General features: G+C 69.2%; 51 protein-coding genes (1 of these 51 only partly in view). 30 read left to right on the plus strand and 21 right to left on the minus strand.

What is annotated here, in order from left to right; translation table 11 throughout:
• Nucleotides 1-100 precede the first annotated feature (100 nt).
• From EPO52_RS00910 to ribH, 5 genes are all read left to right on the plus strand, one after another.
• Complete coding sequence (locus EPO52_RS00910; RefSeq protein WP_290800673.1) at nt 101-862, plus strand: polyprenol monophosphomannose synthase; 762 nt, start codon at nt 101-103, stop codon at nt 860-862.
• 322 nt (nt 863-1,184) lie between these two features.
• Entirely contained in the window at nt 1,185-2,252 is a 1,068-nt protein-coding gene (ribD, locus tag EPO52_RS00915; RefSeq protein WP_290800675.1) for a bifunctional diaminohydroxyphosphoribosylaminopyrimidine deaminase/5-amino-6-(5-phosphoribosylamino)uracil reductase RibD, read from the plus strand.
• A gap of 3 nt (nt 2,253-2,255) precedes the next feature.
• Nucleotides 2,256-2,960 (plus strand): riboflavin synthase, encoded by a 705-nt coding sequence (locus EPO52_RS00920; protein ID WP_290800677.1) that lies wholly within the window; start codon nt 2,256-2,258, stop codon nt 2,958-2,960.
• Nucleotides 2,957-4,273 carry a GTP cyclohydrolase II gene (gene ribA / locus EPO52_RS00925; protein ID WP_290800679.1) on the plus strand — a complete coding sequence of 439 codons (1,317 nt, stop codon included), beginning with the start codon at nt 2,957-2,959 and terminating at the stop codon, nt 4,271-4,273. The genes EPO52_RS00920 and ribA overlap by 4 nt, the downstream gene beginning before the upstream one ends.
• A gap of 27 nt (nt 4,274-4,300) precedes the next feature.
• A complete protein-coding gene (ribH, locus tag EPO52_RS00930) occupies nt 4,301-4,783 on the plus strand; it encodes a 6,7-dimethyl-8-ribityllumazine synthase (RefSeq protein ID WP_290800681.1) in 483 nt (160 codons plus the stop codon).
• Nucleotides 4,784-5,018: 235 nt separating this feature from the next.
• Here the strand turns inward: ribH and EPO52_RS00935 are convergent, their stop codons facing one another.
• Complete coding sequence (locus EPO52_RS00935) at nt 5,019-5,831, minus strand: PfkB family carbohydrate kinase (RefSeq protein WP_290800683.1); 813 nt, start codon at nt 5,829-5,831, stop codon at nt 5,019-5,021.
• A gap of 158 nt (nt 5,832-5,989) precedes the next feature.
• On the opposite strand from EPO52_RS00935, the gene EPO52_RS00940 reads away from it, so the two are divergent.
• The 7 genes from EPO52_RS00940 to EPO52_RS00970 all read left to right on the plus strand — a co-directional run bounded on the left by EPO52_RS00940 (nt 5,990) and on the right by EPO52_RS00970 (nt 15,316).
• Nucleotides 5,990-7,351: an MFS transporter gene (locus EPO52_RS00940; RefSeq protein ID WP_290800685.1), complete on the plus strand. Its 1,362-nt coding sequence runs from the start codon at nt 5,990-5,992 to the stop codon at nt 7,349-7,351.
• Nucleotides 7,352-7,380: 29 nt separating this feature from the next.
• Entirely contained in the window at nt 7,381-9,237 is a 1,857-nt protein-coding gene (locus tag EPO52_RS00945) for an ABC transporter ATP-binding protein (protein WP_290800687.1), read from the plus strand.
• A gap of 146 nt (nt 9,238-9,383) precedes the next feature.
• Complete coding sequence (locus tag EPO52_RS00950; protein WP_290800689.1) at nt 9,384-10,727, plus strand: amidohydrolase family protein; 1,344 nt, start codon at nt 9,384-9,386, stop codon at nt 10,725-10,727.
• Nucleotides 10,720-12,102, plus strand: a complete 1,383-nt coding sequence (locus tag EPO52_RS00955; RefSeq protein ID WP_290800691.1) for an NtaA/DmoA family FMN-dependent monooxygenase — start codon at nt 10,720-10,722, stop codon at nt 12,100-12,102. Before EPO52_RS00950 ends, EPO52_RS00955 begins: the two co-directional genes overlap by 8 nt.
• Nucleotides 12,103-12,243: 141 nt before the next feature.
• A complete protein-coding gene (locus EPO52_RS00960; RefSeq protein WP_290800693.1) occupies nt 12,244-13,497 on the plus strand; it encodes an extracellular solute-binding protein in 1,254 nt (417 codons plus the stop codon).
• Nucleotides 13,494-14,444: a sugar ABC transporter permease gene (locus EPO52_RS00965; protein WP_290800695.1), complete on the plus strand. Its 951-nt coding sequence runs from the start codon at nt 13,494-13,496 to the stop codon at nt 14,442-14,444. The genes EPO52_RS00960 and EPO52_RS00965 overlap by 4 nt, the downstream gene beginning before the upstream one ends.
• The gene (locus EPO52_RS00970) at nt 14,441-15,316 is read left to right on the plus strand and encodes a carbohydrate ABC transporter permease (RefSeq protein WP_290800697.1); all 876 of its coding nucleotides are present in this window, start codon (nt 14,441-14,443) and stop codon (nt 15,314-15,316) included. The genes EPO52_RS00965 and EPO52_RS00970 overlap by 4 nt, the downstream gene beginning before the upstream one ends.
• Nucleotides 15,317-15,359: 43 nt before the next feature.
• Here EPO52_RS00970 and EPO52_RS00975 read toward each other — a convergent pair whose 3' ends face one another.
• Nucleotides 15,360-16,505 (minus strand): LLM class flavin-dependent oxidoreductase, encoded by a 1,146-nt coding sequence (locus tag EPO52_RS00975; protein ID WP_290800699.1) that lies wholly within the window; start codon nt 16,503-16,505, stop codon nt 15,360-15,362.
• Nucleotides 16,506-16,622: 117 nt separating this feature from the next.
• Here EPO52_RS00975 and EPO52_RS00980 point away from each other — a divergent pair, with 117 nt between their 5' ends.
• From EPO52_RS00980 to EPO52_RS00990, 3 genes are read left to right on the plus strand one after another with little or no spacing between them, the layout of a single operon-like run.
• Nucleotides 16,623-17,897 (plus strand): LLM class flavin-dependent oxidoreductase, encoded by a 1,275-nt coding sequence (locus EPO52_RS00980; RefSeq protein ID WP_290800701.1) that lies wholly within the window; start codon nt 16,623-16,625, stop codon nt 17,895-17,897.
• Entirely contained in the window at nt 17,890-18,894 is a 1,005-nt protein-coding gene (gene add, locus EPO52_RS00985; protein WP_290800703.1) for an adenosine deaminase, read from the plus strand. The genes EPO52_RS00980 and add overlap by 8 nt, the downstream gene beginning before the upstream one ends.
• A complete protein-coding gene (locus EPO52_RS00990; protein ID WP_290800705.1) occupies nt 18,891-19,808 on the plus strand; it encodes an LLM class flavin-dependent oxidoreductase in 918 nt (305 codons plus the stop codon). The genes add and EPO52_RS00990 overlap by 4 nt, the downstream gene beginning before the upstream one ends.
• Nucleotides 19,809-19,835: 27 nt before the next feature.
• Here the strand turns inward: EPO52_RS00990 and EPO52_RS00995 are convergent, their stop codons facing one another.
• Nucleotides 19,836-20,633, minus strand: a complete 798-nt coding sequence (locus EPO52_RS00995; RefSeq protein ID WP_290800707.1) for a nucleotidyltransferase domain-containing protein — start codon at nt 20,631-20,633, stop codon at nt 19,836-19,838.
• Between the two features lie 156 nt (nt 20,634-20,789).
• Here EPO52_RS00995 and EPO52_RS01000 point away from each other — a divergent pair, with 156 nt between their 5' ends.
• Complete coding sequence (locus EPO52_RS01000; RefSeq protein ID WP_290800709.1) at nt 20,790-21,764, plus strand: nucleoside hydrolase; 975 nt, start codon at nt 20,790-20,792, stop codon at nt 21,762-21,764.
• An 85-nt stretch (nt 21,765-21,849) separates the two neighbouring features.
• Nucleotides 21,850-22,911: a GNAT family N-acetyltransferase gene (locus EPO52_RS01005; RefSeq protein ID WP_290800711.1), complete on the plus strand. Its 1,062-nt coding sequence runs from the start codon at nt 21,850-21,852 to the stop codon at nt 22,909-22,911.
• Between the two features lie 24 nt (nt 22,912-22,935).
• Here EPO52_RS01005 and EPO52_RS01010 read toward each other — a convergent pair whose 3' ends face one another.
• From EPO52_RS01010 to EPO52_RS01030, 5 genes are read right to left on the minus strand one after another with little or no spacing between them, the layout of a single operon-like run.
• Nucleotides 22,936-23,697, minus strand: coding sequence for an ABC transporter ATP-binding protein (locus EPO52_RS01010; protein WP_290800712.1), 762 nt, complete (start codon nt 23,695-23,697; stop codon nt 22,936-22,938).
• On the minus strand, nt 23,694-24,536 hold the full coding sequence (locus tag EPO52_RS01015; protein ID WP_290800713.1) for an ABC transporter permease: 843 nt from the start codon (nt 24,534-24,536) through the stop codon (nt 23,694-23,696). The genes EPO52_RS01010 and EPO52_RS01015 overlap by 4 nt, the downstream gene beginning before the upstream one ends.
• 2 nt (nt 24,537-24,538) lie before the next feature.
• Nucleotides 24,539-25,615: an ABC transporter substrate-binding protein gene (locus EPO52_RS01020; protein WP_290800714.1), complete on the minus strand. Its 1,077-nt coding sequence runs from the start codon at nt 25,613-25,615 to the stop codon at nt 24,539-24,541.
• A gap of 42 nt (nt 25,616-25,657) precedes the next feature.
• Nucleotides 25,658-26,527 (minus strand): alpha/beta hydrolase, encoded by an 870-nt coding sequence (locus EPO52_RS01025; protein WP_290800715.1) that lies wholly within the window; start codon nt 26,525-26,527, stop codon nt 25,658-25,660.
• Between the two features lie 2 nt (nt 26,528-26,529).
• Nucleotides 26,530-27,855 (minus strand): NtaA/DmoA family FMN-dependent monooxygenase, encoded by a 1,326-nt coding sequence (locus EPO52_RS01030; RefSeq protein WP_290800717.1) that lies wholly within the window; start codon nt 27,853-27,855, stop codon nt 26,530-26,532.
• A gap of 206 nt (nt 27,856-28,061) precedes the next feature.
• On the opposite strand from EPO52_RS01030, the gene EPO52_RS01035 reads away from it, so the two are divergent.
• Nucleotides 28,062-29,078 carry an LLM class flavin-dependent oxidoreductase gene (locus tag EPO52_RS01035; RefSeq protein WP_290800719.1) on the plus strand — a complete coding sequence of 339 codons (1,017 nt, stop codon included), beginning with the start codon at nt 28,062-28,064 and terminating at the stop codon, nt 29,076-29,078.
• Between the two features lie 19 nt (nt 29,079-29,097).
• On the opposite strand, the gene EPO52_RS01040 is transcribed toward EPO52_RS01035, so the two are convergent.
• The 3 genes from EPO52_RS01040 to EPO52_RS01050 are packed head-to-tail and all read right to left on the minus strand — an operon-like array spanning nt 29,098 to nt 31,742.
• Complete coding sequence (locus EPO52_RS01040; protein WP_290800721.1) at nt 29,098-30,261, minus strand: aminotransferase class I/II-fold pyridoxal phosphate-dependent enzyme; 1,164 nt, start codon at nt 30,259-30,261, stop codon at nt 29,098-29,100.
• A gap of 43 nt (nt 30,262-30,304) precedes the next feature.
• Nucleotides 30,305-31,225 carry a PhzF family phenazine biosynthesis protein gene (locus EPO52_RS01045; protein WP_290800723.1) on the minus strand — a complete coding sequence of 307 codons (921 nt, stop codon included), beginning with the start codon at nt 31,223-31,225 and terminating at the stop codon, nt 30,305-30,307.
• 4 nt (nt 31,226-31,229) lie between these two features.
• Nucleotides 31,230-31,742 (minus strand): flavin reductase family protein, encoded by a 513-nt coding sequence (locus EPO52_RS01050; RefSeq protein WP_290800725.1) that lies wholly within the window; start codon nt 31,740-31,742, stop codon nt 31,230-31,232.
• Between the two features lie 169 nt (nt 31,743-31,911).
• On the opposite strand from EPO52_RS01050, the gene EPO52_RS01055 reads away from it, so the two are divergent.
• Genes EPO52_RS01055 through EPO52_RS01065 form a run of 3 tightly spaced genes read left to right on the plus strand, consistent with a single transcriptional unit; the run spans nt 31,912 to nt 34,536 of the window.
• Entirely contained in the window at nt 31,912-32,820 is a 909-nt protein-coding gene (locus EPO52_RS01055) for a MetQ/NlpA family ABC transporter substrate-binding protein (protein WP_290800727.1), read from the plus strand.
• 1 nt (nt 32,821) lies between these two features.
• A complete protein-coding gene (locus EPO52_RS01060; RefSeq protein ID WP_290800728.1) occupies nt 32,822-33,874 on the plus strand; it encodes a methionine ABC transporter ATP-binding protein in 1,053 nt (350 codons plus the stop codon).
• 2 nt (nt 33,875-33,876) lie between these two features.
• Complete coding sequence (locus tag EPO52_RS01065) at nt 33,877-34,536, plus strand: methionine ABC transporter permease (RefSeq protein ID WP_290800730.1); 660 nt, start codon at nt 33,877-33,879, stop codon at nt 34,534-34,536.
• A 45-nt stretch (nt 34,537-34,581) separates the two neighbouring features.
• Here the strand turns inward: EPO52_RS01065 and EPO52_RS01070 are convergent, their stop codons facing one another.
• Nucleotides 34,582-35,754, minus strand: coding sequence for an FAD-dependent oxidoreductase (locus EPO52_RS01070; protein ID WP_290800732.1), 1,173 nt, complete (start codon nt 35,752-35,754; stop codon nt 34,582-34,584).
• Entirely contained in the window at nt 35,751-37,997 is a 2,247-nt protein-coding gene (locus tag EPO52_RS01075; protein ID WP_290800734.1) for an FAD/NAD(P)-binding protein, read from the minus strand. Before EPO52_RS01075 ends, EPO52_RS01070 begins: the two co-directional genes overlap by 4 nt.
• 197 nt (nt 37,998-38,194) lie before the next feature.
• Here EPO52_RS01075 and EPO52_RS01080 point away from each other — a divergent pair, with 197 nt between their 5' ends.
• From EPO52_RS01080 to EPO52_RS01100, 5 genes are read left to right on the plus strand one after another with little or no spacing between them, the layout of a single operon-like run.
• Nucleotides 38,195-39,340, plus strand: a complete 1,146-nt coding sequence (locus tag EPO52_RS01080; protein WP_290800736.1) for an LLM class flavin-dependent oxidoreductase — start codon at nt 38,195-38,197, stop codon at nt 39,338-39,340.
• On the plus strand, nt 39,327-39,983 hold the full coding sequence (locus EPO52_RS01085) for a GNAT family N-acetyltransferase (RefSeq protein WP_290800737.1): 657 nt from the start codon (nt 39,327-39,329) through the stop codon (nt 39,981-39,983). Before EPO52_RS01080 ends, EPO52_RS01085 begins: the two co-directional genes overlap by 14 nt.
• Nucleotides 39,980-40,987 (plus strand): amino acid ABC transporter permease, encoded by a 1,008-nt coding sequence (locus EPO52_RS01090; RefSeq protein ID WP_290800738.1) that lies wholly within the window; start codon nt 39,980-39,982, stop codon nt 40,985-40,987. The genes EPO52_RS01085 and EPO52_RS01090 overlap by 4 nt, the downstream gene beginning before the upstream one ends.
• Nucleotides 40,984-41,775, plus strand: a complete 792-nt coding sequence (locus tag EPO52_RS01095; RefSeq protein WP_290800740.1) for an amino acid ABC transporter ATP-binding protein — start codon at nt 40,984-40,986, stop codon at nt 41,773-41,775. The genes EPO52_RS01090 and EPO52_RS01095 overlap by 4 nt, the downstream gene beginning before the upstream one ends.
• A gap of 56 nt (nt 41,776-41,831) precedes the next feature.
• Entirely contained in the window at nt 41,832-42,845 is a 1,014-nt protein-coding gene (locus tag EPO52_RS01100) for a transporter substrate-binding domain-containing protein (protein WP_290800742.1), read from the plus strand.
• An 8-nt stretch (nt 42,846-42,853) separates the two neighbouring features.
• Here the strand turns inward: EPO52_RS01100 and EPO52_RS01105 are convergent, their stop codons facing one another.
• Nucleotides 42,854-44,368, minus strand: a complete 1,515-nt coding sequence (locus EPO52_RS01105; protein WP_290800743.1) for an NtaA/DmoA family FMN-dependent monooxygenase — start codon at nt 44,366-44,368, stop codon at nt 42,854-42,856.
• Nucleotides 44,369-44,487: 119 nt separating this feature from the next.
• Between EPO52_RS01105 and EPO52_RS01110 the strand changes: the two genes are divergently transcribed.
• From EPO52_RS01110 to EPO52_RS01125, 4 genes are read left to right on the plus strand one after another with little or no spacing between them, the layout of a single operon-like run.
• Nucleotides 44,488-45,750 (plus strand): LLM class flavin-dependent oxidoreductase, encoded by a 1,263-nt coding sequence (locus tag EPO52_RS01110; protein WP_290800745.1) that lies wholly within the window; start codon nt 44,488-44,490, stop codon nt 45,748-45,750.
• The gene (locus EPO52_RS01115) at nt 45,747-47,093 is read left to right on the plus strand and encodes an NtaA/DmoA family FMN-dependent monooxygenase (protein ID WP_290800747.1); all 1,347 of its coding nucleotides are present in this window, start codon (nt 45,747-45,749) and stop codon (nt 47,091-47,093) included. Before EPO52_RS01110 ends, EPO52_RS01115 begins: the two co-directional genes overlap by 4 nt.
• Nucleotides 47,090-47,932, plus strand: coding sequence for a DUF1684 domain-containing protein (locus tag EPO52_RS01120; RefSeq protein WP_290800749.1), 843 nt, complete (start codon nt 47,090-47,092; stop codon nt 47,930-47,932). Before EPO52_RS01115 ends, EPO52_RS01120 begins: the two co-directional genes overlap by 4 nt.
• A gap of 37 nt (nt 47,933-47,969) precedes the next feature.
• The gene (locus tag EPO52_RS01125) at nt 47,970-48,287 is read left to right on the plus strand and encodes a pyrophosphatase (protein ID WP_290800750.1); all 318 of its coding nucleotides are present in this window, start codon (nt 47,970-47,972) and stop codon (nt 48,285-48,287) included.
• 18 nt (nt 48,288-48,305) lie between these two features.
• On the opposite strand, the gene EPO52_RS01130 is transcribed toward EPO52_RS01125, so the two are convergent.
• The 7 genes from EPO52_RS01130 to EPO52_RS01160 form a co-directional block, all read right to left on the minus strand.
• Nucleotides 48,306-48,647, minus strand: a complete 342-nt coding sequence (locus EPO52_RS01130) for a carboxymuconolactone decarboxylase family protein (protein ID WP_290800751.1) — start codon at nt 48,645-48,647, stop codon at nt 48,306-48,308.
• Between the two features lie 11 nt (nt 48,648-48,658).
• Nucleotides 48,659-49,846, minus strand: coding sequence for an aminotransferase class I/II-fold pyridoxal phosphate-dependent enzyme (locus EPO52_RS01135; protein WP_290800753.1), 1,188 nt, complete (start codon nt 49,844-49,846; stop codon nt 48,659-48,661).
• A gap of 67 nt (nt 49,847-49,913) precedes the next feature.
• Nucleotides 49,914-51,950, minus strand: a complete 2,037-nt coding sequence (locus EPO52_RS01140; protein ID WP_290800756.1) for a glycosyltransferase family 39 protein — start codon at nt 51,948-51,950, stop codon at nt 49,914-49,916.
• A gap of 154 nt (nt 51,951-52,104) precedes the next feature.
• Nucleotides 52,105-53,571 carry an NAD-dependent succinate-semialdehyde dehydrogenase gene (locus tag EPO52_RS01145; protein WP_290800759.1) on the minus strand — a complete coding sequence of 489 codons (1,467 nt, stop codon included), beginning with the start codon at nt 53,569-53,571 and terminating at the stop codon, nt 52,105-52,107.
• Between the two features lie 157 nt (nt 53,572-53,728).
• Nucleotides 53,729-54,322 carry an isochorismatase family protein gene (locus EPO52_RS01150; RefSeq protein ID WP_290800762.1) on the minus strand — a complete coding sequence of 198 codons (594 nt, stop codon included), beginning with the start codon at nt 54,320-54,322 and terminating at the stop codon, nt 53,729-53,731.
• Nucleotides 54,323-54,373: 51 nt separating this feature from the next.
• The gene (gene dacB, locus EPO52_RS01155; RefSeq protein WP_290800765.1) at nt 54,374-56,020 is read right to left on the minus strand and encodes a D-alanyl-D-alanine carboxypeptidase/D-alanyl-D-alanine-endopeptidase; all 1,647 of its coding nucleotides are present in this window, start codon (nt 56,018-56,020) and stop codon (nt 54,374-54,376) included.
• A gap of 531 nt (nt 56,021-56,551) precedes the next feature.
• Nucleotides 56,552-57,352, minus strand: partial view of a Gfo/Idh/MocA family oxidoreductase gene (locus EPO52_RS01160; protein ID WP_290800768.1) — the 3' portion only. 183 nt of this gene lie beyond the right edge of the window; 801 of the gene's 984 nt are visible here — the last part of the coding sequence; its start codon lies off the right edge, out of view; its stop codon occupies nt 56,552-56,554.

Raw genomic sequence — 57,352 nt, forward strand, 5'->3', positions numbered from 1 at the left:
CCAGGTCAATGCTGAGCGTAACTGGGGAGAATGGACAGAAACCGTGGATACGCTGTCCAGCGGCGACTGAGGTTGTCGCCGGTGACTGAATGAGGAACGTGTGACGAAAACTGTCGTGGTGATACCGACCTACAACGAGATCGGCTCGATTGCCAGCGTGATCGACCGCATCCTCGCCACCGACGAAAGCGCGAATGTGCTGATCGTCGATGACAACTCTCCTGATGGTACCGGAGACCTCGTCGATCAGCTCGCAAGCGACGATTCGCGCATCCACATCCTCCACCGTACCGAGAAGAACGGGCTCGGCGCCGCCTACGGGGCGGGCTTCCGCTGGGCACTCGAGCGCGACTATGATTTCGTGGTCGAAATGGACGCCGACGGCTCGCATCAGCCGGAGGAGCTTCCCCGGCTGCAGGCTCTGCTGGCCGACGGCGCCGACATGGCCATCGGCACCCGCTGGATTCCGGGCGGAGTCATCAAGAACTGGCCGGCCTATCGCAAGCTGATCTCCCGGTCGGGCACGCTGTACGCCCGCATCCTGTTGCAGTCGAAGCTGCACGACCTCACGAGCGGCTACCGCGGTTTCCGCGCCGACTCCCTGCGCAGCGTCGACCTCTCCTCGGTGAACTCGCAGGGCTACTGCTTCCAGATCGAGATGGCCTGGCTCTTCGAACGCTCCGGCGCGAAGATGGGCGAATTCCCGATCACCTTCATCGAGCGCGAAGAGGGTGTGTCGAAGATGTCGACCGGGATCGTGGTCGAGGCTCTGGCGAAGGTCACCGTCTGGGGCCTGTCGAGCATCGTCGGCCGTGCGCCCGAGCGACTCGCCCTGCCGTCGGCCGGCGCCGAGGCCCGCTGACCGCGAAGTCGACCGCGAGGTCACGTCGCGTAAGGAATATCACCACGCCCAGGGCGTTGAGGTATAACTAGATAGAAGAAACGTGCTCCGGGGTCAGTGAGATTCTGAACCGGCGGTGACAGTCCGCGACCCGAGGGTGAGCTGCTCGCAGCGAATCCGAGGTTGAACCGGTGGAATTCCGGTACCGACGGTAATGGCGATGTCGTTCTGCGACACCTCCTCAGTCCGGATGGAAGGATGCACGGATGGGCCGCCTCGTCGAGGCGCGCGCATCGGCGTTCCTTGAGCGCATCCCCGGAGACCGTCGGAAGACGAGGACCGGATGAACGCAGTGACGACCGCGGTGGCCACCACCGAGCGCGCCGCGATGCACCGCGCCCTCGAGCTGGCCCTGAACGGCCCGCGGCACGGCGTGAACCCCCAGGTGGGCTGCGTCATCCTCTCCGCCGACGGCGAGGTGCTCGCGGAGGGCTGGCACGCCGGCGCCGGCACGCCGCACGCCGAGGTGGTGGCGCTCAGCGCCCTGGCCGATCCCTCGCTCGCCCACGGCGCGACCGCGGTCGTCACGCTCGAGCCGTGCAACCACCAGGGTCGCACGGGCCCGTGCAGCGAAGCGCTCATCTCGGCCGGCATCGCCCGCGTCGTCTACGCCGTCGCCGACCCCGGTCACCGGTCGTCGGGTGGCGGCGAGCGGATGCGTGCGGCCGGCCTCTCGGTCGAGCAGGGCCTGCTCGGCACCGAGGCGGAGGAGGCGATCCGCCCCTGGCTCACCGCCGTGCGACTCGGCCGCCCGTTCGTGACCGTGAAGTGGGCGTCGAGCCTCGACGGCCGCGCCGCCGCCGCCGACGGCACGAGCCAGTGGATCACCGGCCCCTCCGCCCGCGACGACGTGCACCGCCGCCGCGCGGAGGCCGACGTGATCGTGGTGGGCACGGGCACGATGCTCGCAGACGACCCGTCGCTCACGGCGCGGGACGCCGATGGCGGGCTGCGTGCCCACCAGCCCCGCCCCGTCGTGATCGGAACCCGCGAGGTTCCCGCCGGTGCACAGCTGCACGCGCATCCGTCGGCCCTGCGCCGCATCGAGGGCCACGATCTCGGGGCCGCCCTGGCCGAGCTGTACGACGACGAGGTGCGCTCGGTGTTCGTCGAGGGCGGGCCGACCCTGGCCAGCGCGTTCCTCGCGGCGGGGCTCGTCGACGAGGTGCTCGTCTACCTGGCCCCCACTCTGATCGGCGGACCGCGCACCGCACTGACCGACCTCGGTGTGGGCACGATCGGCGAGCAGATCGCGCTCACTCTCACGAGCGTGACGCGGCTCGGCGACGACCTGGCGATCGTCGCGCGACCGACCGCATCCGCCCCCACGACCCCCTCCCCGAAGGAGTAACCGATGTTCACCGGAATCATCGAAGAGCTGGGCGAGGTGCTCGCTCTCGAGCAGACCGCCGACGCCGCCGTCATCACCGTGCGGGCGCCCCTCGCGGTGAGCGATGCGCACCACGGCGACAGCATCTCGGTCTCGGGGGTGTGCCTCACCGTCATCGCCCAGACCGACGACACTTTCACGGCCGACGTGATGGCGCAGACCCTCAGCATGTCGACTATCGGGGGCCTCGCCGCCGGCGATCGGGTGAACCTCGAGCGCGCCGCCCGCGTGGGCGACCGCCTCGGTGGCCACATCGTGCAGGGGCATGTCGACGGCACCGCGACAGTCGTGAGCGTCACCCCGGGCGAGGCCTGGAGCGTGCTCCGGTTCTCGCTTCCCGACGACCTGGCCCCGCTCGTGGTCGACAAGGGCTCGATCTCGGTCTCGGGCGTCTCGCTCACGGTGTCCGCGGTCGGCCGTGACGCGGCAGGCGGGGGTGCCACCGCCGGTGGCCACTGGTTCGAGGTCTCGCTCATCCCGGAGACGCTCGCCGCCACCACCCTCGGCGCGCTCGTGCCCGGTGACCGCGTGAACCTCGAGACCGATGTCCTCGCCCGGCACGTCGAACGCCTCGTCTCCTTCGGCCTCGCGCCGAGCGCCGGGCCCTCCCCCCGCAGCACCCCCGCATCCGGGCCGGATGCCCTCACCTCCCCCGGAGGCAACTCATGAGCTTCTCACCGATCCCCGAGGTGCTCGACGCCCTGCGCGCCGGCAAGCCGGTTCTGGTCTCGGATGCGGCCGACCGCGAGAACGAGGGTGACGCCATCCTCGCCGCGGGCCTCGCCACCCCCGAGTGGATCGCCTGGATGGTGCGACACACCTCCGGCTACCTCTGCGCGCCCATGCCGAACGAACTGGCCGACCGGCTGGCCCTGCCGCTCATGGTGGCCAACAGCCAGGACACCCGGCGCACGGCCTACACGATCACGGTCGACGCGGCCGAGGGCGTCACCACGGGCATCAACGCCCACGACCGGGCGCACACGCTGAACCTCCTGGCCGACCCGGAGTCGACACCGGCGAGCTTCATCCGCCCCGGCCACATCATCCCCTTGCGCGCCGTCGACGGCGGCGTGCGCACGCGTGCCGGCCACACCGAGGCCGCGGTCGAGCTGGTGCGCGCGGCGGGCCTCGCACCGGTGGGCGTGATCGGCGAGCTGATGTCGGATGACGGCTCGGCGATGCAGCGCGACGAGCTCTTCGCCCTCGGCGAGCGCGACGGTCTGCCGGTGACCACGATCGAGATCCTCATCGCCTGGCTCGACGAGCAGGACGGTATGACCGCCGGCCTCACCCCGACCGCCGCCTCGGCGGAGAACGCCCCTTTGAGCATCCCCGAAGCCGCGGCCGTCGACCTCTCACCCGCCGACTCACCGCGGGTGCAGTTCGAGGTGGAGACCACCGTTCCCACCACGCACGGAGACCTCCGGATGCGCGCCTACCGCGACCTCGAGACCGGCGCCGACCACGTGGCGATCCTCTCCGGCGACCTCGGCCGGGGCTCGGAGAACGCCGCCCACCCCCTCGTGCGGGTGCACTCCGAGTGCCTCACCGGGGAGGCGTTCGGCTCACTCAAGTGCGAGTGCGGCCCGCAGCTCGACACGGCACTCGATCTGATCGCCGCCGAGGGAGGCGCCGTGATCTACCTGCGCGGCCACGAGGGCCGGGGCATCGGCCTGATCAACAAGCTGCGCGCCTACCGACTGCAGGAAGACGGCCTCGACACCTTCGACGCCAACGTGGCGCTCGGCCTGCCGGCCGACGCGCGCGACTACGGAGCGGCCGTGGCGATCCTGGAGGATCTCGGGTCGACCCGCATCCGTCTGCTCACCAACAACCCCGACAAGGTGTCGCAGCTCGAGGCGCACGGCATCGACGTGGTCGAGCGGGTTCCCCTCGTGGTCGGCGCGGGCGACTTCAACCAGCACTACCTGGACACCAAGCGCGACCGCATGGGGCACCTGCTGCCCTCCGCGCACTGACCCGTACCCCTACCGAAAGGATTCGCCATGAGCGGAGCAGGAGCACCGAACCTCGATCTCGACCTCGACGGAACCGGCCTGAACATCACCATCGTCGCCGGCACCTGGCACACCGAGATCACCGACGGCCTCCTGGCGGGGGCGCGCCGCACCCTCGAGGACGCCGGCGTGACGGTCTCCGAGGTGCGCGTCGCGGGCAGTTTCGAGCTGCCCGTCGTGTCGAAGGCCGTGCTCGAGGCGGGCGCCGACGCGGTGGTGGCCCTCGGCGTGATCATCCGGGGCGGCACGCCGCACTTCGAGTACGTGTCGGATGCGGCGACCTCGGGTCTCACGCAGGTCAGCATCCTCACCGGCAAGCCCGTGGGGTTCGGGGTGCTCACCCTCGACGACGAGCAGCAGGGTCTCGACCGCGCCGGTCTGCCCGGCTCGAAGGAGGACAAGGGCCGCGAGGCCGCGGAGGCCGCCATCACCACGGCCCTCACCCTGAAGGCGCTGCGCGAGCTGGCCTGAGGCACGGCCCCCTGCCGACTTGCCACAAGTTGTGGCACGTCGGCGTCGTGGGCCACAACGAGGGGCAAGCCGATCGCGTCGCTCGCACGAGCGAGGGTGCCACAAGCTGTGGCACGTCGGGGTCGTGGGCCACAACGAGGGGCAAGTCGATCGCGTCGCTCGCACGAGCGAGGGTGCCACAAGTTGTGGCAAGGCGACGCGGGTTGCCACAAGTTGTGGCAAGTCGACGCGGGTTCTAGGGCTGGGCGCCCACCCAGGAGACGGATGCGGCGGCCGCCGTCGAGGCGGCCTGCATCGCGTCGGGGTCGCTGAAGCCGGCCGCGAGCGCCGCCGCGAGCGTGCCGCAGAAGCAGTCGCCCGCGCCCGTGGTGTCGACCACGGCGGTGACCGCGCCCGCCGGCACCTCGTGCGACCCCCACCGCGAGCCGCGCGAGCCCAGCGTCACGAGCACCGACCGCGGCGAGGGCCCCTCCGCCTCGAGCAGCGAGTTCTCGTGCTCGTTCACCACGACGGGGTCGGCGAGGTCGAGGACGTCGGCGGGGAGCGACGCGTACGGCGCCAGGTTCAGGATGACGCGGGCCCCGCGGGCGGCCGCGATGCGCGCGGCCTCCGCCACCACGTCGAGCGATACCTCCAGCGAAGCCAGAAGGACGTCGCCGGGGGCGAGCGAGGCGAGCGGCGCCAGATCACCCACGGTCACGCGGCCGTTGGCCCCGGGCGACACGATGATGGTGTTCTCGCCGCGGGCATCCACCGCGATCGCCGCGTGGCCCGTGGCGATGCCGGCGCTGCGGGCGATGTGTGTCGTGTCGATGCCGTAGCCCGCCAGCCGGTGCAGGTAGGCATCGCCGTCGGCGTCGTCGCCGACGCGGCCGATGAACCCGACCTTCGCCCCAGCCCGTGCCGCCGCGATGGCCTGGTTGGCGCCCTTGCCTCCGAAGTGCTTCACGAGATCGCCCCCGAGGAGGGTCTCGCCCGGTTGCGGATGCCGCTCCACCTCCACCACCGAGTCGATGTTCAGCGAACCCACCACAACAACCGCGCCCACGCAGCACTCCCTCGTTCGACGTACCCCGTCATCCTAGAGCGGGCGTAAAGTGGACGTTTGCGAGTGACCCTCGCCTCCTGCCAACGACGGTGCCCCATCCGCGCCCGATCGGCGCCTTTTCGTGTTCCGCGTCATCATCCGAACTCCTGAAAGCCCCCATGTCTTCCTCAACGCTCGACGCCACGCAGAACACGCCCGGCACGGCGGACGCTCCTGCGAACACGCGCAGCCGCGTCATCCTCGCCAGCCTCATCGGCACCTCCATCGAGTTCTACGACTTCTACGTCTACGCCACGGCTGCGGTTCTCGTCTTCCCCACCCTCTTCTTCGCCAACTCCGATCCCACCATCTCGCTGCTGCAGTCGTTCGCCGTCTTCGGTGTCGCCTTCGTGGCACGCCCGGTGGGCTCGATCCTGTTCGGCCACTTCGGCGATCGCATCGGCCGCAAGCGCACGCTGGTGGCCTCGCTGCTCACCATGGGCATCGCCACCGTGCTCATCGGCTGCCTGCCCACCGGCACCACGCCCGGGTTCGAAATCCTCGCCCCGGCGTTCCTCGTCATCCTGCGCTTCTGCCAGGGCCTCGGGCTCGGCGGCGAGTGGTCGGGCGCGGCACTGCTCGCCACCGAGAACGCACCGAAGGGCAAGCGCTCCATCTATGGCACGTTCCCGCAGCTGGGTGCGCCGATCGGCTTCATCATCGCGAACGTGGTGTTCCTCATCCTGAGCACCACGCTCCCCCAGGACGCGTTCCTCGCCTGGGGCTGGCGCGTGCCGTTCCTCGTCTCCGCCGTGCTCGTGATCGTGGGCCTCTACGTTCGGGTGCGCCTCGTCGAGACCCCGGCGTTCCAGAAGGTCGTGGAGAAGGGCGAGGTGGCGAAACTCCCACTCGCCCGCGTGTTCAAGACCAGCTGGCGCCCGCTCATCCTGGGCACGTTCATCATGCTGGCCACCTACGTGCTCTTCTACCTGATGACCACGTTCACTCTCACCTTCGGCACCACCAAGACGGATGCCGCGGTCCCGGGTCTCGGCTACAGCCGCAACGACTTCCTCATCATGCTCGTGATCGGCTGCGTGTTCTTCGGCATCTTCACCCTCGTGTCGGGCCCCCTGGCCGAGAAGGTGGGGCGCCGCAACGCCCTCATCTGGACCACGATCGGCATCGCCGCCTTCGGTCTGCTCTTCGTACCGTTGTTCGCGGGCGGCTTCGTGGGCGTGATGGCGCTGCTCATCATCGGCTTCACCCTGATGGGGCTCACCTTCGGGCCGATGGGCTCCGAACTGCCCGAGCTGTTCCCGGCCAATGTGCGGTACACGGGATCGGCCATCAGCTACAACGTGGCGAGCATCCTCGGCGCGGCCGTCGCCCCGTTCATCGCGGTGGCGCTCTGGACGGCCGCGAACGGCAGCACGGCACTCGTGGGCAACTACCTCTCGCTGATGGCGCTCATCACCCTCACCGCGCTGCTCATCAGCAAGGAGAACAAAGACGTCGACTTCGCCGACCGCGTGAGCTGAGTCATCCGGAGTCCTGAGGAGAGAAGTCAATGAGTACCACCACGTCGTCCGCCCGCCCGGCTTCACGCGGATTCGGCCGCGGCCGCACCCCGGATGACGGGCCGCGCGCGAAGTTCAGCCAGCTGCTGCCGTTCCTCCTCGAGCACCGGAAGGTGCTGGGAGGCGTCATCGCGCTGAGCATCGTGGGCGCGGCGGCGAGCCTGGCCCAGCCGTTGCTGGTGTCGCAGGTCATCACCGTGGTGCAGGCCGGCGACCCCCTCGACATGCTCGTGTGGGCGCTCGTGGCGCTCGTGATCATCTCGGGGCTCATCTCGGGCTTCCAGCACTACCTGCTGCAGCGCACCGGCACGAGCGTGGTGCTCTCCGCCCGCCGCCAGCTGGTGCGCCGCATGCTGCGCCTCCCCATCAGCCAGTTCGACACCCGCCGCACGGGCGACCTCGTGTCGCGCGTCGGCTCCGACACCACGCTGCTCTACGCGGTGATCACCCAGGGTCTCGTCGACGCCATCGGCGGCTCGCTCGTGTTCGTGGGCGCGCTCATCGCGATGCTCATCATCGACCCGGTGCTCCTCGGCCTCACCGTGCTCGTGATCGCGGTCTCGGTGGTCACCGTGGTTCTCATCTCGGGCCGGGTGCGCACCGCGAGCCGCAAGCAGCAGGAGAAGGTGGGCGACCTCGCCGCGGCCGTCGAGCGCTCGATCAGCGCCATCCGCACCGTGCGGGCCTCGAACGCCACCGAGCGGGAGATCGCGGCCGTGGAGAAGGATGCCCAGGGCGCCTGGGAGCAGGGCGTCAAGGTCGCGAAGATCTCGGCCCTCGTGGTGCCGATCGCGGGCATCGCACTGCAGGTGTCGTTCCTGGTGGTGCTCGGCGTCGGCGGTTTCCGGGTCGCGTCCGGGGCGATCACGATCGCGAGCCTGGTGTCGTTCATCCTCTTCCTGTTCATGATGATCATGCCGCTCGGGCAGGCCTTCGGTGCCATCAACTCCACGAACCAGGCTCTGGGGGCGCTCGGCCGCATCCAGGAGATCGTCGACCTGCCGATCGAGGGGCAGGACGACCGCTTGATCGCCGCGCTCGCTCCCGCCGGATCGTCGAGCCCGGATGCTCCTGCCATCGAGTTCGTCGATGTGCACTTCGGCTACGACGAGGTGCGGCCGGCGGGTGACTCGTCCGACCAGGATCCGGTGGTCGACGAAGCGGAGACCGGAGTGCTGCACGGCGTGAGCTTCGCGGCGGCGCGCGGCCAGCGCACGGCGATCGTCGGTCCGTCGGGTGCGGGCAAGAGCACCATCCTGGCGCTGATCGAGCGCTTCTACGACACCGACTCGGGTTCGGTGCGCTTCGGCGGCGTCGACGTGCGTCAGCTCGACCGGGTCGAGCTGCGGTCGCAGATCGGCTACGTGGAGCAGGATGCGCCGGTGCTCGCGGGCAGCATCCGCCAGAACCTGCTGCTGGCCTCTCCCGATGCCACCGACGAGCAGTGCGTCGACGTGCTGAACGCCGTGAACCTCGGCGAAGTGCTGTCGCGCTCACCGGAGGGTCTCGACGCCGCCGTGGGCGAAGACGGCGTGATGCTCTCGGGCGGCGAGCGCCAGCGTCTCGCGATCGCGCGGGCACTGCTCGCCGCTCCCCCGGTGCTGCTGCTCGACGAGTCGACGTCGTCGCTCGACGGCCTCAACGAGCAGATGCTGCGGGGGGCCATCGACGCCGTGGCCGAGAACCGGTCGCTGATCGTGATCGCGCACCGGCTCTCGACCGTGGTCGACTCCGACCAGATCGTGGTGGTCGACCACGGCCGCGTCGTGGGGGTGGGCACACACTCGGAGCTCGTGGCATCGACGCCGCTCTACCGCGACCTGGCCAAGCACCAGCTGCTCGTCTAAAGCCTCCGAACCGCACGGATCCGGCCCGGGCGACGTGCCGCTCCCGCCAACATTCCGGATTGTTTCAGCACGGCTGGTGAGGCCAGGGAGCGACCGTCTAGGCTTCAGCGGACGCACGCCCGGTGCACCCCGCTGACTCGGAACCCATGACCGCCATCACTCTGCACCGCTCGCCGGTCGTCCTGCCCGTCGGGTCGCCGGCGATCCGCGACGGTGCAGTGGCGGTGAGTTCGAATCGGATCGTCGCGGTGGGTTCTCACGACGACCTCAGTGCAGAGTTCGGCGAATCGACGGGGTTCAAGCGCGTTGAATGGTCCGGCACCCTCACCCCTGGCCTCGTGAACGCGCACACGCACCTCCAGTACAGCGACATGGCCGCCGTCGGTCAGGGCCGCTACTCCGGGTTCGAGGACTGGTCGCGCTCGTTCCAGGCCGCCTACCTCGCGCCGCACGACTGGGCCGAATCGGCCGCCAGCGGCGCCCAGCAGGCCGCGCGCACCGGAACGACGGCTCTGGCCGACATCGTCACCGATCGGGCCGCCGGCCGTGCGCTGCACGACGCGGGACTCCACGGCATCACCTTCTGGGAGGTCTTCAACTGGAAGGCGGCCCGGTGGCGGGCCGAGGGCCGCGAGACGGTCGAGGCCGAAATCGACCGGATCCCCACGCCTCCCGTGGTCGGCCTGTCACCGCACGCGGTGTACTCCCTCGACACCGATGTGCTGCACGATCTCGTCGCCTGGTCGGCTGAACAGGGTCTGCGGCAGCACATCCATGCGGCCGAGGCCGCTTCGGAAGACGATTTCACTCGGACGGGTTCTGGCACGCTCGCCGAGCAGTGGCGACGCTATGGACACGCAGATCTCCAGCTGTTGAGCGGAGGCGGCTCGGGGCTCGGGGCCATCGCCTACCTCGACTCCGTCGGGGCCCTCGCACCCACCACCCACCTCGCCCACGGCATCTACGTCGACGCCGACGATCGTGCACTGCTCCGCCGGCGCGGCGTGACCGTGGCGCTGTGCCCGCGGTCCAACGCCGTGATCGGCCTCGAACCCCCACCCGTCGCGGCCTACCTCACGGAACACAGTCCCCTCGCGGTGGGAACAGATTCGCTCTCATCGTCGCCCTCGCTGAATCTGCTGGAGGACGTGGCGGCGCTGCATCGCCTCGCCCGAACACAGGGTTACCGCGGATCCGGACTGCACGAGAGGCTCCTCGAGGCGGCGACCCTCGGTGGTGCCCGCGCGCTCGGCCAGAACCGCGGCTCCCGAACTCCGGGAGCAGCACCCGGCGGCACCGGCGCCCTCGGCGTCCTCGAGCCCGGCGCGGCGGCCGACTTCGCCGTCTTCGCCACCGCGAGCCCCGACCCCCGCGATGCCCTGGCGGAACTCGTCGAAACGGGCACGACACCAACCACTGCGACCTACGTCGACGGGGAGCCTCTCTGGCTCGCAGCCGTCGCCGACGGAAAGGAGAACAGCCATGTCTGAGTCACGAAACCTGCTCTGGGGCCTCTACGAGCAGGCCTGTGTCGGAAACGGCTCGGGCGCCGTGAGTCTCTGGACGCATCCGGCCGACGAACGGTTGAAGTCGGTGGGCCTGCCGTACTGGGTCGATCTCGCCCGGCGATCGGAGGAGGCCGGGCTCGACCTCTTCTTCTTCGGCGATGTGCTCGGCCTCTACGACACCTACGGAGGATCGGCGGCGACCGCACTCGAGTGGGGAATCGAGATCCCGGCCCACGACCCCCTGCTGCACATCCCCGCGCTCGCGGCGGTGACCGATCACATCGCGTTCGGCGCCACGGTGTCGACCACGTACGAGCATCCATTCGCCCATGCGCGCCGCTTCAGCACCCTCGACCACCTCACCGCCGGCCGGGTGGCCTGGAACATCGTGACGTCGTACCTGCCGGGCGCCGCCGCGAACTTCGGGCTCGACGTGATCGCCCACGACACCCGATACGACCGGGCCGACGAGTTCCTCGATGTCGTGTACCGGCTGTGGGAGGGCAGCTGGGAAGATGGCGCGTTCCTCGGTGACAAGCAGGCGCGTCGCTTCGCGGATGCGTCGAAGGTGCACGAGATCGACTACCGGGGAACGCAGTTCCGGGTCGCAGGACCGCACCTCAGCATCCCGTCACCGCAGCGCACCCCCGTGCTGATCCAGGCGGGATGGTCCCCGCGTGGACGCGAGTTCGCCGCCCGTCACGCCGAGCTGATCTTCGTGGGCGAATCGGACCCGGTGAAGATCCGCGAGGGCCTCGCCGACATCCGTTCCCGCGCAGCGGAACTCGGACGCGACCCGTCGGAGATCCGCGCGGTCGTCGGGCTGAACCCCGTGATCGCACCCACCACCATCGCCGTGCAGGAGAAAATCGACGATTTCCAGTCGTACTACTCCGCCGAGGCGCAACTCGCGGCCTACGCCGGCTGGAGCGGGATCGACTTCACGAAGTACCGCGACGACGAACCGCTGGTGAAGCAGGAGACGAACCACACCCAGATCGCCGGCGCCCGGCCCGACACGCCTCCGCTGCTCGCGGGCGACGTGCGACGCCGCTTCAGCAGGGTAACGGCCTTCGCGGACGACCGGTTCATCGGCACCCCTGGCCAGGTGGCAGGAGAGGTCGAGCGGTTCGTCGAGGAGTCAGGGGTCGACGGCTTCCTGATCCACCAGTTCATCTCGCCCCGATCGCTCGACGACTTCACCGAGCTCCTGGTTCCCGAGCTGCGCAGTCGGGGCCTCTACGGCACGTTCCCAGCAGCCGGCACCCTGCGCTCCCGGCTGCGGTCGGATCGGGCCGACAGGCTGCCCGCCGATCACCCGGCCGCAGCCACGCGCGTCGGGCTGACTGGGTCATGACGGGCGATTATTACGGATTCTTTCGCTGTGTGTCGCGCGGATGACGACGCGCTCGCCGCTAGGACTGCTGGCATTCAGAATGAGGGTTCACAGCACAGGCGATGAACCCAGCATCCGCTGCCGAAAGGACTGACAGATCACATGAGCACCCTCCCGAGACGCACGCTCGCGCGCACCCTCTCCGTGACCGCTATCGCGGTGGCGGGTACCGTTCTTCTTGCCGGCTGCTCCGGTGGGAGCGACTCCCCCGCAGCCACCTCCGGGTCGTCGACCGATTTCGGCGGCGTGAAGCTCACGGTGTGGAACAACATCGACTACGACCCGTACCAGAGCCTCCAGGAGAAGTACTTCGCCGACTGCGCGACGCAGCTGAACATCGAGGTCGACAATCAGACGATCACCGGCGACTACACGTCCAAGCTGCTCCAGGCGGCATCGTCGAAGTCATTGCCCGACATCGCGCTGTTGAGCACGGATGTGCAGCTGCCGCTTCTGGCCTCGCAGGGTGTGCTCTCCGACTTGGGCTCCCTTGGCGTCAGCACCGACGGCCTCGAAGACAGTGTCGCCGCCCTCGGGCAGTACGACGACACCCTCTACGGCCTTCCGGTGCAGGTAGAGGACTACGCGCTGTTCTATAACAAGGACGCGTTCGAGGCCGCCGGCATCACAGAGCCACCCGCGACCTTCGCAGAGCTCGAGGCCGACGCCAAACTTCTCACCACCGCCGATCAGTACGGCGTCTCATTCGCCGGCAACGCCACCGACGGCGCCGCACCGGTGTACTTCCTGCCCTTCTTGCTCAGCGCCGGTGGCGACCCCGCCGACCCGACGAGCGATGGGGCCGTGGCCGCGGTCGACCTCTACAAGTCGCTCTTCGACCAGGGCAGCCTCTCGAAGGAGTTCGTGAACTGGGGCTGGGACGCCACCGACCAGTGGACCGGCGGTAAAGCCGCGATCACTGTGACCGGCCCCTGGCAGCTCGTGACCCCGACCGACTTCGAATACGGGATCGCGCCCTTCCCAACCGCGACCGAGGGTGAGGAGCCCAAGGTGGGCCTGCTCGGCTACGCCTACGGTGTCGCCTCGCAGTCCGACGAGAACAAGGCCAAGGCGGCCGCAGCACTCGTGCAGTGCCGCGCATCCGAGGAGAACCAGGTCGAGACGGCCGTGCAGGGTGGTTACATCCCGGCTCTGTCGTCGGCTCAGGCCGCCTTCGTCGAGCAGGTGCCCGGCGCCAAGCCCTTCGTCGACGCGGTTCCCACCGCCGTCAACACGGCCACTCTCGGCACCGACTGGAACACTCTGCAGCAGCAGTACGTCACCGCCCTTCAGGACGCCACCGTCAACGGTGTCAGCGCCCAAGAGGCTCTGACGAAGGCTGTCGCCGGTCAGTGAGTTCACTCACCGACGCCGCGCCGCGCCGCCCTGAGCAGTCTCGCCCCGGGCGGCGCGGCCTGTCGTTCACCGGGAGGAACCGGGCCGAGACTCTCGTGTTCCTGATCCCGGCCATCCTCTTCTTCGCGCTGTGCTTCGTGTTCCCTCTGGGTTACGGGGTCTACATGAGTACCACGGACTTCACCACAGGCACGTTCTTCACCGGCAAAGCTCCGTTCGTCGGTCTGGACAACTTCGTCGATATCTTCAGCACACCACTGCTCGGTAAGGCTGTGATCAACACCATCGTGATCACGGTGGTCTCCGTGGTGGTCGAGCTCGTGGTGGGCTTCGCCCTGGCCTTGCACTTCAACCGCCGCTTCCCCGGCAGCCGATGGCTCCCGATGCTGCTGCTCATCCCGTGGCTATTGCCGGCGGTCGTGGTGGGCACCATCTGGAAGTGGCTTCTCTCGGGCGACGGCGCCGTCAACGACATCCTGCACGCCCTCGGACTGCCGACGAACGCCTGGCTCGCCGACCCGTCGACGGCACTCTGGGCCGTGATCGCCGTCTCGATCTGGGGCGCCCTGCCCTATTGGGTGACCATCCTCGGAGCCGCACTCAAGCAGGTACCCGACGAGCAGCTCGAGGCGGCGCAGCTCGATGGTGCCGGCGCGTGGAAGCGGCTCATCCACATCATCATCCCGTCGGTCTGGCCCGTCATCTCCGTGCTGGTGGTGATGAGCATCGTCTACACCCTGCTCATCGTCGATCTCGTGCTCGTGCTGACCCAGGGCGGACCGGCCGACAACACCGTCACGCTCGGGCTGCTGTCGTACCGCTCGGCATTCCAGCTCTTCGAGTTCGGCAACGCCGGCGCCTACGGCATGGTGCTGCTCGTGATCAGTCTTCTGTTCGCCGGCATCTACACCTGGCTGTCCCGCCGGGGGGAGCGTCGCGAACAATGACCAGATCCGCAACGAACCCGGCGACGAGCACCGTGAAAGCGCGCCCGAGCGCGCGGCGACGCCGCACGAAGTGGGTCGGTATCGGGCTCACCGTGGTCAGTGTCGTGATTCTCGTCGTCTACCTCTTCCCGATCTACTTCATGGTCTCGGCGTCGCTGCAGCCCGGCGTGACCTCGGTGAATGTCGAGTGGCTGCCGAACACACCCCAGCTCGACGGCTACGCCACGGCGCTCGAGGAAGGACTGCAGAGCCTTCAGGTGAGCCTTATCGCTGCGCTCGGATCCGTCGTCGTGACGCTCTTCGTGGCGATCCCCGCCGCCTACGCCCTCAGCCGGGTGCGATCGCGTGTCGTCGATGTCGCCTTGGTCCTGCTCCTGCTCGCTCAGATGGTTCCCAGCATCGTGCTGGCGAATTCGTTCTACGCGATGTTCAACTCGTGGGGCATCCTGAACACCTACGCCGGCCTCATCATCGCGGACTCGACAGCGGGTGTGCCGTTCGCGATCATCGTGCTGCGGGCCTTCATGCTGCGCCTCGACCACGACATCGTCGAGGCGGGGAAGCTCGATGGCCTGGGACCGTTCGGCAGCCTGGTGCGCATCGTGATTCCCCTGTCACGAAACGCGATCATCACCGCGGGCGTCTTCACCTTCCTGTTCAGCTGGGGTGACCTGCTCTTCGGACTGACGGTCGTGACGCAGGCGCAGATGTATCCCGTGACGGTGTTCATTCTGGGTCTCACCAATTCCCAGGTCACGAACTGGGCGACGGTCATGGCGGCCTCGCTCATCGCGAGCGTTCCCGCTCTGTTCGTGGTGATCGGCGCGCAGCGCTACGTCAAGGCGGGCATCGCCGTGGGTGGCGGGCGCTGATACCGTCGGGATCCGTCAGGATCGGGGTGTCAGGATTGGGCCGTCAGGCGCTCCAGGCGTCGGCGAGGAGTTCATACGAGCGGATCCGGTCACGCACGTCGTGGGCCTGGGTGGTGATCACGAGCTCATCGGCGCCGGTCGCGCGCGCGAGTGCGTGAAGGCGATCGACGACGGTGGGAGGGGAGCCGACGATCCGGCTCTCGAGCCGGTCGGCCACGAGAGCGGCGTGCTGCGGTGTCCAGGGGAAACGAGCGAACGACTCCGGGCTCGGATACGGCTCGGCCGCGTACTGGGTGCGCAGCGTGTGCAGCCAGAGAGCGAACGGCGCCGCCAGCCGCTCAGCCTCGGCGTCGGACTCGCTCACGAGCACGTCGGCGGACACGGCGACGTAGGGGCGGCTGAGCTCTGACGAGGGAACAAACGCCGAACGATAGGCCTTCACGGTCTCGAGGATCGTCTGAGGCATCGAGTGGTAGTTCGCCCCGAATCGGAGGCCTTTGCGGCCGGCCACCTCGGCGCTGATGCCCGCCGAGCTGCCGTGAACCCACACATGGACGTCAGCGCCCTCCGCGGGGGTGGCCACCACCCGCACGCCTTCGCGAACTGCGGAGTCCCCGCGCAGGAAACCGAGGATGTCGGCCACCTGCTCTCCGAAGTCGGCGGGCGTACCGGGCGTGCGCGAGAGCAGCCGGTCATTCAGCCCGGCACGCACATCGACGAAAGGCACGACCGTGCGCGACGGGATGACGACGCCGTCGACGAGTCGGCTCGGTCCGACAGGGCCGACCTCGAGATCGCCCGAAGCCAGCCGCGCGTTCGTGGCACGGCCTCGCTCCCGCTGGTCGGGCGTCGGCCCTCCGCGGCCGATTCCCAGGTCGAAGCCGCGCCCACTGAGCGCCGCAATGGTGCCGCCGATCTCCGCGACCTGGAGCGGCGAGTGGTTGTCGACGACGATCACCGCCGTGCCGACACGGATGCGCTCGGTCGCCTGAGCGATCGTGGGCGCAAGAAGATAGGAGGCAGCTCCGGCGCCGCCCGGGTACAGGTGGTGCTCGGCCAGCCAGTACCGCCGGTACCCGGCCCGGTCCGCGTGTCGCGCGAGCTCGATCGACTCGGCCAGCGCCGCGGCAGGCGTGCTGCCTTCGGAGACCAGCACCAGGTCGAGAACGGAGAGGGGGATGTCGCTCATGAACGTATTCTCACCACCCGCCCATGATGTCAAACCAGCGGCGCGCGTCTGCTCCCCCGGTCACATGACGACATCTTGGAACCCCGTGCGACGTCGCTCTTCTAGGATCAGGGACCGATGAGCAACGCACGTCGACAGGTCCACCTGGGAGCGTTCTACCCGAACGACAACCACCACACGCTCTGGAGCCACCCGGATGCCGGCAGCCAGATCGAATTCGATGCATTCCGGCACTTCGCCCGCAGCGCCGAACGAGGTCTCTTCGACTTCGTGTTCCTCGCCGAGGCGAACTGGCTGCAGGAGCATCGCGGCCGGGTGATCGACCATGCCATCCTCGACAAGCCCGACCCGCTGACCGTTCTCGCGGGGCTCGCCGCCGAGACCGAGCGGATCGGGCTGGTAGCGACCGTGGGAACCACGTTCACCGACTCCTACGATGTGGCGCGGAGGCTGGCGGCGCTCCAGCACCTCTCCGGTGGGCGTGCGGGCTGGAACGTGGTCACCTCGCACACGAGCTTCGGCATCGGCGCCTCCACGAACTTCCGGCCCGACCGGATGGTGGCCCACGCCGACCGCTACCGTCAGGCCGACGCGTTCATCCGCGAGGTCGGGCGACTCTGGTCGGGCGCGGATCCGGATGCGGCCTTCGCCCCCGTGACGGGTGCGCGCCCCGCGATCGTGCAGGCAGGCGGCTCGGCCGAGGGCCGCGACCTCGCCGCCACCCACGCGGATGTGGTCTTTGCGGGACGGCGGAGCATCGAGGAGTCGCGCGCGTTCTGTGCCGACATCCGTTCACGGCGGCGCGCCGTGGGCAGGGACGACGAGATCGTGATCATGCCGAGCACCGCGTTCGTGCTCGGCGACACCCCAGCCGAGGCCGCCGAGCGGTTGCGCGAATGGCGCGCACTCGAGATGACTCCGCGGGTCGCCGCGTTCCTGCTCGAAGAGGTATGGGGGCACGACCTCAGCGACTTCGACGTCGACGGGCCGCTCCCCTCTTTCGATCCGGATTGGGATCACGCGTACGCGTTCACCCGCGGTCAGGTAGGCGGTGAGCGCGATGCCCGCGTGCTGGTGGCCGAGTGGCGGAGGGTCGCCGAGGAGCGATCACTGTCGACCCGCGAGCTACTGAGCGTGGTGCGGGCACGGCGCGACTTCGTGGGCACCCCTAAGCAGGTCGCCGACCAGATCAACCTCTGGGTACAGACGGAGGCGGCAGACGGCTTCGTCGTCAACCCGTCGGTGGTTCCGAGCGGCATGGACGATTTCGTGAACTCCGTGGTGCCCGAGCTGCAGGAGCTCGGGGTCTTCCGCGATTCGTACTCGGGGTCGTCTCTGATCGAGCACCTCCATCAGAAAACAGCCGAAGGCCGGGAGCCGCGCCATGAGTGAGCGCACGTACCCGAAGATCGAGTTGCACGTGCATCTGGAGGGAGCTGTGCGCCCCGCGACACTGTTCGAACTCGCACACCGCAACGGCGCGGCGCTTCCCGTCGACACCCTGCACGAACTGGAGCGGTTCTACGATTTCCGAGATTTCGACCACTTCATCGATGTCTGGACCCTCACCACGAATGTCATCACCACCGCCGACGACTTCAGGCAGGTAGTGGTCGACTACGCCCGGGAGGGGGCGGGTTTCGGCGTGGTGTACCTCGAAGGCATCTTCTCCCCGGGCCAGTACTACGCGCGCGGCATCGAGAGTCGCGCGCTGTTCGAGGGCTACACCGACGGGATCCAGGATGCCTACGAGCAGACCGGAGTGATCGTGCGACTGACCCCGGACATCGACCGCGAGAGCGAACCCGAGCTCAGTCGGCCGATCGTGGAGGACTCGATCCGGTTCCGTGACCGCGGGATCGTGGGGGTCGGGCTCGGCGGCCGGGAGCGCGCGGCACCCACCAGCGACTTCGCGGAGCTCTTCGCTCGTGCCCGCGACGGCGGACTCGCCTCCGTCCCCCACGCCGGAGAGGACGTGGGAGCCCCGTCGGTTCGCGAGGCCGTCGACCTGCTCGGCGCTGACCGTATCCGTCACGGATTCCGCGCCATCGAGGACCTCGATCTCATAGCGGAGCTTCGCGACCGCTCCATCGTGCTCGATGTGTGCCCCACCTCGAACCTGCGCACCCGGGTCGTCCCGCGCCTCGATGCTCATCCGCTTCCCACTCTGCTCGCGCAAGGACTGCAGGTGACGATCAACACCGACGATCCCGCGATGTTCGGCACCGACCTCGGCACCGAACACGCCTTCGCTCGATCGGTAGGGGCGGATCCGCGTCGGCTCTTCGACGCCGGCGTGGCCGGTCAGGTGGCGGGACCGGAGATGTCCGCGCACTTACGTGCGGTCGGTGTGTCCCACTGGGGCGAACCAGGAGGGGCACTGTCGTGACCACGGAGAAAAGGATGCTCGTGGGGCTCGTGCTGGACGGCGTGGGTGCCGACTCCACCGAGGGGTCCGAGAGTGTCGCGCGTCTCAGCGATGCCGCCACCCTGGCCGATCAGCTCGGATTCGACCTGATCGCACTCGACGATCCGCTGGCGCGGGCCGCCGACCGCACTTTCAGGCTCTCCGCGGTCGACGCGCTGGCCTTCCTGGCCCGGCGCACTCATCGGATCGGCCTGGTCGCCACCTCATGGAGCCACTACGCCGAGCCATTCCACGTGGCGAAGGCGATCGCCACGATCGACTTCATCAGCGGAGGGCGGGCCGGGCTGATCGTCGACCCGTCGCGCTCCGACGCCGCCGATCGCTTCTTCCCGGCCGCGAAGGACCTGTCTCCGATCCAGCGGCACGCCGAGGCGGCTGAATTCGTCTCCGTCGTGGGCGACCTCTGGGACTCCTGGGAAGACGGGGCCGAGATCCGCGACAGGGCGACGGGGCGCTACGTCGACAGCGCAAAGGTGCATCACATCGATCACGACGGCGCCTTCTTCAGGGTGAAGGGCCCGCTCATCACCCCGCGCCCGCCCCAGGGAAGGCCGCCGGTGTTCCTGGCCGACGACCGTGGGAGCGCGCGACTCGTCGTCAGCCCCGACCGGGGCCCGGCGACGGATCTCGTGCGTATCCGCGTCGATTCGGCCGAGGCGTTCGCCGAGGCCCTCGCCGCGGAATCCACTGCCGGCACCCGCGTGTTGCTCTTCCTCGTGGGGCCAGGCCTCATCGCGCCCCTGCTCCGCGACCTCCGGAACCGGGGAATCGCCCTCCCCGGCAGCCAGACCACGGCGGGCACGCATCTCGCAGAACGGCTCGGCATATCGTGGCAGCCGAGTCGCTTCGCGACACGGTCAGATGAGTTCGGATAGCAGCGCGCCCGTCGGCCCCGCCACGCGCTAGCCGTTCTCTCGCCGCCGCCTGATCACATCGTCGAGATACTGCACCGCGAGATCCTCGGCCTGAGTCCGCCGATCGAACGGGATGTCCCGGCTCCACGATCGGTAGAGCCGCACCGCTGCCCGAAGCGCCTCGCCCGCCTCCTTCCGGTCGTGACGGCTCACGGTGGCTCGCAGCTCATCGGAGTCACGCGGGGCGGCCGACTCCAGCCGGCGCACACCCCGCGGATCGATCCCGGCTCGCACGGCGGCGAGGGGTCCGAGCGCCGCGCTGCGCATGAGCGCGAGCATGTCGATCACCTCGAAGAGCTCACCCCGGCCGAGCTTCGCGGCGGCGTAGTGCACCCACACCCAGAACCTGTCTTCGATCCACTGCGCGTCGACCGACTCCTCTGCGCCCGGATGCTCGACGACCGCGGCGGCAAGCGCGCCGGCCGGGTCGTGGATCAGCCAGGGACGGATGACGCTCGCGCCGAAATCGGAGAGCCGAACGAACTTCAGATCGACGTGGACGAGTGGCGGACCGATCACGCTGATGATCACCCGCGGTTCACCCACGTGCTCGCCCGTGAACCCGACGATCAGGGGCGCCCAGGAGGCGATGAGAGCCAGCCGTTCGGCCTCGACCTCCTCGAAGGCGTCGTCGCGCACCGCCAGGACGAGGTCGACATCGGAGTACTCGTCACCCAGGCCGGCCGCGAGGGAACCGGTGACGGCCACGCCGACCACGCGAGCATCCTGCGCGATCCTCACCACGATGCGTTCGACGACCCCTCGCTGAACGGAGTCCGCTCTCATGTTCTTCTCCTGACGACGTCACCTGCCGGTGCAAAGTCTTCCAGCGTACACATCCCGTCGGCCACCGCCGGTGCACGTGCGGGGCCGGGATCACGCGGCGTAACACGGGGCGATCCGGAGCGTGTCGGGAAGACTCCCTTGCTAACGTCGGTCGATGTGACCGAACCCGCTGACATCCGCCATATCGTCCTCGACACCGACACCGGGATCGACGACGCCCTCGCTCTGCTCTACCTCGCCGGCCGGCCCGACGCCGAGCTGTGCGCCATCACGAGCGTGTACGGCAACACCCCGGTCGAGTCGGCACTCACGAACATCGCGCGGGTGCTGAAGGTCGCAGGGCTCGACGACACCCTCGTCGCGCGCGGTGCAGCCGGTCCCATCGAGGGCGAGGCGGCGATCGCGCACCTCGTGCACGGGCGGGACGGGCTCGGCGATCTGTGGTCCGACCCGATCGCGCCGAAGAACCTCTCGCCGCTCAGCTCCGCCGAGCTGCTGGTCGAGCTGGGGCGGTCACGGCCCGGATACTACGATCTCCTCCCTGTGGGGCCCCTCACCAACATCGGCCTGGCGCTCGAGATCGAGCCCGAGCTGCTGACCCTGTACCGCTCCGTCGTGATCATGGGGGGATCGGGCCCGTTCCCGCCGCTCGGCGTCACCCAGATGGTCGACGCGAACATCCAGAACGACGCCGAGGCCGCGCGGCGCGTCTTCGCCGCGCCGCGGAACGAGCTCGTGATGGTAGGAGTCAACGTGACGGCGGGCACCATCGTCGACGAACAGGCCGTCGAGTCGCTGCAGCGCGCGGGCACCGCGTGGGGCGCCTTCTCGGCGCAGGTTCTTCACGCCTACATGGACTTCTACCAGCACGCCTGGGGCCGCCGGGTGTCCTCCGCTCACGACGGCCTCGCGGCCGCGCTGCTCGTGCAGCCCGACTGGATCACGAAATCCGCACGTGGCCCCGTGAACATCACCAGCGACGGCTACTCCACGCGAGCGCACCTCCTGCAGACCGCCGAAGGGCTCCCGCCCAGCTGGCCCACGGAGCCGGCACCCGACACCCTCGTCGTGCTCGACGTCGACCGCACAGCGTTCCTCGCCGATTTCATCCGGGTGCTGTCCGGCCGCTGAGTCTCCCGTCGTTCGCCGGGCAGTTTGATCGGCGCACGCACAGGAGAAGAAGAGAAGAAGAAGAAAAAGAAGAAGAGACTCCACCATGAGCCGAACCGCAAAGACCTCCGTGAGTCATCCGGCGACCGTGACGGTGCGTCACGCGGAGCCCTCGGAGTTCGAAGCCGTGGGCGAGTTGACCGAACGCGCCTTCGCGGCGGGCCCCTACGGGCATCTGGAACGGTCGCGCGAGCGGCAGGAGCTGGAGCGGGATGCCGGGGCGCGAGCCCGATCCGGAGCCCTCCTGGTGGCCGTCACGGCCGACGACCGGATCGTCGGATCGTCATCGCTGCTGCGTGCCGACGCTCCACAGTCCCGGCTCGCCCGGCAGGACGAAGCGGAGGTGCGCCTGCTGGTCGTCGATCCCAACCTTCAGGGCTCGGGCGTGGGCGAGCTCCTCGTCGCGGTCTCGATCGAAGAGGCCCGACTCTGGAGAGTCGGAGCGGTGGTGCTCGACACGGGCTCTCTCAATCACGGCGCCCAGCGCCTCTACCTCCGCGCGGGGTTCCAGCGGGTCACCGCTCGCGAAGTCACGATCGCCGACGACACGGCCGCCGATCCGGCGCTCCAACCGGTGCCCTTCGTCTACTCGTACTCCCTCGACGATCGCGAGGGCATCCGCGTGCGCCTCATCCGGGCGCACGAGCATGGCGCGGTCGCCGAGCTGGCGGCCACAGCGAACTCCCACGACTACGACCTCTCCGACGACTACCTGGCCTCGGTGCGGGATATCGCGCCGCGCGCCCGGGAGCATGAGGTGTGGGTGGCGGAGGACCTCGCATCGGGGACACTCCTCGGCACCGTCGCGACGCCACGGCCCGGCGGCCACATCTCCGATCTCGCCGAGGCCGGCGAGATCGACTTCCGCCTGCTCGCCGTGGCGCCCCCGGCCCGCGGCCGCGGCATCGGCGAGCTGCTGACCCGTCACGTGATCGAACTGGCCATCCAACGCGGACTGCGGCGCGTGGTGATGAACAGCGGTCCGCAGATGCTTGCCGCCCATCGCCTGTACGCCCGCTTGGGCTTCACGCTGCTGCCTGACCGTTTCGTCGAGATCACCGATGGAACGGAGTCCATCACGCTGCTCACCTTCGGGCTCGACCTGTGAGAGCGCGCACTCTGCGGCATCCGGTCAGGCCTCGTGCGCAGGCTCCCACTCCACGCCGAGTGCGGCGAGGATGTCGCGCTTGATGCGCTGAAGGGTCAGCTGCAACTCGTCGCTATCGTCGTCGAACGGCACGATGAGGTCGAGCACGAAGCGGCCGCCGTCGAGCACGACGATGCGGTCGGCCAGGGAGATCGCCTCGTCGACGTCGTGCGTGATCAGGAACACCCCGGGCCGGTGAATGCGCACCAGTTCGCGCAGGAGAGCGTGCGACCGGAGCTTGGTGAGGGCATCCAGTGCGCCGAACGGCTCATCGAGAAGGAGCAGGTCGGGTTCCCGGATGAGAGCACGCGCCAGTCCGACGCGCTGCGCCTCTCCGCCCGACAGCGTTGCCGGCCAGGTTCCGGCGTGCCGCTCGAGGCCCACCTCGCCCAGCACGTCGACCGCCCGCTTCTTGAGCGCCTCCGTCGATCCGGTGAGTCCGAGCGTGACGTTCTGCCAGACGCGGAGCCAGGGCAGCAGGCGCGGCTCCTGGAACACCACCGAGCGGCGCTCGGGCACGAGCACGGTGCCCTCGTAGTCGGTGTCGATGCCCTCGAGAAGCCGCAGGAGGGTGCTCTTGCCGCCGCCGCTACGCCCGAGCAGGGCGACGAACTCGTTGGCGCCGATCCTCAGATCGATGTCTCTCAGCACCTCGTGGTCGCCGAACGACTTCGACAGCCCCTCGACTCGCACCACGCTGTCATCGGCCGCCGGGGAGACGGCGGCTTCGGTGTCGGTGATACTCATGAACCCACGTACTCCTTACGCCACGGCAGCACGAGCCGTGAGATGCCGACCACAATCGCGTCAGAGAGCAGCCCCAGGATCGCGTAGAAGAGCAGAGCCGTCACGATGATGTCGGTTCTGAAGTAGCGCTGTGCCTCGGTGAGGAGGAAGCCGAGCCCGGCCTTCGCGTTCAGCTGCTCGGCCACCACGAGCAGCAGCCACGAAATCGACACCGAGAAGCGCAGGCCCACGAAGAAGCTCGGCGTCGCCGAGGGGATGAGCACCTTCCGGATGAGGCCGCCCCGCTTGAGACCGGACACGGCGGCCAGCTCCACGAACTTCGGATCGACGCTCCTCAGCCCGTGCAGGGTGTTCGTGTAGACCGGGAAGAAGGTGCCGAATGCGATCAGGAGAATCTTCGTCCACTCGCCGATCCCCAGCACGAGCACGAAGAGCGTGATCAGGCCGGTGGCCGGGATCGGCAGCAGCAGCCGGGCCAGCGGATCGACACCGTGGTGCCCGGTGCGCCAGAGTCCCGCGATCAGGGCGAAGGCCGCCCCCAGCGAGGCGCCGATGAGGAGGCCCGAGACTGCCCGGAACGAGGAGATCAGAAGAGCGGCCTGGAGGTCGCCCGTCCCCCAGAGCTCGACGACCGTGCCCGGGATCTTGGAGGGCGGTGCGATCACGCCGCCGTTGAGGACGCCGATGCGCACGAGCACCTCCCAGAGCACCAGGAGGGCGAGCGGGCTGATCAACCGCAGCGACCAGTTGGGCACGCGGCTCGGCTTCGCCGTCAGCCGCAGGGGAAGCGACGGTGCCGTGATGGCGCCCGAGCGGGTCGAGATCTGGGGGGCGGACACGGTCACTTGCTATCGATCGCCGTCTGGATGGCGTCGGCGAAGCGGGTGTCGAGAACATCCGACACCTCGACCGGCTCGGTCAACAGGCCGAAGTCGACGAAGTCGCCGATCGTCGCCTCGAGCTTCTGGGTGGTGGTCGAGTCGAGGGCCAGCGGAACCGTCGAGTCCACCGTATAGTCGTAGGACTTCTCGGCGACGGCGGTGGGGAGCTTGGTCGACGCGGTGGTGATCGCCACCAGCTTGTCCTTGTTGGCGGGATCGTTCTTCCAGTTCTGCGCCTGGGCCACGCGCTGGGCGAAGTCTTCGAGCGCGGCCGCCTTGGCCGGGTCGCCGAGCGTCTGATCGTTCGAGACCACGATCCGGTTGATGGGCAGCGCCTGGTCCTGCCAGTAGAGCACCTTGATCGTGCCCGCATCCAGAGCATCGATGATCTGCTCGCTCGTGATGTTGCCAGCGAAGGCCTGGGCGTCACCGTCGAGCAGCGAGTTGATCTGCGAGGTCTGGTCGCTGTCCGGATAGCGCACGACGTTCACATCGGCCTCCGTCAGGCCGCCGTTGGAGAGCGCGGCGGTGAGCACGTTGTCGAAGGTCGTGCCCGCCGAGCCGGTGGAGATCGTTGTCCCCTTGAGATCCTCCGTGGTGTCGATTCCCGCATCGGTGCGAACGAACACGTTGAGCGCCCCCGCATCCTCGGCCGAGGCATCCGCCCCCAGCAGCGAGACCAGCTTGGCCGGCACGCCGTTCTGAACGGCCTTGAAGATGTTGGCATCGAGGCCCCAGTAGCCGACGTTCAGGGAGTCGGAGGCGATGGAGGAGTAGATGGCGCCCCAGTCGGTGATGTACGACCAGTCGATCGTGTACGGGGCATCGTCGAAGATCCCGGAGTCGGTGAACACAGCACCCTCCTGCGCGCTCGTGCCGACCACGAGGTGCACGTCTTTCGTGAGGGTGATGCTCTCGTCGCCTGAGCTCGCCGCATCCGCAGCGGTCGATCCGCCGGAGGTGCTGCAGCCGGCCAGTGCAAGGGCTCCGATCGTCGCCGCGGCGAGGAGCCCGGCGATCCTCTTGCTGTTCGTCATGAGTGAGTACCTTTCGTTGTTCGTCGTGAGGGGAGGGGGTATTCAGTTCTGAGCGTGCGCGACCGGGGTGGGCCGCACGGATTGCGAGGCGAATGCCACGGTGGCGGCGAGGGCCACGTCGCGGTGGAACCGGGGCGAGCCGTGGTCGGCGTCGCCGAAGAGGAGGAGGGTCACGTCGATGCCTTGGGCACGCAGCGTGTCGTAGAGGAGAAGCGACTGCGCCACAGGCACGTCGCTGTCGTTCGAGCCGTGCAGGATGAGCACGGGCGGCACGTCGCCCGCATCGAGCTGCCGGTAGGAGTCGAGGAATGCGGATGGCGAGTGCACGGGCTGGTCGCCGAGGAGCTGCCGTCCCGCCTGGATCAGCTGGCCCTCGCGCTCGAAGTGCGCTGCGGCGAACGTGCCCTCCGCGGGCGCGCCCTGCGCCAGCTTCGCACCGTCGTACGCCAGCGGGTTGACCACGGGATACAGCGCTACGGCGCCTTTCACCCAGGGCGCGGTCTCACCGTGCGCCACCCGGTAGAGCGGATGGTTCACCGCCACGAGTGCGGCGATGTGACCGCCGGCCGAGCCGCCGCCGACGATGACCGAGTCGGTGTCGAACCGGTAGCCGTGATCGTCGCGGCCGAGCCAGGCGAGGGCGTCGAGCGCGTCCTCGAGCTGGGCCGGATGCGCCGCCTCGCCCGACAGCCGGTAATTGACCGTAACCACGGTGAGGCCTGCCTGCGCGTACGGCCAGAGGATCTTCTCCTCGGCCTGGCGGCTGTGCCCCACCCGCCAGCCACCGCCGTGGAACCAGAGCAGCACCGGATGGTCATCGGGCTTGCCGGTGTAGTAGAGATCGAGGGTCAGCGGGTTGCCGTCGACCTCCTTATAGGGGATGTCGAAGACGCGCTCCAGTTCGTCGGCCATGATCAGAACCCGTCGAGATTCTCGCGCAGCGATGTCGAGGCGTAGCCCGTGCGCAGGAGTCCGCGCCGGCGCAGCACGGGCACGAGTGGCACCAAGGTGCCGAAGAGACTCTCCGGATCGACGTTGAAGTCGAACAGCACACCGTCGAGTGCGCTCGACTCCGTCCACTCCTCGATGTGGTCGGCGATCTCCTCGGCCGTGCCCACGATGTCGCCCGCCTGCCCGTGCGTACTGCGCGCCGCGAGCTCACGGAAGGGCGTCGTGCGGGGGTCGTCGACCGTGCTGAGGAACGCGTTCACCACTCCGGCGCTCACCGGGTTGGCGGTCCAGGCGTCGAGGTACGGGGCAGGTAGGGGCGCGTCGAAGTCGAGCTGCGTCAGATCGACGTCGAGGATCACCGAGAGCAGCGGCAGGTCGCGACGCAGCCCCTCGTCGCTTCGCCGCCAAGCGAGGTACGCCTGCTTCTCCTCCTGTGACCCCACCACTTTGGGCGAGATGTTCGAGAAGATCTTGGCGCGCTTCGGATCACGGCCGTTCGTCGGCCGCACCGCGTCGATCCCCTCCCGGATGCCCTGGATGATGTCGGGGTCGCGGGAGTAGCCGAACTGCAGATCGGCGTTCTCACCGACGAAGCGCAGACCCCGGGGGGAGTTCGACGGCGCCGAGATGACGGGTCCCTCATCCGGAAACGGCAGGGCGACGCCGGGGCCCGCCACGTCGAAGTGCTCTCCCCGGAAATCGATGGGATGGAGCCGGTCGGCGCGGGCGTAGACCCGGTTGAGTTCGTCTTCGATCACCGCGTCCCGGTCCCAACTCGTCCACAGGGAGCGCACGACGCGGAGCCATTCCTCAGCACGGCGGTAGGTCTCCTCGGAGTCGAGCGGTCTGCCGGGCAGCGCGAAATTGGAGGTACGCGCTCCACCGCCGCTCGTGACGACGTTGAGGCCGACCCGCGGGGTGTCCTGGTGGTAGAGAGTCGCGATCTGGCGAGCAGCGATATAGGGGTCGTAGTGCGTGGTGTTGAGCGTCGGCACGATGCCGAGGTGCTTCGTGACGCGAAGGAGGAGGGGAACGAGGAAAAGGGTGTCGTGCCGCGGACCGCCCTCTGCGCTCGCGAGACCCACGTCGCGTGAACGCTCGGAGTACGACACGGTCGGGCCGTCTTTGAGGATCAGGAGGTCGAAGCCCGCCTGTTCGAGCACGCGCGCCGCCTGCTCCCAGATGTCGGGCTGGTACCACGTGTGGCCCCAGGAATAGCTGTCCTTGCGCCAGCCCTGGACTCCGAATCCCTGGCCCACGAACCAGCCGAAGTGGATGGGCTCCGACATGTCTCTCCGATCGCTCTGCGTGATGGCCCGGGCTGCTGCCCGTGCACGAAGACCGACCATACGGAGCGCTGCGGACACGCCGGCCGCGTGACGAAATGCGTCGAGACGGGCCGGAACAAATCGGCACATAACGCGTCGGCCTGGCACGGTCTGGTATCGCTGGAGTGCCGATCACCATCGCGACACACATCGATCTGAGGAATTCCATGCCCGACACCACATTCCCCCTGCAGCACCTCGGCGTGCTCACTCTCGGCCGCTTCGACCCCACCGACCCCGCGCGTGGGCACGAGTCGGCCATCTGGCTCTTCGAGCAGGCCGAGCAGTTGGGCTTCGACAGCGCCTGGCTGCGCCAGCGCCACCTCGAGACGGCGATCTCGTCGCCCCTCTCGGTGATCGCGGCGGCCAGCCGAAGCACAGAACGCATCGCTCTCGGCACAGCCGTCATCCCGCTGGGCGGGGAGAACCCGTTCCGGCTGGCCGAGGACTTCCACACGGTCGACCTCCTCACGGGTGGGCGGCTGAACCCGGGCTTCAGCGTCGGCACCCCGATGAACTGGCAGTACTACCGTGACGCCATCTACCCGGGCACCTGGGAGGCAGAGGATCTCAGTCACGCGCGGGCCGACCGGCTCCTCGGGCTTCTCCGCGACCCCGTGGTGTACCGCGACGAGGTCGAGGGTGACCTCTCCACCCGAACCATCCAGCCGCACTCCCCCGGTCTCGTCGACCGCGTCTGGTACGGGGCGGGCAGCATCGAGTCGGCCGAATGGGGCGCGCGGCGGGGGCTCAACCTGCTCACCAGCAACGTGGTGAAGAGCCACGACGGCGACCTCGACTTCACCCGCAACACGCACCGGGTCATCCGGGCCTACCTCGACGCCCACCCCGATCCGGCATCCGCCCGCATCTCCGGCGGTCTCGTGATCATTCCGACAGATGGGGCAACCCCTTCGCAGAAGGCGAAGTACAAGGCCTACACCGACGAGCGGGACGCGCGGGTGGAGAAGACTTTTGGGCCGAAGCAAAGCCTCTTCCAGCGTGACATCCTCGCCCCCGCCGCCGAGATCATCGAACGCCTGCAGGAGGATCCCGGGTTCGCCCTGGTGACCGACACGGCGTTCGCCCTGCCGTTCCCCTTCGACGACGAGGACTACGCCCAGATCCTGGGCGACATCCGGCATCTCATCGGCCCAGAGCTGGGCTGGCAGCCCAAGGCCTGATCAGCACGCGGCCGGGCTCTCACCGGATGTTCGCGAGCACGGCTCCCATCCGCGTCACGAGCTCGGTGAGGATCGGCTTCGGGGTGGCGAAGTTGATACGGAACCAGCCATCGAAGTCGCGCCCGCAGAGGCGGCCGTCGGTTCCGGCCACGCCCGCGTGCTGCCGCAGCCAGCGGCCGGTGTTCCCCGGGATGGCGTAGTCGCGAAGATCGAGCCAGGCGAGGTAGGTGGCGTCGGGCCGCAGGTAGCGGGCCCTCGGAAGGTGCTCGGTCACCAGAGCGTCGAGCAGCTCGCAGTTTGCGTTCAGATACTCGACGGTCTCATGGAGCCACTCGCGGCCGTCGTCGTAGGCCGCTATGGTGGCGAGCACCCCGAGGTAGCCGGTGGTGTGGCTCGGCCACCGGCTGACCCGACGCCAGGTGTCCCAGTCGGCATCGTTCGTGAACACCATCTGCGCGCACTTGAGGCCCGGGATGTTCCAGCCCTTCGATGCACTCGTGGCGGTGATCGTGTGGCGTGCCGCCGTCTCGGAGAGCGAGGCGTACGGCACGTGAACGGCGGCGTCGAACACGAGCGGCGCGTGGATCTCGTCGGCCCACACCCGGCCGCCATGACGCTCTACGATGTCGACCAGCGGCAGCAACTGCTCGCGGCGGAAGACGGTGCCCGTGGGATTGGCCGGATTGGTGAGCACCAGAAGCCCCGCACCGGCGGTGAAGGCCGCGTCGATTCCGTCGTAATCGAATTCCCACGTGCCCGACGGCTGCTCCTGCAGCGGCACCTCGACGATCTCGCGGCCGTGGTCTCGCGGAAGGGTGAAGAACGGCATGTACGTGGGAGTGGGGAGGATGACGGCAGAACCGGGGCGGGTGAAGTGGTCGATCGTGAGTTCGAGCGACGTCAGCACCTCGGGCAGACAGCCGATGCGCCCGGGATCGACCTCCCAGCCGAAGCGGTGCTGAAGCCAGCGGGCGAGGGAGCGCCCCGCCTCGGCTTTCTCGGCCACGGTCACGTACCCGAAGGTGCCGGTGTCGACCTTCGCCCGGATCGCCGCCGTCACACTCGGTGCCGTGCCGTGATCGGCCTCGGCGATGAAGGTTCCGATGGCATCCGGGTAGGTCGTCCACTTTGATCCTCCCGCGGCGCGGAGCGCATCGATGTCGATGTCGTCGTACGGATGCATCCTGACCTCCCTCGGCTCGCCCCTCGTCGTTCCCACCATCCTGCTACAACAGCAGCACGCCCTCGGCGGACACGAGACCCGAGCCGCTCAGCCTCACACGGTCCCGGTCGATCGACACCGTCAGACGGCTCGGCCGCCCGATGGCGTGGCCCTGCTCCACCACGACCGTGCGGCCGTCGGCGATCTCCCCGGCCGCCACCAGCAGGGCGACGAGCGGCGCGGCCGCGGTGCCGGTTGCCGGATCCTCGACGATCCCCACGGTCGGGTTGAAGAAGCGGGCATACGCCACCGAGCCGCTCTCCGGATGCACGGGGTCACGGCTGTAGACGTAGCAGCCCTCGCCGCCGGCCTCGCGCAGCACCGCGAGGAGCAGCGGGACATCCGGAACGGCCCGGTCGACGGCGCCACGGTCGCGCACGCCCACGAGGAGGTGCCCGGCCCCGGTCGAGACAACCTGGGCCGCCGCGCTGGTCGCGACATCGGCCGCGGCGAGCCCGACCACTGCCGCGAGAACCTCCAGGTCATCGACGGTGCGACCGAACCGTGGCGCGGAGTGATCCAGGGTGACCACCGACTTCGCGTCCGCGCCGGCCGCATCCGCGGGCTCCGCGACCTCGACGCCGAGGAGGTCGTCGCCGATCTCCTGAACGAATTGCCGCCGCCCCGGCGGCAGCCGGCCCGCCTCCGCGAGCCAGATCCACGCACCCATCGCGTTGTGCCCGGCTCCGAGCACCTCCACGCCGCCCGGGGTGAACGACCTCAGCCGCCAGTCGGCCTCGGGTCGCGTGGGCCGCACGAGGAAAGTGGTCTCCGACTGGTTGAACTCCCGGGCGATGGCGCGCATCCGCTCGACCGGCAGGTTGTCGGCGTCGGGAACGAGGGCGAGCGGATTGCCCGTGAGCGGCTCGTCGGCGAACACGTCGACGAACACGAAGGGCACGCGGACCCGGGCCGAAGTGGTCACCGCGTTACTCGGCGTGCTCACGAAGGTGGCGGTATTGGCCCTTGAAGTACAGCAACGGCTCGGTGCCGTGCCACTCCGCGGGGCTCAGTTCACTTACCCGGCCGATCACGATGAGGTGGTCGCCCGCCTCGTGCTCGGCCCAGATGTCGCAGTCGAGCCACATGAGCGTGCCGGCGATGACGGGGTTGCGGTTCGCGGTGGGGCTCCAGTCGATGCCCGCCCACTTGTCGGTGCCGGTTCGGGCGAACTGGTTCGACACGATGCGCTGGTCGTGGGCGAGCACGTTCACGCTGAACGTCCCGGTCTCGCGGATGCGCGGATACGTCGTCGAGGTAGTCATCACGCTGAACGACACGAGCGGTGGCTCTGTCGACACCGAGTAGAACGACTGGCAGGTGAAGCCCACGGGTTCGTCGCCCACCATGCCGCCGATGATCGTGATCCCGGAGGCGTAGTGGCCCAGTGTGTCGCGGAAGACCCGCGGATCGAACGCGGTGCCGACAGGGGTGAAAGTCATGGGGAGACGTCCTTCAGTGCTCGATACGTCATCCCACGACACCGCACCGGGGCCGCTCTCTTCCGAAGATGTCGTTCTGTTTCGTCGTGTTCCCCGGTGTTACGGCGCGGTTCGAGATCGCCGCACGGTCTTCCTAGCGTCGTGGCTCGTACCACCGAGAGGAAACACCATGTCCATCCGCACCAAGCTCCTGGCGGCGTCCGTCGCCGTCCCCCTCATCGCACTCCTGGCCGGCTGCGCATCCGGAGCCGCCGACGGTACGGCATCCGCCGACGGCAGCTCGAACGAGACCGTGCGCATCGGCGTCGTGGGCGCCAGCGATCCCTACTGGGAGACCTACAAGCAGGCTGCCGCCGACGAGGGGATCACGGTCGACATCGTCGACTTCACCGACTATGCCCAGCCGAATCCGGCACTCACCGAGGGCGAGCTCGACCTCAACCAGTTCCAGCACATCGTGTACCTCGCGCAGTACAACGTGTCCAGCGGCGAGGATCTCGTGCCGATCGGCTCCACCGCGATCTATCCGCTCGGCCTCTACTCCACCAAGTACGGCTCGGTCGACGAGATCCAGCAGGGCGACACCGTCGCCATCCCGAACGACGAAAGCAACCTGGCCCGCGGGCTCCTGGTGCTCCAGTCGGCCGGCCTCGTGACGTTGAAGGACGGCGGCAGCATCTTCGCCACCGTCGACGACATCGACGAGTCGAAGTCGAAGGTGAAGGTCACCACACTCGAGGCCTCGCTCACCCCGACCTCGCTGCCGGATGTCGCGGCCGCGATCATCAACAACGACTTCGTGGAGGATGCCGGACTCACCTCCGCCGACGCGATCGCTCAGGACGACCCGTCCGACCCCAATGCACTGCCGTACGTGAACATCTTCGCCGCCAAGGCCGAGGATGCCAACAACCCCACCTACCAGAAGCTCGTGGAGATCTACCAGAACACGCAGGCCGTGCTGGACGGCGTGCAGGAGGCATCCGGCGGCACCGCCGTGTTCCTGAAGACCCCCGTCGCCGACCTGCAGTCGTCGCTCGCCGACGTCGAGGCGGACACCGCCGCTCACAAGGGCTGACGTGGCACTGGTCAGTCTGCGCGACGTCAGCAAGACCTACCCGCCCTCCTCCCGCAACGGCTCCCCCGTCACGGCCATCGATCACGTCTCGCTCGATGTCGAGGAGGGCGACGTGTACGGCATCATCGGCTACTCGGGCGCCGGCAAGTCGACGCTCGTGCGTCTCGTGAACTCCCTGGAGACGGTGACGTCGGGCAGCATCCAGGTCGACGGGATCGAGGTGAGCGATCTGCGTGAGCGCGAGCTGCAGAAGCTGCGGCTCGGCATCGGGATGATCTTCCAGCAATTCAACCTGTTCAGCTCGAAATCGGTGTGGAAGAACATCGCCTATCCGCTCGAGGTGGCGCGCACTCCGAAGGCCGAGATCATGGCCCGGGTGGAGGAACTGCTGAGCTTCGTGGGGCTCACCGACAAGGCGAAGAACTACCCCGAGCAGTTGTCGGGAGGACAGAAGCAACGGGTCGGCATCGCTCGGGCGCTCGCCACCTCGCCACGCATCCTTCTCGCCGACGAGGCCACCAGTGCACTCGACCCGGAGACGACCCAGGAGGTGCTCGCCCTGCTGAAGCGGGTGAACGAGGAGTTCGGGGTGACCATCATCGTGATCACCCATGAGATGGATGTCATCCAGACCCTGGCCACGAAGGTCGCGGTGATGGACGGTGGCCGGGTGGTCGAGCAGGGCGACGTGTTCGATGTGTTCTCCCGGCCCCGTGAGGCCTCGTCGAAGCGGTTCGTCTCGACGGTCGTGCGCGGAATCCCCTCGCCCACCGAACTCGCGGTGCTGCGCGAGCGGCACGAGGGACGGATCGTGACACTCTCGTTCCGGGACGGCAACACCTCCCAGGGCGATGTGTTCCTGCGGCTCGCGCAGGCCGGCATCGCGTTCGAACTGGTCTACGGCGGCATCAACGACATCCGAGGACAGGTGTTCGGGCACCTCACGCTCGCGCTGCGCGGCGATCCTCCCACGATCGATGCCGCGCTCGCGGATCTCGCCACGACGGTCGAGATCACGGATCTCGGCATCACCGGCGACGAAACGGGGGTCTGATCGTGGATGACCTCATCCAGCTCCTGCCCAAGCTCGGCCAGGCGACCGTCGAGACCCTCTACATCGTGGCCCTCAGCCTTCTCTTCGGTGGCATCGGCGGCCTGCTCGTCGGGCTCGGCCTCTACACGACACGGCCCGGCAACCTCTATTCGAACCGCCTCGTCTACGGCGTGATCAACGTGATCGTGAACGTCTTCCGGCCCATCCCGTTCATCATTTTCCTGGCCGCGGCTCAGCCGCTCGCGCGCCTCGTGGTGGGCACCGGCATCGGTAACACGGCGATCATCTTCACCCTGTCGCTCGCGGCCACCTTCGGCATCAGCCGGATCGTCGAGCAGAACCTCCTCACGGTGCAGCCCGGAGTGATCGAGGCGGCCCGCTCGGTGGGCGCGAGCCGTGTGCGCATCATCCGGACCGTTGTGATCCCCGAGGCGCTCGGGCCACTCCTTCTCGGCTACACCTTCGTGTTCGTCGCCATCGTCGACATGTCGGCTGTCGCGGGCTACGTGGGCGGCGGCGGTCTCGGCACGTTCGCGATCCAGTACGGCTACCGCCAGTTCAACCCGATCGTGACCTGGGCCGCCGTGCTCGTGATCATCCTGATCGTGCAGGCCGTGCAGTTCTTCGGCAACTGGCTCGCCCGCAAGGCTCTCCGCCGCTGACGGATGCCCCCTCGCGCGCTCATACCGCCGCGAGAGGGCACCCGGTCATCCGCGGGAAGGGACCGAGGTGCGGCGCTCCGCCTTGAGCGAGAACAGCGACGGGGCACGCAGCCCCTCCGTGAGCTCGGCGAGATACCGGCCCACCACGGGCGTGAACTTGAAGCCGTGCCCCGAGAAGCCCGCACCCACCGTCACCGGCCCGATACGGTCGATCACGAAGTTCGAGTCGCGGGTGGTGGTGTAGGTGCAGCTGATCTCGGTGAACGCGTCGGGGTCGACACCCGGGAGCCACTCGCGGGCGTAGCGTCGCAGGGCCGCGAGCTGGCGCGGCTCACTGCGGAAGGTGCGCGCATCCGGATCGGTGACTGGCCCGACGCCATGCCAACCCGCCTTGATGCCCTGGCCCGGGGTCTGCATGCCGTAGACCGGCGAGCGCCAATAGCCGTAGTGCGGGTCGCCGGCCGACGGGGAGTGGTTGAATCCCGGCCACACCACCGCGTCATCGCGCGGCGCGAAGTGCGCGGGCTGCTCCTGCGTGACGGTGAAGCGGGGCAGCACGATGGCGCCGCCGAGCAGCTTCGTCGTCCACGCCCCGAGCGTGACGACGAGTCGACGGCTCTCGAACACCTCGGGATCGCCGAGCGGATCGCCCTGCGCATCCGTTCGCACCACCTCGACCTGGGCGCGCTCATCGCCGAGGATGCGGATGCGCGTCACCCGGGAGTGATGCTCCACCTGCGCGCCGTGAGCGCGCGCGGCGTGCTGGAAGGCGGCGACGGCCGCATCCGCATCGAGCCGACCCGCCTCTGGTGTGTACAGCACGCGCTGGTCGAAGCGGATGCCCGGCCACCGCCGGTCGGCCTCGGCCGGCCCCAGCAACTCGGCCTCGAACCCGAAACGCGGCAGGATTCCGGCGATCTCGTCGAAGTCGGGATTGCCCCCGTGGTTCACGATGCCCACCTGATCGAGCAGCCGCGCGCCCGTCTCGACCTCGAGCTCTCGCCACGCGGGAAGGGCTTCGGCGAGCATCCTGAGGTACACGGGGTCGCCGTACGAGAGGTTGAAGTTGCGGGAGGCGCCGTGCGAGGCCCCGTGCGTGTGGCCCGGCCCGAAACGCTCGAAGAGCACCACGTCGATTCCGCGGCGGGCGAGCTCGAAGGCGGCTGCGGAACCCATTGCCCCTCCCCCGACCACGATGGCGTCGACGAAGGCGGTCATCGGCGTGGCTCCGCGGCGAATTCGAACCAGAGCCGGTCGGAGAACATACCGGGCCTCGGCAGCTCGCCCACGGGCGCGGGCGCCGGCGGGTCGACGGCGGCAGAAGCCGCGTCGGCCTGCAACTCCTTCAGCCGCACCAGGAGGGCGCGCGCGACGAGATCGTTCTCGCGGAACGACACGGCGTTCGTGCCGGGCCGGGAGAACGCGCCCACGAAGGGCGAGTTCGTGTAAGGGCCGATGGCGTAGGCCCGCTCACCGGGGGCACCTGTACCGTGCAGCACACGACGGTCGTCGGAGCGCACGATCAGCCGACCGGTCGACTCGGCGAACGCGGCGTCGCCCGTGAGGGCCGGTTCCCGCGCGATCTCCTCGAGCACGCTCCCCGACTGCACGAGCACGCGCAGCAGTTCGTTGTCGCTGCGGGCGACGCTCGTATCGGGCAGCCGCGCATCCACCAGCGCGGTGGCCGTCACCACCTGATCGTGGTTGGCGGAGCCGGCACGGAAGCAGCCCTCCTCCTCATCGGCCTCGACCCACATCTCGCCGCCCAGGAACTGCACCATGCCCGCCTCCGAGAGAGCCAGCAGCTCCTCGAGCCGGTGCGCGGGCGGCCCGCTCGCGATGAAGCTGAAGTAGCCGAGCCACCACCCGTTCAGGTCGGCCACCCGCGACCGCGCCGACCACTTGGGCGAGGCGAGCAGATCGGCGAACACGAACATGGCCCGGAGGATCGACAGGAAGAGGCCGAGCGTCGCACTGTGCTCGGGGAGCGTGCGCAGGGCGAGGTCGCGCTCGATGTAGGCGCGCACCGCATCCTGAACGGCGTCGACTCCCTCGAACCGCCGGCCGGCGAGCGGCCTGTCGAGTTCGGGGAGAAACAGCCGATCGATCTCGGCGGGAACGGATGACTCGATCAGTGCGGTCAGGGACGCCGCATCGGCTCGCACCAGAGCCTTCTCCTCTTCCGAGCCGGCGTCGGGCAGCGCATGACCCCGTGTGCGCGTGCCCGGCGTGCGCGGCGTCCCTGACGATGTGGGCCCTGTCGATGTGCGCGCAGTCGATGTGGTCGCAGTCGGTGTCGGCTCCGCGATGATCACCGCGCGCGGGTCGATGTCCTCGTACCGCTCGGCGAACTCGGCCCACGACAGGGTGACCCGGTCCGGATGTCCCGTGAAGAGCTCGCGGTAGTAGCCCCAGAGCATCTCCTTCGCGATGAGCGGCCAGATGTCGGCGGCGAAGTCGAGCGAATCGGCCTCCGCCTCGAGCGCCGCGGCCACCTCGGCCGTGAAGAACCGAGGAACCGGCGCCTCGCCCACCAGCTGGGAGCCGATCTTCGAGTGATACGGAACTCCCCGTCGCGATCCCACGACGATGCGCGGTTCGCGCCCGCTCGGCTCATAGCGGAGCCGGGCCGGAGCACCGTCACCCCCGTCGTCCAGGGGCACGAACCGGCCTCCGCGCCCCTCGGTGAGCAGCACGATGAGGTCGACCGCCGCCAGGCCCAAGCCGCGCACGAGAACACGCTGCCCGGGCACGATCGGCCGGGTGTCGGCATCCGCGGTGAACGCCGGCGGCAGGTAGTAGAGCTCGCGACGCGAGGCGAAGTCGATGAGTCTCGCGTGCTCGGGCTCCGGATCGGCACCCGTGTGCCCGAGGGAGTAGAGCACGAGGTCGACCTCCAGCACCTGGCCCGTGTCGAGCTGCACGCGCTGACGCCCGTCGGGAGCCTCGGACACCGCTCGGGCGAGCGCCCGGTGCTCGCGCACCTCGACCGCGTCGCCCAGGAGGGCCACAGCCCTTTCGTGGAACCAGCGCAGGTAGAGGCTCTGCAGGCGTCTCGTGGGAAAGCTCGCCGGCCCGAGATGCTCCAGCTCGGAGCGCAGAGCCGGATCGACACGGGAGCGATCGATCTCGATCTCTCCGGTGCGTACGCGTTCGGCCCACTCCACGAGCGAGGGGCCCGGCGCGATCGGCCCGTCGATGGTCGACGACGCATCCGTGAACATCGTCACATCGGCTGCCATCGAGTTGAGCTTGAGCAGCGGCGACTGGTCGTGCCGCCAGATGCGGCCGGGCCCCGCGGGGTGCGGATCGATGAGATGGATGACGAGCGGATCTCCCGCGCTCCAGAGGTCTGCGAGGTTGGCGGCGATGCGCTCGAGCACGCCGGACCCCCGCGGGCCCGCGCCGATCACGGCGAGGCTCGCCACGGGCGGCGTCGAGGGCTGAATGGGGTCTGGCATCCCACAAGGGTCGCCTCCTGGTCCACTCCCCCGGCGCTGTATGACCACTCATGACACGCATGACGAAATGTGAACGGAACGCGTTGCCCGGCGCCGGATCGCGCTCTTAAGGTCGGGCAACCGGTCGAGCCCCACCATCAGGCGGTGCCACCGGCCCCCGCAGCACCGAGCTGCACAGATCAGGAAAGGAGCGTGCCGTGCCCATCGAGTTCCTCGGCATCGCCGCACTGAACGACGGCAGCGAGACCCGCGCACGCAGCGGCGCAAGCTTCGACAAGGAGTACACGCTGCGCCTCGCCCGCGCCCATGAAGACAACGGCTGGGACCGCATCCTCTTCGCCTACCACTCGGGCGCTCCCGACCCCGCGACGACCGCGGCGTTCGTGGCGTCGAAGCTCGACCGGCTGAACATCCTCCTGGCCCATCGCCCGAACGTGTCGGCGCCCACCTACGCGGCGAAGGTCATCGCCACCCTCGACCAGATCAGCGACGGCCGCGTGAACGTGCACATCATCACGGGTGGCTCCACCGCCGACCAGGCGGCCGAGGGCGACTACCTGACGAAGGACGAACGGTACGCCCGCACCGGCGAGTACATCCGAATCCTCAAGCAGGCCTGGACGAGCCGCGAGCCTTTCGGCTTCGAGGGCGACCACTACCGGTTCGAGAACTTCGTCAGCGACATCTGGCCCGTGCAGCAGCCCCGCCCTCAGGTGTCGTTCGGCGGATCCTCCGCCGCCGCCTACGCGATCGGCGGCGCCGAGAGCGACATCTACGCGCTGTGGGGCGAGCCCCTTGCGAACACGGCCGAGCAGATCCAGACGGTGACGGATGCGGCCCTCGCGGCAGGCCGCACCTCGCGTCCCCGCATCCAGGTGGCGTTCCGGCCCATCCTCGGTGCGACGGAGGAGCTCGCCTGGGCGAAGGCGGAACAGATCCTCGGCCGCATCGAACAGCGCTCCGGATCGCTCCCCGCTGGACTCGCGGGCGACCTGCGCAACCCGGAGAACGCGGGATCGCAGCGTCTGCTGGCCATCGCCGACCAGGGCGACCGCTTCGACCGTGCACTCTGGACGAAGGTCGCCGCCGCCTCGGGAGGGCGCGGCAACTCGAACGCGCTCGTCGGAACGCCCGAGACCGTGGCCGCCGCCCTGCTCGACTACGTCGACCTCGGCGTCGACATCATCTCGGCACGCGGCTACGACTACGTCGACGACACGATCGACTTCGGGCGCTACGTCATCCCGCTGGTGCGCGAGGAGGTGGCGCGCCGCGATGCGGCGAGCGCCGCGGCCGGTGCGGATGCAGCACCCGCGAAGGAGCAGTCCCGTGTCGCTGCTTGAGAACCGGACGGAGACCACCGTGCCCGAGATCGACTTCGCCCAGGACGAGTTCGTCTACGTCACCCCCGACGACCCGCGCGCCCAGCCCCTGCTGGAGGAGCTCGAGTGGGAGTACGACAACCGCTACGGCGACCTGTTCGGCGAACCCGCCTCCGAGGAGCTGGCCCGCTACCCCGCCGACGAGTTCATCGCGCCGAAGGGCGCCTTCCTGCTGCTCCTGCGCGACGGCGTCGCGATCGCGGGAGGAGCGTTCAAGACCTTCGACGAGAGCACGACGGAGCTCAAGCGCATCTGGGCCTCCTCGGCGCACCGCCGTCAGGGGCTCGCGCGCCGGGTGGTGACGGAGCTCGAAGACGAGTCGCGTCGCCGCGGCTTCACGCGCTCGTACCTCACCACCGGCCCCCGTCAGCCGGAGGCCGTGCGGCTGTACCTGGCCACCGGCTGGACGCCGCTGTTCGAACCGGGGCTCCCTCCCGAGGAGGTGGGCATCCACGGTTTCGCCAAGTCGCTCACCTCCGAGCCACTGGATGTCGCCGACATCCGTCGTCGGCACGACGAGGAGCTGGCGCAGTTCTTCGCCCAGAACCCCGGCTTCGCCGAGGCGGCGCGAGCGGGACGCACCACGGACGGGGCCGCGTCGTGACCGCCGTGACCCAGCGGCCGGCCGACGCCGCCTCCGCCGCCTCCTCTGCAGGAGGAGCGCCCACGCTCCCGCCCGGGATCGACCTGAAGAAGCTCGCCGAGCGCGCCGTGGTGCCGCTGCGGCATCCGCTCCGCTGGGTCATCACCGCCCTCGTGCTCGTGCTGCTGCTGAACGTCGGGCAGACCCTCTTCACCAACCCCTCCTGGGAGTGGGCGAAGGTCGGGCAGTGGTTCTTCAGCCCGGCCATCCTCAAGGGACTGCAGCTCACGCTGCTCGCCACCGGCATCAGCGCCGTCGTCAGCTTCCTCGGTGGCATCGTCGTGGCCCTCGGGCGACTGTCGGGAAACCCCGTGCTCAGCACGCTCAGCTGGCTCTACATCTGGCTGTTCCGCTCGGTGCCGCTCATCCTGGTGCTGATCTTCCTGTTCAACCTCGGCAACCTGTACCCCACGGTGGGTGTCGGCATCCCGTTCGGCCCGCAGTGGGCGGTACCGACGTTCACGGTGCTCTCGCCTCTCGTGCTCGGCGTGATCGGGCTGAGCCTCTCCGAGATCGCCTACAGCGCCGAGGTGGTGCGCTCGGGCGTGCTGGCCGTCGACCAGGGCCAGCACGAGGCCGCGAAGGCGCTCGGCATCCCCCAACGGCGACAGTTCTCGAGGATCGTGCTGCCGCAGGCCCTCCGCTCCATCGTGCCGGCCTACGTGAACCAGATCATCGGGCTGCTCAAGGCGAGCTCGCTGCTCTTCTACGTCTCGCTGCTCGACCTGTTCGGGGTGGTGCAGAACCTCGGCAGCACATATCCCACCGACATCATCCCGTTGCTCGTGGTGGCCACCATCTGGTACCTCATCCTCACCAGCGCGATCTCGATCGTGCAGTACTACATCGAGCGGTTCTACGCCCGAGGGTCGGTGCGCGAGCTGCCGCCCACACCGCTGCAGCAGGTGCGCCGCCGGATCGCATCGATCCGGGCCACGACGGATGCCGGGAGGACCATCTCATGACCGCCACCAACACCGCCACCGCCATCGAGATCCACAACGCCACGAAGTCGTACGGCGAGAAGAGGGTGCTGAAGGGCGTCGATCTCACCGTCGAAGCCGGCACCGTCACGGTCATCCTGGGCCCGTCGGGGTCGGGCAAGTCGACCCTGCTGCGCGCGATCAACCACCTCGAGAAGCTGGATGAGGGCTACGTGGCCCTGAACGGCGAGCTCATCGGGGTGCGTGCCCTGCTGGGACGGCGCAGTGGTGACCGCCTCAAGGAGCTGCGGGAGAAGGAGATCCTCCGCCAGCGCGCCAAGATCGGCTTCGTCTTCCAGAACTTCAACCTCTTCCCGCACCTCACCATTCTCGAGAACGTGAGCGAGGCACCCATCTCGCACGGCGTGAAGCCGAAGGATGCCCGTGAGCACGCCCGTGTGCTGCTCGCCCGGGTGGGCCTCGCCGACAAGGAGGGGGCCTACCCCCGGCAGCTCTCGGGCGGACAGCAGCAACGGGTGGCCATCGCCCGGGCTCTCGCCCTCGAACCCGAGGTCATCCTGTTCGACGAGCCCACGTCGGCACTCGACCCGGAGCTCGTCGGTGAGGTGCTGAGCGTCATCCGCACCCTCGCCGGCAGCGGCAAGACCCTCATCGTCGTGACCCACGAGATCGGCTTCGCCCGCGAGGTGGCCGACCGCGTGGTGTTCATGGACGACGGCCTCGTGGTCGAGGAGGGCACCCCTGCCGAGGTGCTGTCGAACCCGCGGAACCTCCGCACCCAAGACTTCCTGAGCAAGGTGCTCGCCTGAGCATCCGGTTCTGAAGAAACCACCCGCACACCATCCACACACAGCAAGGAATCACCATGACAACCGTCACCGCCAAGCGGCTCCGAACGATCGGAGCGCTCGCCACGGCCGCCCTTCTGACCGCGGGCCTCGCCGCCTGCTCCGGGAGCGCCGACGCCGCCGATTCGCCGGCCGCATCCGGCACCGTCACCGTCGGTGCTGTCTCCAACGGCGCAGGCACCGAGACCGAGATCTCGGTGTCGACCGTCGACGAGATCCGCAACACCCTGCCGCAGTCGGTGCTCGACAAGGGCACGCTCACGATCGGCGTCGGCGCCCTGCCCGCCGGCTTCCCCCCGCTCGCCTTCACGGGCGACGACAACGAGACCCTCACCGGCGCGGAGCCCGACCTCGGCCGGCTCGTGGCCGCCGTTCTCGGCCTCACGCCCGAGGTGAAGAACTCCACCTGGGACAACCTGTTCGTGGGCATCGACACCGGCGCCACCGACGTGGGCTTCTCGAACATCACCGACACGGAGAAGCGCAAGGAGAAGTACGACTTCGCCTCGTACCGCGGCGACAACCTCGCCTTCCAGGTGCTGGCCTCCAACAGCTGGGAGTTCGACGGCGACTACGAGAACCTCGACGGCCTCACCGTGGCCACGAGCTCCGGCACCAACCAGGAGAAGATCCTGCTGGCCTGGAAGGACAAACTCGAGGCCGAGGGCAAGAGCCTGAACGTCGTGTATTTCCCCGACGCGAACTCGATCACCCTCGCCCTGAACTCCGGTCAGATCGACGCCCAGTTCAACCCGAACCCCGGCATCGCCTACCAGAACACCCTCTCGAAGGGCGGAGCGAATGAGACGCGCACGGCAGGCGTCTTCTCCGGGGCCGGAGAGACCCTCGACGGCCTCATCGCGGCCACGGTGAAGAAGGATTCCGGGCTCGCCCAGCCGATCGCGGATGCCATCAACTACCTGATCGAGAACGGCCAGTACGACCAGTGGCTCGCCGCCTGGGACCTCCAGAACGAGGCCGTGAAGGAGTCGCTCGTGAACCCGCCCGGACTGCCGCTCGACAACAGCTGACCGCTGCTCTAGAACACCCCGACGACCCCGTCGAAGGCACTCGCCCTCGACGGGGTCGTTCTCGTTGCGGCTTCGGTTGCGGATGCGGATGCGGCTGCCTCGGCCTGCTGCGGCTTCACGCGCGCGGGCCGGTCGAGACCGAGGTGCCCGCGCAGCGTCCTGGTGCCGTAGCCGGCCCGGAAGAGCCCGCGCTCGACGAGGATCGGCACGACCCCTCGGGTGAAGGCCTCGAACTGCTCGTGCAGGTAGGCGCTCTGCACCGTGAAGCCGTCGGCGGCACCCGACCGGAACCAGGTCTCGATGTGGTCGGCGATGTCTTCGGCCGAGCCCACCACGATCGGCAACGGGAAGAGGTGCGCCACGAGGAGGTGGCGGTAGTCGGGGGTGCGGGAGGTGCCCGGCACCCGGCCTGACCGGCGGCGCACCACCTCGAGCAGGCGCACGCCCGCCGTATTGAAGCGCTCGGCATCCGCAAGGCTCACGGGGTCGTCGAGTTCACGGTCGAGCAGCGGTACTCCGACAAGGCGTCGGATGGCCGAGGCCGTGCGATCGCGCGGCACGCCGGCCGCCGTCGCGGAGGTCGCCGCGCCTGCCGCATCCGCCACCGGCACGAGTTCGACCAGGCGATCGTAGATCGCCCAGGCATCCGCGCGCGTGGATCCCACGACGGGCAGCAAGGGGAGCACGATGGCGAGCGAGTCGGCAGCGCGACCGTGCGCCACCGCGGCCGCCCGCAGATCGCGGGCGATCGCCACCCCCTCCCGGAGGTTCGCCGGCGAGACGACGTGGAGTTCGGCGCCGCGGGCCGCGAACTCGAGAGCGCGGGCGGAGGTGTCCGAGTGCACGATTGGGATCTGCCCCTGTACGGGCCGGAGGGAGAGCGCCGGACCGGCCGCGCGGAAGCTCTCGCCCTCATGATCGAGCGCGTCGATCCTCGACCAGTCGACGAGGGTGCCGCTCCCGGCGTCGGCGACGACGGCGTCGTCGTCCCAGGTGTCCCAGATGCCCCGGATGACGTCGAGGTACTCGGCCGCGACCGCGTGCCGATGAGCCGCACGGCCGCCCACCTGGTTCGACACCGTGTGGTTCGCATCGGCGTGCGGCTCGGTGCCCACCACGATGTTCAGCCCGAACCGCCCGCCGCTCAGGTGGTCGATCGACGCGGCCGTCCTGGCCGTCGTGAACGGGTCGCTGTAGCTGGTGTTGACCGTGGCGATCAGGCCGATACGGCTCGTGGACGAGGCCAGGAACGCGACTGCGGAGAAGGGATCGATGCGCGCGAGCAGGTAGGGATCCGTGTATTCCAGATCGGGCGTGTTGGAGAACCAGTCGCCGAAAAAGAGGTAGTCGAGGTGGGCGCGCTCGGCCTCTTTCGCTTGGCGCTTCAGCACCTTGGGGTCGTCGCCCGGATCGCGATTCGCGCCGTCGACGCGCCATCCCGACGGGAACGAGCCCAAGGGACGAACCGCGGCACCGAGCACCACCTCTCCGCGACGAAGGGGCAGCGAATCGGAGACACTCATCGAACGAGCATGCGCAGATCCCGCATCCGTCTGCTCGAATGTGTCGTTCTGTGGCGTCGCGTTCCGCTTCGTGACCCGGTCGCTCCGCGAATCCACGCGGGCTGTGGTCGGCTCGGTGCATGACACGCACGCTGCACCTCGCGGTGGCGCTCGACGGCACCGGATGGCATCCGGCCGCCTGGCGCGAGCCCACCGCACGACCTGACGCTCTGTTCACCCCCGGATACTGGGCCGCCCTCGTGGCCACTGCAGAGGACGCGGGCATCGACTTCGTGACGATCGAAGACTCCTTCGCCCTGCAGTCGGCGGCTCCCGGCACAGCCGACGACCGCGTCGACCAGGTGCGCGGCCGCCTCGACGCCCTCCTCATCGCCTCCTACCTCGCCCCGCTCACGAGCCGGATCGGGCTCGTGCCGACCGTGACGGCCACGCACACCGAGCCCTTCCACGTCGCCACCGGCCTGCAGACGCTCGACTTTGCGAGCGAGGGACGGGCGGGATGGCGAATCCAGGTCTCCGCGTCGACTGCCGATGCCGCCCTCGTGGGCCGCCGCACCGTGCCCGCCATCGATCTCGAGGCCTACCGGCGAGGTGAGGCGCAGGAGGTGATCCAGGAGCTGTTCGACGAGGCCGGCGACGTGGTCGAGGTCGTGCGCCGCCTCTGGGACAGCTGGGAAGACGACGCGATCGTTCGGGATGCGGCGAACGGCCGCTTCCTCGACGGCTCGAAGCTGCACTATGCCGACTTCGAAGGGCGCTTCTTCAGCGTCAAGGGCGCCTCGATCACGCCTCGATCGCCTCAGGGCCAGCCTCTCGTGAGCGCTCTCGCGCACGCCACGATCCCCTACGAGCTCGCGGCCCAGCACGCCGACGTCGTGTACATCACGCCGCACTCCCCCGAGCACCTCGCCGAGATCCTCGCGGAGGTGCGCGACGCGGAGGAGCGGTTGCGCCCGGCCGGTCGTCCGGCCCTGCTCGTCTACGCCGACCTCGTGGTGCTGCTCGAGAACGAGCAGGCCGATGCGGAGCGGGCGCTCACCGCGCTCGACGACCTCGCCGGCGCTCCCCTCACATCCGACGCCCTCGTCGTCGCCGGCACACCGTCGGCCCTCGTGGAACGCCTGCTCGACGGACAACGACGCGGGCTCGACGGGTTCCGCCTGCGGCCCGCTCGCCTGCCGGCCGATCTCGACGCCATCGCCCACGACCTGGTTCCCGCCCTCGAGGCGGCGGGTGTGCGCACGCCCGTCTCGCCCCGTGCGGCCCGCGATCCGCGCACGCTCCGCGAGGTGCTCGGCTTCGAACGCCCCGAGAACCTCTTCACGGCTGCGACCGAGCGGGCGCCCGAATCCGCCAGCTCCAGCACGGAGGTGCACGCATGAGCGCATCCGGTCTGCGCCAGGTACACCTGGCCGCCCACTTCCCCGGCGTGAACAACACCACCGTCTGGAGCGACCCGAGCTCCGAGAGCCAGATCGCGTTCTCCTCGTTCCGGCACTTCGCCCAGAACGCCGAGCGCGGCTTCTTCGACTACCTCTTCCTCGCCGAGGGCCTCCGCGTGCGCGAGCACAAGGGGCGGGTCTACGAGGCGGATGTGGCCGGCCGGCCGAACACCCTCGCCATCCTGGCCGCCGTCGCCGCCATCACGAAGAACATCGGGCTCGTCGGCACCCTGAGCAGCACCTTCAACGAACCCTACGAGCTCGCCCGGCAGCTCGCCACGCTCGATCACCTGAGCGGCGGCCGCGTCGGCTGGAACGTGGTCACCACCTCCGACGCCTTCCACGGCGCGAACTTCCGCCGTGGCGCGTTCCTCGACCGCGACGACCGCTATCGCCGCGCCGCCGAGTTCCTCACGGTGGCGAAGTCGCTCTGGGACAGCTGGGCTCCGGATGCGCTGGTCGCCGACAAGGCGAGCGGCCGCTTCCTCACTCCGGGCGGTGTCGGCGAGGTCGACTTCCACGGCGACCATTTCGACGTGACCGGCCGCTTCACGCTGCCCGGCAGTCCACAGCGCTACCCGGTGATCGTGCAGGCGGGCGACTCGGCCGACGGCCGCGACTTCGCCGGGGAGCACGCCGACGTGATCTTCTCGCTGCACAGTGAGTTCGCCGACGCGCAGGCGTTCTACGCCGATGTGAAGGGCCGGCTTCCGGCCCTCGGCCGCAGCGAGGACTCCTTGAAGATCCTCCCCGCTATCGCGTTCGCCCTCGGCGACACATCCGCCGAGGCAGAGGAGAATGCGCGAGAGATCGCGCTCGCGCAGACGAGCGGCCCCACGGCCATCGCCTTCCTCGAGCGCATCTGGGGTCGCGACCTCACGGGGTACGACCCTGACGGCCCCCTTCCCGCGATCGATCCGGATCCCGCAGGCGCCGGCATCACCCAGGGCCGCGCCAACAACTCCGCCGACCCCAAGGCCACCGCCGACGCGTGGCGCGCGAGGGCCGAGGCCGAGAACCTCAGTATCCGCGAACTGGTCATCGCCCTCACGGCCCGGCACGCCCTGGTGGGCACGCCGAGCCAGGTCGCCGATGAGATCAACCGCTTCGTGCAGGAGCGGGCATCCGACGGCTTCGTGATCGTGGGGCACACCAACCCCCACGGCCTCGACGAGTTCGTCGATCGCGTGGTGCCCGAGCTGCAGGAGCGCGGCGTGTATCGCGAAAGCTATCCCGAGGGCGAGCCGTTGCGGCGTGCGCTCGGAGTGAGGGAGTACGCATGAGCACCACCACCGGAACCGCCACCGAGCCGGCGTCGAAATCGGCCGCAGAGTTCGTATCGGAATGGGAGCGCTGGCACGCCCAGCACGAAGCCGCCCGCGCATCCGAGCATGGCTTCCTCGCCGTGACGAGTCTCAATTGGCTCGCCACCGAGCCGCGCCGCTATCCAGATGTGCCTGGCGCGTGGTCCACCGGCGACGGCGGCCCCGTGGTCGAGCTCGCGGAGAGCGAGAGCCTCGAGTTCGAAGGCCGCACGCTCACCGGCCGCCACGCGTTCGGGCCGATCCCCGAGCGCGGCGGCGTCGAGGTGACGTTCGGCGACGCTGTGGCCGAAGTCGCCCGGCGTGGGAGCCACGACATCCTCCGCCCGCGGCATCCGGAGAACCCGCTGCGGCGTGACTACACCGGCACCCCGGCCTTCTCGCCCGAACCGGCGTGGCGCGTCGAGGGAGAGTTCGTGCCGTTCCCCGAACCGCGCTCGGTCACCGTGGGCTCGGTGGCCGAGGGCCTCGAGCACGTCTACGAGGCACCGGGCGAGGTGCGCTTCCGCGTCGGCGACGACGATCTCGCGCTCACCGTGTTCAACGGGCATGTGCCAGGGAGCTACCTCGCACTGTTCCGCGATGCGACCAGCGGCGTCACGACCTATGCGGCCAACCGCTCGGTGTCGATCGCGGCTCCGGATGCGGCATCCCGCGTCGTGGTCGACTTCAACCGCGCCACCAACCTGCCCTGCGCTTACACCGACTACGCCACCTGCCCGTTGCCCCCGGCGGAGAACCTGCTACCGATCGCCATCGAGGCCGGCGAGAAGACGCCACACGAGCGCACCACCGCCTGACGTGCGGGACGCAGACGGGCCTGCCGGCCACGAGACGATGGAGCTGATCACAGAGCTGCTCGCCGGGGTCGAGGAGGTCTCGGCGTTCTACGCCGCGACCAACGCGATCGACCGCACCGACGACTGGCTCGTTCTGAAGCTCAACGAAGAGGTGGGCGAACTGACGCAGGCCTACCTCGCCCGTGCGGGTCAGGCGCGCGACAAGGGTGCGTCACCCCACGAGCTCGACGCGGCCTTCCGCGCCGAGCTCGCCGACGTCTTCGCGCACGTGCTCCTTCTCGCGCATCGATTCGGCGTCGACATCCCGGCCGAGGTCGAGGCCAAGTGGCTTGTGTGGAGAACGCAGCTGCCGTGATCTCGCGCGGACGTCGGCTCAGTGCTCGTGGGCTCCCGAGAGCTTGAAGGCAAGGCGGCCGTGCGCGTAGCCACCCCCGGCACGGATCGCGGTGGCCACCCACGCGGCCTCGGCCAGCTCGCCCTCCGAGGCGCCCGCCTTCACGGCGTTCTGGCTGTGCGCGTCGATGCAGTACACGCACTGCGTCGTGATGCCCACGGCGAGCGCGATGAGTTCGCGGTACTTCAGCGGGATCTCCCGCCCCTCCTCCTGGAACACCGCGTTGTCGAACGCGGCGAAGGCGGCGAGGATGTCGGGCGTCTCCTTCTTGTAGACCGAGGTGTACTTCTTGTCTTCGACGCGGTCGAAATAGTCGGACATGGTGCTTCCTTTCACGGCTGCGGCACGGTGCCGCAGAGCTCCCGGGCGACGGCATCCGCCATCGCGGTGACGGCCTGCTCGAGGATGGGCCTCGGCATGGCGAACACCAGCCGCACGAACCCCTCGAAGCCCGTCCCGCACAGCGCCCCGTCGGTGAGCGTCACCCCGGCGTGCTCCCGGAAGAACGCGGCCGGTGACCCCTCGATGCCCAGCGCCCGGCAGTCGAGCCAGGCCAGGTAGGTGGCCTCGGGCATCCGGTACCCCACCTGCGGCAGGTGGGCGGCGAGGAGATCGCCGAGCAGCCGCCGATTTTGGTCGAGATAGCCCACCACCTCGTGCAGCCACTCCCGGCCGTCGCGGTAGGCGGCCGTCGACGCCACCACCCCCGGGGTCGAGGCGCCGTGCTGCACGGCGAAGCCGAAGCGGCGGTAGACGGCCTCGTCGGCAGCGTTCGACGTGATGAGCTGCGCCGACTTGAGGCCGGGCAGGTTCCAGGCCTTCGACGCACTCGTGCCGGTCACGGTGTGGGCGGCGGTCGTCGACGACAGCGACGCGTAGGGGATGTGCGGCACGCCGTCGAACCGCAGCGGCGCGTGGATCTCGTCGGCGAACACGCGACCGTGATTGCGCTCGACCACCTCGGCGATCGCCTCGAGCTCGCTCCGGGTGAGCGCCGTGCCGGTCGGATTCTGCGGATTGCACAGGATGAGGGTTCCCGCTCCCGCCCGGAACGCCGCATCGATCGCCTCGATGTCGTGCCGCCAGCGCCCGACCGTCCCCTCCTCGATGCCCGGCACCTCGATCACGGGTCGGCCGAGTGTCGGCGGGTAGCTGAGGAAGGGCATGTACGCGGGCGTGGGCACGATCACCCCCGAGCCCTCCGGCGAATACTCGGTGACGGCCACGCCGAGCGCCGCCATGACGTCGGACACCGGATGCACCCGATCGGGTTCGACCTGCCAGCCGTACTCCTCGAGCATCCAGCGGGCCGTCTGCTCCGCCAGCTCGTGGGCGGTGGCGGGCGAGAGATACCCGAGAACGCCCTCGTCGAGCGCTCGGTGCAGCGCCTCGGTGACCACGGGCGCGGTGCCGAAGTCCATCTCCGCCACCCAGGCCCCGATGGTGCCCGGGTGAAGGCTCCACTTGCGGCTCGACGGCACGTCGAGCTGGGCGGCGGTGATCGAGTCGAACGCGTGCATGTCGTCAGAATCCTCCCCCGCGCGCCCGCGCCCCGGCCTGACTGTTACGGAATGAGTAGCGGCACGATCACGGCGCGCAGTCGTAGAGACCGGTGGTCGACAGCGACGAGTCGGAGACGAGGGTGCATTCGCTGGTCACCCAGGTCTGGATCTGCGAGCTCGATGAGGTTCCGGATGCGCCTCCGCTGCCGAAGCCGCCCCCGCCGCCCGCGCCGCTCGCCGCGAGCACGTACCGCAGCTCACCGCTGGCGACCAGCTGCTGGAACGCCTCGAGCGTCGGCACCGGATCCTCCGAGCTGAAGCCGCCGATGGGCAGCACGGAGCCGCCGTCGGTCGCGGTGATGAGGCTCGCGGCGGTCTGGGCGCCGAACGTGGCCACGAGGTAGGTGGCCGATCCGCGATTCTGCTCGAGGTAGGCGATCAGCGCCGAGTCTCCGGATGAGCTCCCCACTGATCCGAGGCCGCCCGCGCCGGTGGTCGGCCGGCCCCCGCCGTCCTGTCCGCCCGTGCGCCCCGGCATGCCGCCGGGGGCGGCGCCCTGGGAGGTTCCCGGCGCGGTGCCGGTGGGTGCGCCACCTGCGCCGCCCGCACCGCCGCTTGGTCCGCCCCCGCCCCCGAACGCCCCGATCCCCGACGACTCCCCCGCGATCGGGTTGATCGAGCTCGGGTGGTTCATCACGTCGACGGCCCAGGCCGCGGGCGTGAGCAGCAGCGAGGCGCCCACGAGCACGCCGAGGCCCGCCATCCGCCAACCCGCCTGGCGCGGCTCCGCCTGCCGCGGCTCCGCCTGCCGCGCGCGTCGCCGGTGCAGCACCACCAGCAGCACTCCCGTGAGCACCGCGACGACGGCCTGCGCGATCGCGAAGCCGTAGAGGTAGCCCGGCTGGTAGAGGCCGATCAGAACGGCCCCGGCGGCGGCCGAGCCGAGCAGGACCAACTGGGCCCACAGCATCCGTGCCGCCCGCGCCCGCGCGAACGCCAGCCCCAGGAGAAGAGCCATCGGGATGGCGAGAGATGCCGTGTAGAACTGGTGCATGCCCGCCACCACGGAGAACATGGCAAGGAAGGTCACGAGCCACCCGCCGAGGAAGACGGTGACGGCTCGATCGCGCTTCAGCATCCACAGCACCACGATCGACACGAGTGCCGTCGGGATGAGCCACGCGATCTGCGCGGCCACCTGCTCGTTGAACAGCCGGAACACACCCGCCGAGCCCGAGAACGGCGGCGTGAACGAGCGGTACGCGGTGGAGTCGGATGTGGCGGAGAACCGCCCGAGGCCGTTGTAGCCGAACACCATCTCGAAGGGGTTGTTGCCGATCGTGCCGCCCACGTAGGGGCGACTGGAGGCGGGCACCAGCCACACCACGATGATCCAGGTGAGCGAGAGGGCGAGACTCGCGACTCCCGCCACGGCGACGTGCCAGAGCTTCTTCAGCCACGGCTGCCGCGTGCAGAGGTAGGCGGCGGCGAGCGCAGGCCACACCGCCCACGCCTCGAGCATGTACATCTGGAAGGCCAGTGCCACGAACGCACCGGCCCCGATCAGCCAGCCGAGGGATGCGCGCTGTACGGCCTTGGTCGCGGCCCACGCCACGAGCGCGACAGCCAGCACGAAGAACGACTCAGGCTGATTCGAGCGGGCCACCGCCGCCACGATCGGCGTCGCCGCGACGGCGGCCCCCGCGAGGAGGCCGGCGGCGGGGTTGAAGAGGCGCTTGGCCGTCACCGCCACGATCAGCACGGCGGCGACCGTGGCGATCGCGTTGGGCGCATTCACCGACCAGGTCGAGAACCCGAACAACCGCACGAAGATCGCCGGCACCCAGTAGGAGCCCGGGATCTTGTCGAGCGTCACGGTGCCGGCGGGGTCGAACGACCCGAAGAAGAAGTTCGAGAGGTTCTGACTCATCGACAGCGCGATGGCCGCGTAGTACTCCGACCGCTGGCCGGCCTGCAGGCCCCAGAGCGTGATGAACGCCGACGCGAGCCCGAGCAGCGTGAGTCCGGCCCGCCACGGCGTGAGCAGCCGGCGCCAGGCGAGTGCCTCGCGCCGGCTTCCGGCTCGCTTCTCGATACCGCTCTCGATCGCCGCAGTTGTCACGCTCGAACGCTACGACCCGACTCTGGGCGCGTGCCTTCAGCCGCCTATGGGAACGGTGTGCCCGCCGCTCAAACACCCAGATCCGTCACTTTCTGCGCGAAAACCCATTGGAATGCGCAAAAAGTGACGGATCTTGGAGTGGTGCGGCTGGCGCCTAGGAGTTGGGGATGAGGGTGTACTTCGTCGAGAGGTACTCGTGGATGCCCTCCGAGCCGCCCTCGCGGCCGAGGCCCGACTGCTTCACGCCGCCGAAGGGCGCCGCCGCGTTCGAGATGACACCCACGTTGAGGCCCATCATGCCGGTCTCGAGCTTCTCGATCATGCGCTGGCCGCGCGCCAGGTTCTCGGTGAAGACGTAGGAGACGAGCCCGTACTCGGTGTCGTTGGCGAGGCGCACGGCCTCGTCCTCCTCGTCGAACTCGACGATCGACACGACCGGCCCGAAGATCTCCTCGCGCAGGATCTCCGCACCGAGTGGCACTCCCGACACCACGGTGGGCTCGTAGAACGAACCCGCACCCTCGATGCGGTGACCGCCGGCCACCAGCGTCGCTCCGCGCGAGACGGCCTCCTGAACGAGTTCGTCGGCCTTGTCGACCGCCTTGTCGTTGATCAGCGGGCCGATACCCACGCCGGGCTCGGTGCCGCGACCGATGGTGAAGGCTCCGACGCGCTCGGCGATACGGCGCGCGAACTCCGACGCCACGCTGGAGTGCACGATGAAGCGGTTGGCCGCGGTGCAGGCCTGGCCGATGTTGCGGAACTTGGCGAGCATCGCGCCGTCCACCGCCTTGTCGAGGTCGGCGTCGCCGAACACCACGAACGGCGCGTTGCCGCCTAGCTCCATCGAGGTGCGCAGCACGTTGTCGGCGGCCTGCTTCATGAGATTGCGGCCCACGGGGGTGGAGCCGGTGAAGCTCAGCTTGCGCAGCCGTGGGTCGGCGAGGATCGGGTCGGAGACGCCACCCGAGTTCGTGGTGGTCAGCACGTTCACGACGCCGGCGGGGAGGCCGGCCTCCTCCAGCAGGCGCGCGATGAACAGCGTGGTGAGCGGTGTGAGCGCGGCGGGCTTCACCACGACGGTGCAGCCTGCGGCCAGCGCCGGTGCGATCTTGCGCGTCGCCATGGCGAGCGGGAAGTTCCACGGGGTGATGAGGTAGCACGGGCCGACCGGGCGCTGCGAGACCACCATCTGGCCGGTGCCCTCGGGGTTCGAACCGTAGCGGCCCGAGATGCGCACGGCCTCCTCGGCGAACCAGCGCAGGAACTCGCCGCCGTAGGTCACCTCGCCCTGCGCCTCGGCCAGAGGTTTGCCCATCTCGAGCGTCATGAGCAGGGCGGCGTCGTCGCGACGCTGCTGCAGCAGGTCGAAGGCGCCGCGCAGGATCTCGCCGCGCACGCGGGGTGCGATGGCAGCCCACTCGGCGGCCACCTCCACGGCGGCGTCGAGGGCGCGCATCCCGTCTTCGGGCGTGGCGTCGGCGATCGTCTTGATCACGAGGCCTGTGGCGGGGTCGATGACGTCGAGCGTCTTGCCACTGGATGAGGGACCCCAGCTTCCCCCGATGAACAGTCCATCGGGCACGGAGGCGAGGAGATCGGTTTCGGATGCAGCGCTCATGTGAGGGTTCCTTCCCAGTCGCGAGGAGTCACTTCAGCGCGAGAACGCTCGGTGTGGCGCGGAAATCGACCCCTCGACACGAGATTAGCCGTCGCGAGACGAGCGCGCCGCTGCCGAAGTGGCGACCGGCACCCGGCCGTTTGCCGAAACGGCAGCGTCAGCGATCGACGAGATCGGAGGTCACCAGGTCGGCCCCCGCGTGCGCGAGTTCGGCGATGGCCGCGCGCGAGGCATCCGGCGACACGCCCGCCACCAGATCGGTGATGATGCGCACGTGCCGACCGTGTTCGATCGCGTCGAGAGCGGAGGCACGAACGCAGTAGTCGGTCGCGAGGCCCGCGATGTCGACATCGGTGACGCCGTTCGCGTCGAGCAGCTCGTGCACCGTTCCCCCCTCCTCGGTCGTGCCCTCGTAGATGGAGTACGCGGGCTCGCCTTGGCCCTTGCGCACGTGGTGATCGATGGCCCGGGTGGTGAGCTCGTCGTGGTACTCGGCGCCGTAGGTGCCGGCCACGCAATGCACCGGCCAGGTGGTGACGAAGTCGGGCTCGGCCTCGGTGGCGAAGTGCCCACCGTTGTCGTTCTCGGGGTCGTGCCAGTCGCGGGAAGCGATCACGAAATCGTAGGTATCCGGATGCTCCGCCAGCAGCTTCGAGATGCCGTTCGCCACGGCCGTCCCACCCTCGACCCCGAGGGCTCCGCCCTCGATGAAGTCGTTCTGCACATCGATGATGAACAGCGCTTTGGCCATGACCGATCTCCTCGCGTGACGTGGTGCATCCAGTCTAGGGAGCGGTGCGGCTCAGTTGTTGGAGAGACCGTTGCCGCACTCGTACACGCCGGTGGTGAGAGCGTCGATGGCGGTCTTGGCGCTGTCGCCAACGTCGTCGAGGGCGAAGAACGCGAAGGTGAGAACGGAGCCGTCGGCCGCGCGGATGATGCCGGAGAGCGTGTAGCCCGTGTCGATCCACCCGGTCTTGGCCACCACGTTGCCCGCCGCCGGTGAGCCGCCGAAACGGCCGGCGAGCGTGCCGCTCTCGCCCGCGACCGGAAGGCCGTCGGCGATGATGCCGAGGTTGCCCTCGCGGTTGTTGATGTGGATGAAGAGCTCGCTGAGGAAGTTCGGGGGCACCCCGTTGTCGTCGCTGAGACCCGATCCGTCGACGATGGTGAGGCCGCTCGTGTTGATGCCGTAGGTGGCGAGCGCCTGCGGGATGGCGGTGTTGAGCGCGGCGAAATCGCTTCCGACGCCGAGCTTCACGGCCACGAGGCGGGCCAGCATCTCGGCCTCGGTGTTGTCGGAGCGGAGCAGGGCATCCGGGATCATCGTGGACACGGGAGCGGAGAGCACCTGGCCCAGCTGGGTGGAGCCCGCCGCGGCCACGCCCTCGGCGAGGCTCGCGTTCGGCACGCCGAGCGCGTCGGCGAAGGCCTGGCCGGCACTCAGCACGGCGTTGTCGCTGCGCGTCGACACGTTGGCGGAGGGATCGGCTCGGTCGCCGTCGACCTGCAGGCCCGTGACCTCGGAGGAATAGCCGTCGACCTGCTCCTTGCGCAGCCAGGAGGGCTGCCAGCGGTCGCCCGAGAAGATGCTGGCGTCGAGCACGATGGACGTGATGGGAGTGCCTGCCCGCGACGGATCCGCCGACCAGGCGGCGTTCACCTGGCTCGCGAGATCCTGCATGCTGGCGGAGTCGGTGTAGATGTTCGAGCTGCCGCTCGCGAGGGTGATGTCGCCACCGCCCACGAGCACGACCTGCCCGGGTGTGCTGCCCGCCACCACCGTGGTGGGCACGCGGTAGTCGGGGCCGAGCACGGCGAGGGCGGCCGCGCTCGAGAGCACCTTCATCACGCTCGCCGTGCGGGCCGGCGTGGTGGCATTGCGATCGAAGAGCACCTCGCCGGTGGCCGCATTGCGCACGCTGCCGAGGAAGGTGCCGAGCCGGCCGTCGGTGGCGAGGTCGGCCACCGAGCAGGTGCGCACGGGCGCGGGCGCCGCGGCGAGCTGGGGCTGAGTGCGGGCATCGACGGTGGGGGTGGGCGTGGGAGTCGGTGTCTCGGTCGGGGTGGCGGTGACGAGGGCGGATGCGGCGGGCGCCGCGGTGGCCCCCATCGCCGCGCCGGCCGCGAACGCGCCGCCACCGAGCACGACGAGCGCCACTGCGGCGGCCGCGGCCGCCCAGGCGCGCGGATGCCGGCGCACGATCGACCGGATCCCGCCACGCGCGCCGGCCTCGGCCTCGGCCTCGGCTTGGGCTTCGGCCGCGGCCTCAGCTTTGGCTTCGGCTTCGGCGTTGGCCACCGCGTCGGACTCCGTCGCAGACAGGGTCGGGGCAGCGGAAGCAGCCGGCGCACCGGATGCGACATCGCTCGCGGCCGCAGCGGCCTCCGCGCGTTGCTCCGCCTCGCGGCGCTCGCGCCGCGTCTGGGGAACCTGCGCGTCAGACATTCCAGCCATGGTACCCGCGCCTCGCCGACACGCCGACCCGTCGACTCGCCCCAACGCGTCGCCTGACGCTCCGAGTTGCCACATCTTGTGGCAACCCCACCCCGCCCCCTCAGCGCCCAGGCGTCGACTTGCCGCAAGGTGTCGCCTGACGCTCCGAGTTGCCACATCTTGTGGCAACCCCACCCCGCACCCACGGCACCCAGACACCGACCTGGCGCAAAGTGCCACCCCACCAGCCGACTTGCCACAACTTGTGGCAACCCCACCCCGCACCCACGGCATCCAGACACCGACCTGCCGCAAAGTGCCGCCCCACCAGCCGACTTGCCACAACTTGTGGCAACCCCACCCCGCACCCCCACGGCACCCCGACACCGACTTGCCGCAAAGTGCCGCCTGACGCTCCGAGTTGCCACAACTTGTGGCAACTCCACCCCGCACCCGCGGCTCCCAGACACCGACCTGGCGCAAAGTGCCGCCCCACCAGCCGACTTGCCACAACTTGTGGCAACCCGAGAGCGCCGGCGCGCCCTACTCGCCCGGGTAGCGGAGGCCGATCTGGGCGCGCACCTCGTCGAGCACGCGCATGATCGCCACCGACTCGTCCAGCGGCAGCAGCGGGCTCTCCCGCTCCCCCGCGCGTACCAGACGCTCGAGCTCGAGCGCCTGGTACTGCATGCCCCTCGAGGCCACGGGGGGCGCCACCCGCTCGAGCACCGTGCCATCCGGGGCGAGAACCGTGAACCCGGTGGCCTCATACCACCCGGCATCGAACTCGACCCGCGCAAGCGTGCCCACCACCGAAGCACGCACCGTGCCCGCGGCATCGATCGCACTGTGCGACAGCGACTGCCGCCCACCCTCGTGCGCGAAGATCAGCGCCGTCTGCCGGTCGACACCCGTGTCGCTGAACGTGGCGTGCGCAAGGATCTGTGTCGGCAGCCCCAGAAGATCGATGGCGAACGACACCGGGTAGATCGCGAGGTCGAGCAAGCCACCCCCGCCCAGAGCGGGGTCGTTGATGCGGTGCGCGGGATCGGAGGGCAACTTCTGGTCGTGCTCGGCGATGATGGTGCGGATGTCGCCCAGCACCCCCTCGGCCACGATCTCGCGCAGGCGCACCATGTGCGGCAGGAACCTCGTCCACATCGCCTCGAGAACCACCACGTCGGCGGCCCGGGCGGCATCCGCGATCTGCTGGGCCTCGTCGCCGTTCAGCGTGAACGGCTTCTCGACCAGCACGTGCTTTCCGGCCGCGACCGCCAGCAGCGTGTTCTCGGCGTGGAACGGATGCGGCGTGGCCACGTAGATCGCGTCGACCCCGGGATCGGC

The sequence above is a fragment of the Herbiconiux sp. genome, from assembly GCF_004297105.1.
Classification (GTDB): domain Bacteria; phylum Actinomycetota; class Actinomycetes; order Actinomycetales; family Microbacteriaceae; genus Herbiconiux.

Bases quoted from the DNA above. Each gene is read 5' to 3' on its own strand.
- EPO52_RS01145 (WP_290800759.1), bottom strand. From the start codon at position 53,571: ATGAGCGCTGCATCCGAAACCGATCTCCTCGCCTCCGTGCCCGATGGA.
- EPO52_RS01095 (WP_290800740.1), top strand. From the start codon at position 40,984: ATGACCGCCACCAACACCGCCACCGCCATCGAGATCCACAACGCCACG.
- EPO52_RS01035 (WP_290800719.1), top strand. From the start codon at position 28,062: ATGCCCGACACCACATTCCCCCTGCAGCACCTCGGCGTGCTCACTCTC.
- EPO52_RS01030 (WP_290800717.1), bottom strand. From the start codon at position 27,855: ATGTCGGAGCCCATCCACTTCGGCTGGTTCGTGGGCCAGGGATTCGGA.
- ribD (WP_290800675.1), top strand. From the start codon at position 1,185: ATGAACGCAGTGACGACCGCGGTGGCCACCACCGAGCGCGCCGCGATG.
- EPO52_RS01105 (WP_290800743.1), bottom strand. From the start codon at position 44,368: ATGAGTGTCTCCGATTCGCTGCCCCTTCGTCGCGGAGAGGTGGTGCTC.
- ribA (WP_290800679.1), top strand. From the start codon at position 2,957: ATGAGCTTCTCACCGATCCCCGAGGTGCTCGACGCCCTGCGCGCCGGC.
- EPO52_RS01010 (WP_290800712.1), bottom strand. From the start codon at position 23,697: ATGAGTATCACCGACACCGAAGCCGCCGTCTCCCCGGCGGCCGATGAC.
- EPO52_RS01020 (WP_290800714.1), bottom strand. From the start codon at position 25,615: ATGACGAACAGCAAGAGGATCGCCGGGCTCCTCGCCGCGGCGACGATC.
- EPO52_RS00980 (WP_290800701.1), top strand. From the start codon at position 16,623: ATGAGCAACGCACGTCGACAGGTCCACCTGGGAGCGTTCTACCCGAAC.
- EPO52_RS00975 (WP_290800699.1), bottom strand. From the start codon at position 16,505: ATGAGCGACATCCCCCTCTCCGTTCTCGACCTGGTGCTGGTCTCCGAA.
- EPO52_RS01120 (WP_290800749.1), top strand. From the start codon at position 47,090: ATGAGCACCACCACCGGAACCGCCACCGAGCCGGCGTCGAAATCGGCC.
- EPO52_RS01050 (WP_290800725.1), bottom strand. From the start codon at position 31,742: ATGACTTTCACCCCTGTCGGCACCGCGTTCGATCCGCGGGTCTTCCGC.
- EPO52_RS00920 (WP_290800677.1), top strand. From the start codon at position 2,256: ATGTTCACCGGAATCATCGAAGAGCTGGGCGAGGTGCTCGCTCTCGAG.
- EPO52_RS00945 (WP_290800687.1), top strand. From the start codon at position 7,381: ATGAGTACCACCACGTCGTCCGCCCGCCCGGCTTCACGCGGATTCGGC.
- EPO52_RS01125 (WP_290800750.1), top strand. From the start codon at position 47,970: ATGGAGCTGATCACAGAGCTGCTCGCCGGGGTCGAGGAGGTCTCGGCG.
- EPO52_RS01005 (WP_290800711.1), top strand. From the start codon at position 21,850: ATGAGCCGAACCGCAAAGACCTCCGTGAGTCATCCGGCGACCGTGACG.
- EPO52_RS01110 (WP_290800745.1), top strand. From the start codon at position 44,488: ATGACACGCACGCTGCACCTCGCGGTGGCGCTCGACGGCACCGGATGG.
- EPO52_RS01115 (WP_290800747.1), top strand. From the start codon at position 45,747: ATGAGCGCATCCGGTCTGCGCCAGGTACACCTGGCCGCCCACTTCCCC.
- EPO52_RS01040 (WP_290800721.1), bottom strand. From the start codon at position 30,261: ATGCATCCGTACGACGACATCGACATCGATGCGCTCCGCGCCGCGGGA.
- EPO52_RS01130 (WP_290800751.1), bottom strand. From the start codon at position 48,647: ATGTCCGACTATTTCGACCGCGTCGAAGACAAGAAGTACACCTCGGTC.
- EPO52_RS01070 (WP_290800732.1), bottom strand. From the start codon at position 35,754: ATGACCGCCTTCGTCGACGCCATCGTGGTCGGGGGAGGGGCAATGGGT.
- EPO52_RS00960 (WP_290800693.1), top strand. From the start codon at position 12,244: ATGAGCACCCTCCCGAGACGCACGCTCGCGCGCACCCTCTCCGTGACC.
- EPO52_RS01150 (WP_290800762.1), bottom strand. From the start codon at position 54,322: ATGGCCAAAGCGCTGTTCATCATCGATGTGCAGAACGACTTCATCGAG.
- ribH (WP_290800681.1), top strand. From the start codon at position 4,301: ATGAGCGGAGCAGGAGCACCGAACCTCGATCTCGACCTCGACGGAACC.
- EPO52_RS01025 (WP_290800715.1), bottom strand. From the start codon at position 26,527: ATGGCCGACGAACTGGAGCGCGTCTTCGACATCCCCTATAAGGAGGTC.
- EPO52_RS00970 (WP_290800697.1), top strand. From the start codon at position 14,441: ATGACCAGATCCGCAACGAACCCGGCGACGAGCACCGTGAAAGCGCGC.
- EPO52_RS01055 (WP_290800727.1), top strand. From the start codon at position 31,912: ATGTCCATCCGCACCAAGCTCCTGGCGGCGTCCGTCGCCGTCCCCCTC.
- add (WP_290800703.1), top strand. From the start codon at position 17,890: ATGAGTGAGCGCACGTACCCGAAGATCGAGTTGCACGTGCATCTGGAG.
- EPO52_RS00940 (WP_290800685.1), top strand. From the start codon at position 5,990: ATGTCTTCCTCAACGCTCGACGCCACGCAGAACACGCCCGGCACGGCG.
- EPO52_RS00950 (WP_290800689.1), top strand. From the start codon at position 9,384: ATGACCGCCATCACTCTGCACCGCTCGCCGGTCGTCCTGCCCGTCGGG.
- EPO52_RS00955 (WP_290800691.1), top strand. From the start codon at position 10,720: ATGTCTGAGTCACGAAACCTGCTCTGGGGCCTCTACGAGCAGGCCTGT.
- EPO52_RS01075 (WP_290800734.1), bottom strand. From the start codon at position 37,997: ATGCCAGACCCCATTCAGCCCTCGACGCCGCCCGTGGCGAGCCTCGCC.
- EPO52_RS00995 (WP_290800707.1), bottom strand. From the start codon at position 20,633: ATGAGAGCGGACTCCGTTCAGCGAGGGGTCGTCGAACGCATCGTGGTG.
- EPO52_RS01135 (WP_290800753.1), bottom strand. From the start codon at position 49,846: ATGCACGCGTTCGACTCGATCACCGCCGCCCAGCTCGACGTGCCGTCG.
- dacB (WP_290800765.1), bottom strand. From the start codon at position 56,020: ATGTCTGACGCGCAGGTTCCCCAGACGCGGCGCGAGCGCCGCGAGGCG.
- EPO52_RS01100 (WP_290800742.1), top strand. From the start codon at position 41,832: ATGACAACCGTCACCGCCAAGCGGCTCCGAACGATCGGAGCGCTCGCC.